Genomic DNA, 57671 nt, shown 5'->3' on the forward strand with positions numbered 1-57671 from the left:
CCCCCTCTCCTCTCCGTGCGCGATCTCAGCGTCGCCTTCGCGCAGGAAGGCCGCCAGTCGATGGCCGTCGACCACATCTCCTTCGACATCGCCAAGGGCGAGACGGTGGCGTTGGTCGGCGAATCCGGCTCCGGCAAGTCGGTCTCGGCGCTGTCGGTGCTGAAGCTGCTGCCTTATCCGGCTGCCAGCCATCCATCGGGAAAGATCCTGTTCCAGGGCGCCGACCTGCTCGCCACCGACGAGAAGGCATTGCGCCGCGTGCGCGGCAACAAGATCACCATGATCTTCCAGGAGCCGATGACCTCGCTCAATCCGCTGCACACGATCGAGCAGCAGATCATCGAGGTGCTGGCGCTGCACCAGGGCCTGGGCGACCGCCAAGCCAAGGCGCGCACCCTGGAGCTGCTCAACGAGGTCGGTATCCGCGAGCCGGAGAAGCGGCTCGACGCCTATCCGCACCAGCTTTCCGGGGGCCAGCGCCAGCGCGTCATGATCGCCATGGCACTGGCCAACGAACCGGAACTGCTGATCGCCGACGAACCGACGACGGCACTCGACGTCACCGTGCAAGCGCAGATCCTCGAACTGCTTGCGGAGCTGAAGAGCCGCAAGGGCATGTCGATGCTGTTCATCACCCACGATCTCGGCATCGTCAGAAAGGTCGCCGACCGGGTCTGTGTGATGACCAAGGGCAAGATCGTCGAGACCGGACCGACGAAAGATATCTTCGCCAACCCGCAACACACCTATACGCGGCATCTGCTGGCCGCCGAACCGAAGGGCAAACCGCCCGCCGCCAACGCTGCCGCCAAGCCTGTCATGACGGGCCAGGACATAAAAGTCTGGTTTCCGATCAAGAAGGGCTTTTTCCGCCGCACCGTCGACAATGTGAAGGCGGTCGACGGCATCGACGTCACCGTGCGCGCCGGCCAGACGCTCGGCGTCGTTGGTGAATCCGGCTCTGGCAAGACGACGCTCGGCCTGGCGCTGGCCAGGATGATCTCGTCGACCGGGACCATTAAGTTCAACGGGCGCGATATCGACGAACTGTCATTCAACGCCATGCGGCCGCTGCGGCGCGAGCTGCAGATCGTCTTCCAGGATCCGTTCGGGTCGTTGAGCCCGCGCATGTCGGTCTCCGAGATCATCGAGGAAGGGCTGAAGATCCACGAGCCGAAGCTGTCGCACGATGAGCGCGACAAGCGCATCGTCGATGTGCTCGCGGAAGTCGGGCTCGATCCCGACACGCGCAATCGCTATCCGCACGAGTTTTCCGGCGGCCAGCGCCAGCGCATCGCCATCGCCCGCGCCATGGTGCTCAACCCACGATTCGTCATGCTGGACGAGCCGACCTCGGCGCTCGACATGAGCGTGCAGGCGCAGGTGGTCGATCTTCTGCGCAGCCTGCAGGCGAAGCACGACCTCGCCTATCTGTTCATCAGCCACGACCTGAAGGTCATCCGCGCGCTTGCCAACGACGTCATCGTCATGCGCAATGGCAGGATCGTCGAAGCCGGCCCATCCGAACAGATTTTCGAACGACCGCAGACCGACTATACCAAGGCGCTGATCTCGGCCGCATTCAGGATCGAAACGGCGCCGGTCGGCATCGTCAGCGAGTAGCCTGTACCGCATAAGGAAATAGAATCCGCAATGGAAAAAGGCCGTATCCTGCTTGCCCTCACCGGTATCCATCCAGGCCGTTGGCGCGAACTCCTGTCGGCGGAACGCGAAGTGGTGCTCGAGCCGGACGGCGCCAGCGATCCCTCGATCACCTATGCGGTGGTGTGGAAGCAGCGGCCCAACCTTCTGTCGTCCCTGCCCAATCTGCGCGCTGTCTTTTCGATCGGCGCCGGCGTCGACCACATCTTCGCCGATCCCACTTTGCCCGACGTGCCGATCGTCAAGGTCGTGGCCGACAACCTGACCCAGTACATGACCGAATACGTCGTGTGGCGGGTGCTCGATCACCATCGCCAGGGCATGCTCTACCGGTCGCAGCAGCAAAAGAAGATCTGGCACGAGCCACCGCAGCGACCGGCCGGCGACATCTCCGTCGGCATCATGGGGCTCGGCACGCTTGGCCGCGCGGCGGCGTCGGTGCTTTTGTCGCTCGGCTTTGCGGTCAATGGCTGGTCGCGCATTGAGCGGTCGATGAACGGCGTTTCGACCTATGCGGGCGAGGCCGGATTGATCCCCTTCCTCAACGCCACCGACATTCTGGTGGTGCTGTTGCCGCTTACGCCACAGACGCAAGGCATCATCAACTACGGCGTGCTGAAGGAGCTGAGGAAACGCAACGGCCTCGGCGGTTCGGTGCTGATCAATGCCGGGCGCGGCAAGTTGCAGAAGGACGCCGACATTCTGCGTGCGCTGGAGGACGGCACACTCAAGGAAGCGAGCCTCGACGTGTTCGAGGTCGAGCCGCTGCCGAAGACCAGCCGGCTGTGGAACCACCCGAAAGTGTTCGTGACGCCGCATGCGGCGGCGACCTCCGACCCAGTGCATCTGGTGCCGATCATGCTGCGCCAGATGGCCGCCTTCGAGAGCGGCGGGCAGCTCGAGAACGTGGTGGATCGCGACGCGGGGTATTAGCTCTGGTTCCACTGCACAGAGGATTTGACCTTTGACTGAGCCTAAAAGAGACTGCGGATAATCGCTGCCGACTTGCCTGCAGCCGCCGATCCAACGCTGGCGATTAGCAAGAGGCTACCACGCCTTCGTCATCCTAGGGCGGAGCAAGGAGCGAAGCGACGCGGCGCAGACCCTGGGATCCATTCCGTTACCTAAGCCGAAGAATGCAGCGGACCAGAACCGAACGCTACCACCTCGTTCCGCGAAAAAGCTCAACCATTCTGGGATTGGTCGTCTCGATCAGCTCGATCTTCCATTGGCGCGGCCAGCGCTTCAGCGACTTCTCGCGCTGGATGGCGTCACGAATGTCGAAATGTTCTTCGTACCAGACCAGACGCTGCACGCCGCGAGCCTTGGCCGGATTTGTGCTCCGGCAGGCGGCGGCCGAGGTCGTTGGTGACACCGATGTAGATCGTGCCGCGCTTCTGGCTCGCGGTCATATAGGTGGTGGAAGGGTAGCTGGCACCGTTGCGGATGCACGTGTTGTTCTGAGCGGTTGCATTCTTCGGCTGAGGTAACGGCATGGATCCCAGGGTCTGCGCCGCGTCGCTTCGCTCCTTGCTCCGCCCTAGGATGACGAAGTGGAGGGATGGTTCGGCCAATCTCGAAGGTTTGCGATTTGCCACTGAGATTTGCCGCTGAAAGGGACTGTGGACGTTTGCTGCCGATCGGCCTCCAACCTGGCAAAATCCACTGCACAGAGGTATTAACCCGGCAGGCCAAGCTTGGTCTGCTTGGCCGGCTTGCCACATTCGCGGCGGGCGATCGACCGGTTCATGGCATCGATCCGGCCGCTTGCCTGTTCGACCTCTCGCTGTGCCTTGGAACGGGTGTCCGGCGTGAACGGGCCGAGGCCCACCCCGGGATCGGAGAAGGACGGCTTGGCATCCTGTGGAAGGCGGTATTGCTGTGCCAGCCGGTTGCGTTGCGCCAGCAATTGATTGCAGGGCACGCTGTCATATTGCAGCGAGGACTGGACATTCGCGTCCTGTCGCTCGGCAATCGAGGTGCCGACGCAACCGGCTATTGCCAGGCAAGATGCCAAGACCACCAAGTTCCAGCGCATGCAACGTCCTCCGTGTCGGTGTCCAGCCCTTTCGGGCATGCGAATCGGACTTTTTTCGCAGCCGCCACCACGTGTGGCGCAGGTAAACGAAAATGGTCGCCGACGAGGCCCGATGCGGTTTCATGATGGAGGTCCCGCCGGCAGTTGCCTGTAAGCCGAGTCAGCAGTCACTTGCAACAGGCTTCCCGCGCCGGAATTAGCAACTATCTTGGAGCCATGCGCGCCAGTGACCTGCTTCATCCCCGGCCCGAGGGTCTCTATTGCCCACCCGGCGATTTCTTCATCGACCCGGTGCGGCCGGTCAACCGGGCGCTGATCACGCACGGCCATTCCGACCATGCCCGTTCCGGCCACCGCTCGGTGCTGGCCACACAACAGACGCTTGACATCATGGGCCTGCGCTACGGCGAGGGCTTTGCCGGGACGATGCAAGCGGCAGCACTTGGCGAGGCGATTGCGCTGAACGGCGTCACGGTAACCTTCCATCCGGCCGGCCATGTGCTGGGCTCGGCGCAGATCGAGGTCGTGCATCAGGGCTCATGCATCGTCGCTTCGGGCGACTACAAGCGCCATAGGGACGCGACTTGCGAGCCGTTCGAGCCGGTCAAGTGCGACGTGTTCATCACCGAGGCGACTTTCGGCCTGCCGGTGTTCCGTCACCCGCCCGATACCGAAGAAATCGCCCGCCTGCTGAAATCGACGGCGCAGTTTCCCGAACGCGCGCATCTGGTCGGCGCCTATGCGCTTGGCAAGGCGCAGCGCGTCATGCGGTTGCTGCGGGACGCCGGCTACGACAAGCCAATCTACATCCACGGCGCGCTGGCCAAGCTCAGCGACTACTATCAGAGCCAGGGCATCGACCTCGGGACGCTGGAGCCGGCGACCGTCGAAAGCGGTGGTAAGGACGACTTCACCGGGGCCATCGTCGTTGGCCCGCCCTCGGCCTTCGCCGACCGCTGGGCGCGACGCTTTCCCGATCCGATCTCGTGCTTTGCGTCCGGCTGGATGCGCATCCGCCAGCGCGCCAAGCAGGGCGGCGTCGAACTGCCGCTGATCATTTCCGACCACGCCGACTGGGACGAGCTGACCGCCACGATCAGGGAGACCGGCGCCGGAGAAATCTGGGTGACGCATGGCCGCGAGGAGGCCCTGGTGCGCTGGTGCGAGCTCGAAGGCATCGCCGCCAGACCGCTGCATCTCGTCGGCTACGAGGACGAGGGCGATTGAGCTGATGGAAGATAGTTCGGAAATCGCTCATGCGGCGCTCCACGCCAGGCCAGAGGGGGGTCGCGTGGAGCGCAAACCCATCTTATCGGCGCGGTTCTCCTCATGAACCGCTTCGCCGAACTCCTCGATCGCCTCGTCCTGACTCCGTCGCGCAACGGCAAGCTGACGCTGCTGAGCGATTATTTCCGCAGCGTCGAGGATCCGGATCGCGGCCTGGCGCTGGCTGCCATCACCGGCGACCTGACCATCGCGGCGGTCAAGCCGGCTATGCTTCGCATGCTGGTCATGGAGCGCATGGATCCGGTGCTGTTCGGCTATTCCTACGATTATGTCGGCGACCTGGCCGAGACCGTGTCGCTGGTCTGGCCGCAATGGCCCGCAGATATCGCCAACCATGAGCCGACGCTCGCCGAGGTCGTCGCAAAGCTGCAGGCGGCGAGCCGTTCCGACGGGCCGAAGGTGCTGGCCAGACTGCTCGACAGCGCCAGCATCTCGGCGCGTTTCGCCATCATCAAGCTGGTCACCGGCGGCCTGCGCATCGGTGTCTCGGCGCGATTGGCCAAGCAGGCGCTGGCCGATCTCGGCAAGGTCGACATCGCCGAAATTGAAGAACTCTGGCATGGGCTGACGCCGCCCTATGCCGAGCTGTTCGCCTGGCTGGAAGGCAAGGCAGAAAAACCCAGAAAGACGGCAATGGCGCTGTTCCGGCCGGTGATGCTGTCGAACCCGATCGGTGACGGCGATCTCGAAAAGCTCGACCCGGCCGACTACGCCGCCGAATGGAAATGGGACGGTATCCGCGTCCAGGCCGTATCGGAAGGCGGCATTCGCCGGCTCTATTCGCGCACAGGCGACGACGTTTCCGGGGCCTTTCCGGACCTCGCAGAGGCGATGGATTTTTCCGCCACCCTCGACGGCGAACTTCTGGTCGGCGATCCCCTGCAGGCGACCGGTACGTTCTCGGACCTGCAGCAGCGACTGAACCGCAAGGGCGTGACACCGAAGATCCAGCAGCAATACCCAGCCTTCATGCGCTGCTACGACGTGCTTCAGATCGGCGACGAGGACTTGCGCGCGCGCTCTTTCCGCGAGCGGCGCGGCCGCCTCGAAGCCTTCGTGCAGACGCTCGATCCGAGCCGCTTCGATCTTTCGCCGCTGGTCGAATTCACCGACTGGCAGGCGTTGGAGGAATTGCGCCGCAAGCCGCTGCATCCGGTCATCGAAGGCGTAATGCTGAAGCGCTGGGATTCGCCCTATCTCACCGGCCGGCCCAAAGGTCCATGGTTCAAATGGAAGCGCGATCCGCACACGGTCGACGCCGTGCTGATGTATGCCCAGCGCGGCCACGGCAAGCGTTCGAGTTTCTATTCCGATTACACGTTCGGCGTCTGGTCCGGCCCGGAAGGATCGGAGGAACTGGTGCCGGTGGGGAAAGCCTATTTCGGCTTCACCGACGAGGAACTGAGGCAGATCGACAAATATGTCCGCGACAACACGATCGAGCGTTTCGGCCCGGTCCGCTCGGTGCGGGCCGACCGCAGACAAGGCCTCGTGCTGGAGGTGGCGTTCGAAGGGCTCAACCGCTCGACACGGCACAAATCCGGCGTCGCCATGCGCTTTCCCCGCATTTCACGGCTGCGCTGGGACAAGCCGGCGGCCGAAGCCGACCGCATCGAGACGCTGCAGGCGCTGCTTGACAGTTAGATTTTTGTTTTAAGCATCGGATTTTCCCAAAACCGGTTTCCACCCCGGGTCAAGCCCGTGGGCATGCTTTTGGGTCCGATGCTCTACGGAACAATCGAGACGCGGATCTCGTAGATGTCGACCGACTTGCCCTGCTTGTCGAAGTCGGAATTGATGGCGATGGTGCCGGCAGCGCCCGGACGCTTGTCGGGAAACCGCACGTCGAAGAGATATTCGTTGCGCTCGTGGCCGACCGCGTAGCGCTTGCGGCCGCAGTCGCCGAGTTCGCCGAAATTGCAGTCGACGGAGATCTGCGTCTCCTTGCCCTCCTCGGAGCGGGCGATGATGTCGAACGTTGCGTGCTTGCCGGCGAGTTTTTCCAGCACGCCTTGCCCGACGTCGAAGCTGATCGCCGAACCGGAGGCGCCCGACCGGATGCGCAGGAAGGAACCGCTGTCGTCCTGCATGACTTCGGCCTTGGCATCCGAAGGCGCACTGACAAGCGCCGGGTCGCTCGGCGAAAACACATTGATCCAGTCGCGCTCCACATCGCCGGAGCCCAGCGGCGAGGCCGTGTCGCCTGGTGGCGTGAAATCATCGTCTTCCACCGTCGGTGCCGTTTGCGGCGGAGCCGTGTCGAGTTCGGCCGCTGACTTGAAGACGCCGGTCTGCGCAGCGAAATAGAGGCCGATACCGACAGCTGCGAGTAGCGTCACGCCGAGGAAGATCGCGGTGAGAGGCAGGTGGGGGCCTCTCACCCGCCTGTCGTCGCGGTCTGGCATCACCTCTGCGTCGCCGTCTCCGGGTGATGGCGGGGACGACATGTCGATCTCCGGCACACCGGGAAAAACCGCGTCCGGCATGATATCGGGAACGACCGGTAAGACCCGCGAGCGCGGCGCGTCCGATGCAGGAGGCTTCGCCGGAGCGTCGACAACGACGTCAGGCGGCGGCGCGGGTTCAGCATCGGCGCCGGCATTCGTTTCGGCTTCGGCCTCGGCTTCGGCTTCGGCTTCGCTGTCAGCCGGCTGCTTCACCGCCGGTGCTGCAGCGTCACCATCGGTCGGCTGGCCGATGCCGGGAACCGCCGGCAGGAACTCGGATTCGATTTCGGTGATCTTGGCCTGCACCGCCTTGCGGCGCTTGATGGCGACTTCCACCGTCACGCCCGGGTTGGCCTGCAGGGCACGGTCAAGTGCGGCGAAGGCTGATCGGTAGACCCGCTCGCGAAACGCGCGGTCTTCGGCATTGCCTTTCTCGAAGGCATTCCGGATCGCTTTTTCGATCGCGTCCAAACCGGACCCCTCTGCACGTACAGTCACATTGTCATGATCGTTAGCCGTAGGCGATCAATCAATCAACGGGCCAGCGGCCGCATTCTGTCTTGGCGAGGCATCCAAAGCCCATTTCGGCGGTTTTCGGTAAAGGAATCAACATTTTTCGCCGATTTCCCGATGCAGCGGCGACGCGACGTCCCGCAACCAGCCGGTACGGCATCGCGCCACTGTATGGCGGACCGGCGCGGCGGTGGCTTGTAGGCGCGGCATGAGCCCACACGAAATGCCAAGTCCCATCTTGAATTTATGGTGGGTTGCGTCTATCACCCAGCGCATCTTGGAGGCCTCGGCTTCCCGGGCCGCTTTAGCTCAGTTGGTAGAGCACATCATTCGTAATGATGGGGTCAGGTGTTCGAGTCACCTAAGCGGCACCACTTCCTCATCCAACGTTATCCAAGAAGGTCCGAAAAACCCAGCATCCCTGGGGTTTTGGCAACTTATCGGGTACAAAGAAGTCCGATAGTATCCGGTTGCATTCAACAAAATTGGGGGTATCGAACCACCCCGCTTAGGCGATACCCCCAAAAATGCCCCTCACAGATGCAGCTGTTCGATCGGTCAAGGCCAGCGGCAGGGATCGAAAAGTCGCTGATAGCTGCGGTCTGTACCTGCTGGTTACGGCGAAAGGCGGTCGGCTCTGGCGGCTTAAGTACCGGTTCGATAACAAAGAGAAAACCCTCGCCCTTGGCGCCTATCCCGACGTTGGCTTGGCCGAGGCGCGCAAAAAGCGGGATGAGGCCAAAAGGCTTCTACGAGACGGCATAGACCCGAGTGCTCAGAAAAGGCTCGACAAAATCACCGCAAGCGTGGCACGCGCCCGAACATTTAGCGCCGTGGCGGATGAATATGTAGCTTTACAAAAACGCAAGGGGCGCGCTCCTGCAACGATAACAAAAACGGAGTGGGTGATTGATCTGGCGCGCCCGGTCCTCGGTGTGCGGCCGATCAACGAGATCACCGCACCAGAGATTTTGGTGGCGTTGCGCCAAGTTGAGAAACGAGGCGACTGGAGACTGCCCGTCGCATGCGAGGTGTGATCGGTAGCGTTTTTCGATTTGGGATAGCATCTGCCCTTTGCGAGGCAGACCCGACCCAGGCGTTGAAAGGGCGATTGCCGGACCTCAGCCGAAACACCATGCGGCGCTGCTCCAGCCCAAGTCTTTCGGTGGTCTACTTAGATCGATCCGAGAGTACGAAGGCACACCAGAGGGAGATGTCGCTGGACAATCAGGGACACTTGGGATGGGGGTTCTTTCACCTGGACATCTCCTTCGCCAAAGCCAGCAATGCCCTCGAACAGTCAGTGCATTGCCAAATCTTGTTCTCTTTTTGTTCTGTCCGTTAGTTCAGGCATCGTCACCGACCAGCCAGAGCCCCGGTTTTTCATCTTTGCCGGGCTTGATGCCCTAGTAGGGGTTGCGAAATCCGCCATTGGCGGCAGCATCGGCTATGCCGCTCTCGATGACCTTGCGAACCGCAAGTATAGGAAATGTGAACATGACAGCCTCCGTCAGGGTGCGATTGCGGCGGGCAGGTAGCGAAGATGGACCGGTAAATTGGCGCTGATCTCGACCTCGGTGAGGTCGTCGAGCAGCTTCAGCAAACCGGCCTCGCATCCCCCACGCACGGGCGAAAGCATTTCGAAACAATTTGCGCTCCCGCATAGCGCCCGACAACGAACTACTTGGCGGTGTTGTGTGCCTTGAACGCTGCGCGAAGGTTTAGTGCCCCTGGGCTGGTACTGCCCAGCTTGGTATCCCCGTTTTGCGACCCCCACGCGTAGGCAAAGTCAAACACGGGATTGGGAGAGTAGGTGGCCCAGCGCGCGAACATCTGGTTCGCCTGGTCCAGTGTCGGCAGTTGATACACGTCTCTGGCCCCGTCGGTATAAGTCGTCCAATTGCCGCCGCCGAAGGCCTGAAACACGGGCACGATCTTATCGAGCGGAACACCAGCAGCAACAGCCGCCTCGACCGTCCTGTCGATGAAGTCCAAATCGAAAACCTTGCCCCGCACCGGATAGGGATTGAGGCCAAAGAAGTCGATTCCGGTGGTGGCGGGATTGAAGGTGTTCATGAAGTGTGGGGCTTCAAAAGATCCCATGTCCATCAGCGTGATGAATGTCACGGCGCCGGGCACATTGGCCTTGATCCAGTCGGCCTCTGCTTTGAGGGCTGCCGGGCTAACTGGTGGGGAGTGGTACTTGCCGGTGATGTCCGGCTCATCACACAGGCGAAAGCCGAACAGCTTCGGGTTGCCGATGAACGGCTTGACCTTGGCGATGAAACGCGCCGTGACCCCCGTTTTTTCATCGAGCCAGACCAGCCCTTTCATCCCGGGAGGGAGCGCATTGAGTTGCTCGACATATTGTACGTCGGCGAGGTTGAAGCCCCCAGCCGCGATTGCGGCAGCCGATCCGCCAGAGGTGTAATGCAGGGTTATGCCATTCTCCTCTGCTGACAGTTTGGGTTGGCCACAAATCAAGAGAATGAGCAGGGCTGAGACGCACAGCATGCTCATGCCGGCAATCGTTGACCCGCCGAAAGAAATCAAAGAGCCAAGACGTTTAAGCTGTGGTCGTGACCTTGTTGGCACGACGCCATGTTTCGGCTCGTTGATCTGCACCGCAACGGCAGGCTCAGCACCGATCAGCGCGGCGAGATAGACTGTTTCAAGCCGATGGGTGTTCGCGATTGTAGGTTTCATTATTCAGCCACCCATCTATCGATACACTGAAGGAAAGACCGTGCCTTCGGTCTTTGCGACACCGCTTCCATTTTCGCAGCCAGTACCATCGGAGCCGCCCGACCACATCGACCTCGCGATGAGAGTCTTCAGTCGGGCGAGGTCGCGACGGATGCGAGCTCCAGAATCAATGCTATAATCGCCCTCGAGTGTGAAGGATGTAGGCCTCGGCAGGCGCGCGAAGGCAACAAACGTAAGCTCTAGCTCGGCTATACCGTCGCCGAGCGGCACATACCCCTCGAAAGCATCTTTGAGGTGGACGTCCAACGAGGCGACGTGAGCAAGTCGCGCCCAAACGGAGGCTGCAGCATGCCCGTAGATAGCGGGATTTCCCGTGTCGAACTGTACGCAGATGCCCGACTGGCCAACTGCTTGAAGAAGCTGGAGCGTTCTTTCGGAATCAAGCCCGCTTTCGTATGCCAAAGTAATCCCTGCGGCTTGGGCGGGACCAAGTGCGAAACGCAGCACTTCAACTGTTCTAGCCACGTCCTCGGACGTCCGAACGAGGCTCTGGCGAAAGCCTGGAATGATGATGCTCGGCACCCGCAGACAGTCTGCCACTCCAATCGCCTGCAAAATACTTCGCCGGACTTCCAACGCTTCCTCGCTGCCCTTTGGCGCCGTCAGGCCAAGATCGTTGAGCCGATTGACTGCAAGGGCGGTGATTGGAATTGCCAAACGGCGTGAAATTGTGTCGAAGGCTGTCAAGACTTCGACATCTGTGAGATCGGGACCGCGGTTCGGGCCACCCAAGTCGACGTGAACGTGATCGAGACCCGCGGCGGCAGCGGTTTCAAAGCCGGCCAGACCCAGATTCCCCACCTTCCATAGCGCGATCCCGATTTGTGGTCGATAAATACTCTGCGCGACAGTCAGATGCGCGTTGCTCGTCAATGGATGTTGCTTCAAGTTCGCCACCTCCGTAGGTCGATCCCAAGCTTGGTCCAAGATCTAACTGGCGGATAGCCGACAGCGTCGCGTAATGTACGGACAGCTTTCTCCGGGTCTGTCACGATCGTAAGAAGCGGCCGATAGGTATCTGGGCGAGCGCTGAGTTCGAGCATCGCCCGGATCAGCATCGCGTTGGAAGAACCGCGGTGCCCGGTGATCGAGACCCGCTTGTGGCCGATAGTTGCTTGGCACTGCTCGGCAAGCGGCCAGCCGACACGTCCACCGGTATTTCGCGCGCGAACTTCGCTGAGGTTGACCCCGGGCAGACGCGGGTCTCGACACTCAGATGGAAGACCTCCGAAGAGATAGAGGATGCCACCGTCGCACAAGGCGTCGAGCCCGATACCGAGGGCGGCGGCTACATCCTGCCGCGAGGCACATAGGATGACAGCGTCGAATGCTTCGTACTCAATATCGGCCGTCTCTTTCGTCCCTATGACGACTACGTCTCGAACCGACGCGCAGGCAGTTCGGAGTGCAAGATGAAGCAGTTGGCCGATCGTACCTCGTCCCACAGCCAATACACGGATCGGCTCCGCGACCCGATTGAGAATGCCTCCGCAAGTCAGAACGGATGCGAGCGGCTCTGCGAGAATGGCGAGATCGGCAGCCAGTTCTGCGGGCGACGAAACGACCAGCGACCGCAACCGAGCGGGCACGAGGAAGCGTTGCTGCATCATCCCATCGAGAGTATGGCCGAGTTCAGCGGTGCCCCAGTCTGGCGTTGGATTCACAGCAATCGTCGCCCCTAGCCAGCGCTGGTCCGCTTTCGCACCTACTTCTTCGACAGCCGCGACGCCTTCATGGGCCAAGGATCCGGGCTGGATCGCCACGCACGCCGCGCAGAATTTGGAGGTCGGTCCCGCAGACGCCGGCAATGAGGGTCCGGCATACGAAATCGCCCGGTAGCGCCACGGGTGTCCGGACCTGCTTCAGTGTTGGGGCACCCATGCCCGGCGACCGCACCAGAGCGAGGTGCGACTTCGATCCGGTCAAGCTGATTCGATCACCGGAAAACATGAATGCTTCGCCCCTCATCCTGCATTTCGGCGAGATGGCCAGCCCCAATGAGTCCAGACAGGTCCCCCGGCGCGACGATACGGAGCCGGCGGGCGAAATAGGACGAATCGCATTCAGTGATCTGGAACAATCCGTGGTCGCGGAATTGCCGATCAAGACTGGCCGAATAGGCCGGTTCGAGTGCATCCACAACACCCCCTGTAAGAACAATTGAATCAAGTAGCGGATCGTGCGTCAGGAGCGCCGAGAAAATGAGTGCTAGCGGTCGCGTGATCGTAGCGAGGACGTCCAAGGCGAGGGCATCAGCGGCCGCCACCCCACGCGAGAACTCAGCGAGTATGGTGTCATCGTCCCCGTTGCGTGCTGCGGCCATCGTCGAGACTGCCAGCGCGTCCGGGGAACAAGTTGACAACTCGCGCAGCAGTTTCAACACGCCTCGTCCGGATGAATAGGCGTTCAGATGGTCGGATCCACCGCAATCGCAGGTAGACTTTAGACGCGTGCCGCGGAAGAAAGCTTCCACTTTGATATGGCCTATTTCGCCCTGTATCCCGTGTACCGGATCGACCGGCACGCCGCCTCGCGCGAAATCGTAGAGCCTCGCCCCGATTCCGGTGCTCACCGTAACGAACAGGATACGCGAATGCTTCTGCGGATCGCAGGTCTGGATGTAGGATGCCAGTCCAGCGGTCACGTCATTCGCGATCGTCCAGCTGATGTCCAGTCGGCGGCGTATCAGCGCGACCTGGAGTTCGAATGGTCCCGACCTCGGGCCCCAAAGTGGGCCAGATTGCAGCACACGACCGCTACGAGCGTTCACAGGTGCTCCAAGTGAGATGCCGGCATGATTTATCGCGGTTCTGCTCTCCAACTGCAGGCGCTTGGTCTCGGCCACCAGATAGTCCGCCAACGCTTCCTGGAGTTCGACGGGACTGTCGTGGGCCGTGTTAAGGTAGTTGATCGCAGGTCGTCGCGTTACTGGACCCAGCCTTCCATTTGTCCACAGCGCCGAACGAAAATGCGTGCCGCCGATATCAAAGACAGCAATGTTCTTATTGGTCATTGCCGGCCTCGCGCGGTTCGCGGATGCCGGCAGCATCGCGCCAGATCCGAAAAATTCGCGCAGCTGAAGTCCAAATTTTGTCGGAAGGCGTAATTTTATCGGCTTCGAGCGCTGCACCGATCGTGTCCGGTGTGGGATCGGCGAACGCTGCCAGGCACAATCGTTCGTGATGCTCGAACGCCGCGAGCCAGTCGCGGAATGGACCGTTCGCCGGTGCGGGTTCAAGAATATCGATGCGATCACTGAGGACGCGGGCTCGCCGCTCGTGAACGAGAAGTCCATCCACCGCGACGTTTATGGTAGCATCGTAGCCCTGCGCTCCGACGCGGGCGGCGACGAGCGGTACGACCGCTTGCGCATACCAAGGCATATCACGCTTTGCTATTGGCGCCGGCCATTGTGTCGGATCCGCGATAAGATCCTTAGCAATCGCATCTCGGAGAGATATTAGCGCGACCGCTCGACCCTTATCGTGCGAAGACCGGCCGTCGAAAAAAGCGAAGTATTTCGTGGATATTGCGCCAAGGCGAAGAATATCGTCGCGGTACTTCTGCGTTGCGGTGTCTGGGGCCAACCGCAGGACGCGCTGCAGGAGATCCTCCCCGTCACGGGTCCTGGCGACGGTGATAAAGCCTCTGTGATTGAGACCCTCGTAGCTCCAGTAAAGGTCGGTCGGATCGATGCGCAGCGCCCTCGCGAAAGCCTGGAGTGTGGCAAGGGGAAGCTCGCAGATGCCGACCGCAGCCACGCCGCGGCGGAGCATCATGGCCGTCGTAAGGCTCAGCGGGTTAATCATGTTCACGACGAAGGCATCGGGACAGATTGCCTTCATGCGGATCGCGAGATCGTCTACCGGCCGCATCTGACGGAAGGCGGAGAGCAGGCCGCAGGGGCCCAACGTTTCGTCAGCGAAGCATCCGAGCTCGCTTGCGAAGACTTCGTCATCGGCTCTCGCCTCAAGCCCGCCGAAGCGCGTCTGGACAATCACGATCTCGGCATCGACCAGGGCCACATCCAGATCCGTGGTGGCTATGATCGACGTTCCAAATGCTCCCAGCCGGTGCCGGGCGTAATGTGCAACCGCACCGAGGTTTTGCAGGTTGCGCCCTTGGAGGATCAACACCCACTCGCCCAGCCGGTGGCTTAACGCCTTGCTTGCCTCAATCGCATCGACGAGCGCCACCGTGAAGGGCGAACTGCCGCCCAGGACGCAGACCCGCGTCATCAGGACGTCCAGAACAGGCCGATGGTCGCCTGCAAGGCATCAGGCTTGCTGTTGGTGCCTACCACGAGATGCTCGTCCTGGCCGGGTTGTCCGTCCGTATGATGCCAGGACAGACAGGCGAAGCCGATTTATATTCCCTACCGCGATGTGGAGGTCGAGTTGTTGTGCAGAGCCGACCGACAAGTGGACCGCCGCCGCCATGAACTGAAATCGGGTCCGGACTTGGCCTTGACAGGAAAGGCCCCCTGCTCATTGCAGACCAATCCTGGCGAGATTTCCCTCGGCAGAAAGTTCCCTCCCATATTGAGCCGAACCGCTATGAGACATGCCTTCTTGCCAGCTCCGAGCGCGCAAATAGGTCAGAACTTCGAGTATCATTCCTGGCGGACACTGATCTTCCCGCTTGAGGAACCGATAGCGGCCAATGTCGATCGGCACGACCATGTTAATATCGCCGCTTCGATGCTTGGCGGCGGCCCGAAACGATCTCGTGACCAAGTCTTCGTTCAGATGCTCGTGCCAGATCGGCAAGCCAACCGATACCAGGAGATCCACTACGCGCAGGGCCGTTTCCTCCCTGAGCCAACCGAGGTACCAACCAAGAACGCTGGAAAACGCGAGGTCGATCGCGACGGCAAAGCCGTGGTGGAGCTCGTAATGGGTTGAAGCTTCGAGCGGGTGGGCGATCGTGTGACCCAGATCCACCGCCCTCTCGTGGGATGTAACCTCGAAGGGATTCTTCGAAAGCTCTTCCAGCATGGCGGCGATGGCCCGCTGGATGGGCTCGTGAGCCAAGGAATCGCCGTCGAGGATCCAGGACTGCAGCACACCTCCACGAGCCTCTTCGATGATCCGGAAGAGCTCTGTGTCGGATGTGCAGGCGACCTTGATCATCTCGGCCAATCCCTGCCTGACCGTGTCAACACCCAGGGTCTTGAGCAATGGCGGGATCACCGCGACGGCATCCGGTGGGTGAAAACAACCCAGGTAGTTCTTGGCGTCTCCGAAATTGACACCACCCTTTAGTCCGATTCCGGCATCGACCTGTCCAATCAAGGTGGTGGGGATGCGAAGGTGAGACAAACTCCGGCGTAGCATCGAGGCCGCCAGCGTAACGATATCGGAGCAAACGCCACCCCCGATCGCCACCAGCGCACCCCGGCGATCGATCTCGGCGTCCGACGCTGCACGGCAAACGGTCAGCACGGATTTCATAGTCTTCGTCCGCTCGGTGCAGTTCAACACCAGCCAGGACGGCTTCAAACCGACGCATGCGAAGGCTGCGCGGATCTCGTCGCCATAGAGCCTCTCGACAGTAGGTGTGGTGACCACCAGCACAGTCCGATTGCGGGCGTGGGCCTCGATCCACTCGCAGAAATCCGACGAGTGGAAACCCTCAAACAGAGCGACATTGAAGATGTGGTCCCGGGAAGACCGGAGGGAAAGCTGCTCTTGGGTGGGTATCCACATGATCGGTCCCGATGTTCGGGCAAAACAGCTCACCGGCATGCTTGAGAGCAAGCCAGCAAAAGTCGTTCCGCATTCTCTACCGTATACTGTGTATGAATTTATTAGGCTTCATCTGTTCGACCGATGCGCCAGGTCGTTTAGGAAGTGAAAACCTACAATTTGCACGCACAGCCGTGAGCCTGAGCTTTTGGATGAAAGACTGACAAAACCATTGCCGCACGTAGGACCATACATCATCTCAGCAAGAACTGTCTTTTTAGCCACTCTGGCAGGCGTTCTCCTGCTAACCCTTTCGCCTGGGTGGCTTTTGCAGATGTTTGGCATCGCCATCACCCTTGGGCATGACAAACTCAATCACGCCGCTGCGTTTGCCGTGCTGGCGACCGTCGGATATGTTGCCTGGCCAGACCACCGGGCAAAGCTGGCTGCGCTCCTCGTTCTGACCGCCGCCGCGATCGAAGTTCTTCAGAGCTTGCAAGCGATTGGGCGCTACCTGGATGCTTGGGACTGGGCCGCCGGCAGTGTCGGCATGGCGTGTGGGTTGCAAATCGCGAACTGGACAAGGAATTTCGCCGGCGCCCTGAGATACAACAAACGAAGATTCCTGTAGCTTCAGGCGCGCCTCCTCGTCGATCATCCGGACTGGCGGATAGGTATCGGTCTCCAGCCACTCGCGCAGCAAAAACCTGAATGAGCTCCGTTTGGCTGTCGCCGATGTCCACGCCGAGGACGGCCGCCCTCACGCATCGGTCTCCAGGTCAAGATAGTAGCGCATGATGTCGCCGAGGCTCTGCGGAAGACCGACACGGGGCTGCCAACCGAGCGCACGCAGCCGGCTGCTATCGACAACTTGCCGCGCGATATCCACAGCCCGCCCCGGCAATTGCGTGAGCGGCGGGTCGGCAATCCCAGTCGCTGCGACGAGCAGATCGTAGACGGTGGCGATCTGCGTCTCACACCCCGACGCGACGTTGTAGAGGCCATCGCCGGCCCTGGCGAGGCCGATCGCGACCAGTGCATCGGCCACGTCGCGCACGTCGATGAAGTCGCGCCACGCGGTCAGTGGACCGAGGGCGATGCCATTGCGACGCCCCTGTCTCAGCTCGGCGAGCTGGCTGGCGATACGGCCAGCGACATGGCGCTCCTCCTGGCCAGGACCGACGACGTTGAAGATGCGAGCCACGCGGCCGTCGATCCTTCCCTCGCGCGTTGCGAGCCGCACGATGTCCTCACTGGCGCGCTTGGTTGCGGCGTATAAGTCGATCGGTTCGGTCGCGCCAGTTTCGACCAGCGGCAGGCCCTCGCCGCCGAGTTCGCCATAGATCGAGCCCGAGGATCCCAACACCAGCACCGTGCCGCGCGCCGCCAGCGCATCGCAGAGATGGTGCGTGACGACGATATTGTTGGTCACCAGCCGATCGAACGGTTCGTCGCGCAGCGATCCGGCAAGATGGAAGATGATGTCCGGCGCGGTTTTCGCAATTAGCCGCGCCGCCGCCGCCGCGTCCGATAGATCGATGGCGACATAGGCATAGTTCGGCTCATCAGGCACCAGGGCATTTGGCAAGGGCGCGACGCGCTCGGCACCACCGTAATAGATCTTGTGCGTGAAACGTTTTGCGTTGCCCGGCGAACGCCCGACGCCAACCACCCGGCAATCGCCGCGATCGCACAAGGCGCGCACCAGATAGCGGCCAATGAACCCTTGCGCACCGGTGACCAGGATCGTCCGGGTCACGCCATCCCACCCAGGCAATCGCGCACGCCGTCGGAAAGGGCGACTTCTACCTGCCAGCCAAGCGCCTCGCGCGCCAGCGACACATCGGCGACGAGATACGCGATGTCGAGCGCACGGGATCGGTCGCCCTGCCCCTCGACGATCAGCGTGTCCGGTCCGCCGCCGATCCTTGCAAAGGCGGCGGCGAGGGTGGCGACGTCCGTCCCGGTGCCGGAGGCCATATTGAGCGTTAGGAGGCCCGGTTCGTCGTGCCGGGCGGCCATCAGCAATCCCCGCGCCAAATCGTCAACATGCAGGTAATCGCGCGTCGTATCGGCGGAGAAGATGCGCATCGGCTGTCGCAGGCGCGCCTGTGCCGCCAGCCGGCCGACCAGCCCGTTCGCGCGCATTCCCGGGCCGTAGATAGAGAAGGGCCGAACAATGATTGCCGACTCCAGCGCCCCTCGCCGCACCGCAGCCGAGACGAGTTGCTCTGCCGCCGCCTTTGCTGCGCCATAGGGTGAGAGCGGCTGAAGTGGCGCGCACTCCGATACGCGCGCGGTGTCCGGGCGACCATAGACCTCGGCCGACGACACATGGACGAAGTGCCGCACGCCGATCCGCTCGGCGGCGGCGAGCAACGTCGCAGTGCCCAGCACATGCGCGCGGGCGAATGCCACCGGTGCCTCGAACGAGGCCGCGACGGCACTGGGCCCGGCAAGGTGGACGATCGTGTCGATCCCGGCGAACAACGCCTCCAGCGCTGGCTGATCGCAAATATCGATTCCGTCCGCTTCCCCATCGACAGGGCCGGCATGTGCCACGCATGCATCCTCGCCGATCCGGCGCAGCACCGCCTGGCCGATAAAGCCGTTCGCACCGGTGATGCCGATCACGCGCCATGCCCCCGTGCGGCCAGGCGGCGGCGCAACGGCTCCGGCAGCTCGTCGCCACCGAGCGCACCCGCCCCGCCGACATGGACCCGCAGCACGCCGGCTTCCGTCATCGCGTCGCAGACATAGCGGACATTGCCGCCCGCGATGCGGATCTCGCGCGCGACCTCCCCCGGCCACCATGCGTCGAAGGTGGCATCGCCCAAGAGCAAGGCTTCGGCGGCGGCTAGCTTGGCGGCGTCATTGACGTCGATCCACGGAGCCTGGTGGCGATAAAGCCGCACCGCCGCGCCACCAGCCGTCAACCGGTTGGCGGCATCGACCAGGCCGAGCGGCGTGCCCTGCGGCAGGCTGTTCAACGCGGCAGCGGTCACGGCGGCCAGCCCGCTGCCGACCAGGATCGGATAGATCGGCTTCTCGCGATAGGCGGTGAGCAGATCGGTATCGTTCGCGTCCACATCGAGCGCGCCATAGGGCAGGCGGAACGGCTCGTCATGCGCCGCCAGTGTCATCGCCGCGCCGGACGCACGGTGCGCGGCGGCCAGCACCGCCAGATCGAGCGTGGTGAGATTGTCGGCATACACCACCAGCACGTCGCCAGCCTCGCCCGACAGCATCGTCGCGGCGCCGAAATTGCCCAGCGGCACCTCCTCGATCAAGGGCGCGACCGCCACGCCGATGCCGGCGGCGCGCGCGGCGAAATCGGCGATCCTGCCCGCCTCACGCACCGCATCGGTACGGGTCAGCGAGACGAAGATGCGTCGGCATCCGCCCCGCGCCATCATCCAGATGTTGCGCTCGAGCAGACTGACGCCGCCGACCTCGACCAGCGGCTTGCGTCCAACTACGCCGGAGCGCGCCATGCGCTCGCCCTGCCCGCCGGCCATGATCAGACCGGTCCATGCATCACCGCTCATCGCGGTGTCTCGATGCCCGTGCCACGCATCGCGGCCAGCATCGTCTCCACCATGTGCTGCCGGGTGAAGCCGGACAGGAACCGGGTGTAGGCGGCGGTCCGCAGCCGCTCGGCGAGGGCCGGGTCGCGGATCACCCGCTCCAGCGCATCGGCCAGCGGCGCCGGTGCCTGCGGCGGCACGACCAGTCCGTCAATTTCGGGCCGCAGGAAATCGCGCACCCCGACATTGTCGCACGCGACGATCGGGCACCCCGAGGACGCGGATTCGAGCAAGGCGGTCTGCAATCCCTCACGATACCAGGATGGGATACAGGCGATGTCCGCCCCGGCATACAGCGCGGTGATGCTCGGCTGATATCCGATAAACGCCACATCGGGATAGGAGCGCGCTTGCGCCAGTTCCGCTTCCGTTAGCGCGTCGACGCGGCCGCTCATCGGATTCGAGGTGAACACCATACGATGCGCCACGCCCCTTTCAGACAGGATGCCCGATGCGGCGGCCGCGTCCAGCACACCCTTGTCGCGAAGCAATCGCCCGGGAACAAGGATCGTCGGACGCGCGCCGACCGCGCGCGCCTCCTTGTAGGGGAAGTCCTCCGGCATGACGCCGCAGCCTCCGGTGACGATCACGCGGTCCGCCGCGACCCCAGTGCGCTTGATAAGCTCGGCCTTGTCCTCGTGATTGTGGACGATGACGATCGCGCGCCGGCTAGCAAAGACGAAGCGATAGCCAATACAGATCAGCCGCGTCGTCAGGCTGCCGCGCTGCGACACTGAGAAGGATGCACCGAGTCCGGTGACCAGATGGATTGCATGCCGGTTGGTGAGCCTGATCCACGGCCCAGCCAGCACGATGGACAGCGCCGACCACAGGATGAACACACTGCCCGGACTGAACAGCGCCGCGCGCGCCGCCATCAAGCTGGCGCGCGCCAGCCGCAAAAGGCTCGGGCGCCCGCGATTGCGCGAGAATGGCATGGTCCGCGTCGCAATGCCTGGCGCCAGCGCATCGCGCGCGGCATCAATCGCCGGCTTGGAATCCCACCCGGCGCTGGCGAGCCCGTTGTCGGTCGGCGACCACACTTCCACGGCGTAGCCCGCCTCGACCAGCGCGGTACTGACCTGGTTGAAATCAGAAATCCAGCGCGGTAGCGCGGTGACGATAATGATGATCCGGCGTGCCTTGCACATCACGCGCTGCCGCTCTTGTGCCGTGCGGCCACGAACGCGGTCTGCGGGCCGCCCATCGGGAGCCACCGGCCTATCCCGTAGCGTAGGAACATGTGCAGCCGGTAATAGGGCGTGGCTGCCCAGCCCTGCGCGAGAGGGGCGTGGTTGTCCGGTGCGGCTGCGACGCGCCCACTGCCCAGTACCGTACTGAGTGCTGTCGATAGGCCGACGGGGTAGCGCCGCATTGCGACCAGCTTCAGCCCGGCTTCGTCCAGTAAGCGTTCGATCGCAGGCGCATCGAAGAACCACAGATGCGTCGGCATGTTCGGCCGCCCGACCAGCCGCTGCCAGAAGGGCGACAGATTGGAAAACAACCCGACCTCGAAGCAGACCGTGCCGCCCAGCGTCACCTTGGCCGCAATCGCCGTCAGCGCCGCCACCGGATCGGGGAAGTGACTCAACAGATCGACATGAAAACTGGTGTCGTAGCGCCCCTCGGGTAGACGGCTGTCCTCGATCAGCGCACGCTCGACCTTGATGCCCAGCGCGCGTTCGACGCGCATGGCGCGATCCTCTGCCGGCTCGACCGCCTCGACCGTGAAACCGGCCCGGATCGCCGCCGCGGTAAACTCACCATCACCGCAGCCGATCTCGAGTAACCGTCCACGCCGCGTGAATCTCTTCACCCAGCCGACCCGCGCACGCGCCGGAGCGGAATAATAGACGCGGTGGTGACGATCGATCGTGGCGTCCACCGGATGAGCGGGCAGAGGATCGATATAAATGACCCCGCACGCGCATTGCCGTCCGCTATAGTCCGCTTCACGCATTACCACCGGACCGGCATTGGTCCGGCAGATTGGACAGGCCGCCGACCGTTGCACTTTACTTCCCTCCATCGCCATCTTCGTGCAAGTCTCCGGCCGCAGTCTCGTTAGCAACTACAGGTTATATTCTCCAGCGATGTTGTGCATCAGCCGAACAGATGAAGCGCTTGACGCGCTGTCTTATAGATCTCTGTGACGCCGCAGCTTTCAACAATGTTGTCAAGACCAGAAACAAGCAAGAAGCGCAAAGACTAGCCTGTTCTCGAAAATCCTGCAGCGAGGCATGGCGAAGGTCGTCCTCGCCCCCGCAGGTGCCGAAATGGCAGAAGCTTCGCGAACGGGAGGAAGCCCTCGACTGCCGCGTCGTTGCACGGTCCGCCGCCTGGATCGTCGGTGCCGACCGCTGGCCGGAATCGACCTGGCGCGACCTAGAAGCACAGTTCGGCAAGAATGTCGCTGCCCTGGCGCCGACACCGACTGCAGCGATCACGGCGCCACCGTTGGCCTTTGCTTCGAACAATCAAAACACGCGTCCTCAAAACCGGCAGTCCAGGCCGAGCACTGAGCGTCCTTGCCTGAGCCGCTGGATGGAGTAACGAAGCGCCTGCCGAGACAGGCGCCACCGAAAGTCAGTCCAGCAGACGCAACAACGTCTTTGTCTCTGGACCGCTTCATCATCCCCTGAGGTTTGCTCGAAGAGCCCTGGATCGCTTCGCCAGCGATAAATCGATGCTCGAGACGCTCCCGCTTCGAGCGCTGCTTCCGACGTCGTCTTTCCTTCGGCAAGCAACCTCTCGAAGAGCTCGGCCTTTTCGACTCGATCTGCATCGGCATACCGCAAACGGAGGATTTTCCTAGGCACGAAGTTCGATCGGCTACGTTGAAACTTTGCAAAACTCAATCAAACTGACCGTGCCAGCATCACCAATGCAACAACTTTCCTATTCCAAGTTCGCGCCTCACTGCGGTCAATGGGCACCGTCAAGCGACGGGGGCATTTCTGGGGGTATAGGTCGCATTAGTATTCTTTCATACAAATAATGCATTAATTTGCCAGGTTGATGCCCTAGCGCACCACTATTTCATTTCTCAAGGCTTTGCGCGGTTTTCGAGGGGTAGGCCGAACGCCCTGCAACAAATTCAGCGGCAGTTTTTTACCGCTTCTTTCCATCGGAAGTCTGTCGCGCCGCATGGGGTCACTGCGACGCTGCCGGCGCCAGTCGCAATATCCTTCCCGCTGGCTCGTCGGTCAACGCCATTACCGCGCCGTCGGGAGCCTGCACTACGTCTCGGATACGCCTGCCGAGAGCGAGGACTTCCTCGCCGGCGACCTGCTTTCCGTAGATCCTGACACGAACGATGCCTTCCGCCGACAGTCCGCCAATCAGGAGGTCGCCTCGCCAATCGGCAAACATGTCGCCGGTGTAGAAGGTCATACCGGAAGGCGAAATGACGGGCGTCCAGCTATGGATGGAGCCGGCAAACTCCGGCCGGGTCGAAGGATCGGGGATGCGTTCGCCCGAATAATGCCGGCCCCAGCTAACCACGGGCCAGCCGTAATTCCTGCCTTCTTGCGGAATGTTCAACTCATCGCCGCCGCGCGGTCCCATTTCCGCCGTCCAGAGCACGCGGGTTTCGGGATGGATCGCTGCGCTTTGCACATTGCGATGCCCGTAGGACCATATCTCATCGGCGCCGTCCTTGCCGACGAAAGGATTGTCGTCAGGCACAGAACCATCGGGATTGATGCGGACGACCGTGCCGAGATGATTGTTCGCGTCCTGCGCCTGTTGCGCCTTGCCGCGATCGCCGAGCGTGACGAAGAGTTTGCCGTCCGGCGCGAATACCAGGCGGGAGCCGTAGTGGTGCCGGCTGGACACGGCTGGTTCCTGCCGGAAGATCACTTCGAAGTTCGTAAGCGCGCTGCCGTTCTCCTCCAGACGTCCACGGCCGACGGATGTGGCGGCGCCGCCGCCGCGTTCCTCCGAGTAGGAGAGATAAACCGTCCGGTTGTTGGCAAAGTCCGGATCGAGCGCCACATCCAGCAGACCGCCTTGTCCGGTGGCGAGGACGTCCGGCACACCGTCGATCGGATCGGAAACCGCCCCCTCGGTCGAGACGAGTCGCAGGCGCCCCGGACGCTCGGTGACCAGCAACGCGCCGTCGGGCAGGTAGGTCGCGCCCCAGGGATGTTCGAGCCCTTCGGCAAAGGTCTCGACCGCGATGCGGCCGGTCTCGCTCTCGATACTGCCGTCCTGCGCGAGCGTGGTCGAGGGCGCACCGAAGGCAAGAAGAAAAGACGAAGCAATGAATATCCGCAGCATGATTTCTCCATCCGAACGGGATGTGGGGAGGAGCCGTCGGCTCCCCGATATAATGGCCGACTGCCGATGCGGTTCCAAGCCGGCGCGCGCCTAGATTTTCAAGCCATGACCATGTCCGTGCCGACGAGATGAGCCCGGCGCATGAGGCACCCTCAGCACGCCTCTACAGAAAAAGAAGACAAATGAGCGCGAACTGAAAACCATCGAGACACAACTGAAACACATCTGCGCGCAGGCGACATGCACGAGAAACGCTTTGGGGCGATGGTCACCCCAAGCCAGGAACGCAGGAGCGTCGCCGATGACACCCGACCAGATCAGACTTGTCCAGGACAGCTTTCGCGAGGTCGTCCCGATCCGCGTGGCCGCCGCGGCGCTGTTCTATGACCGCCTGTTCGCGATCGACGCGGACCTTCGCGCGCTGTTTCCGGTGAGAGACATGACCAAGCAAGGCGCCAAGCTGATGGCGAGCCTGGGTTTCGTCGTGCACGGATTGGACCGTGCCGACACCATCCTCCCGGCAGTGCGCGTGCTCGCCAAGCGTCACGTGACCTACGGCGTCGAGGAGCGTCATTACCCGATTGTCGGGCAAGCGCTCATCGAGACGCTGGCGGCCGGCCTCGGTCCAGCTTTTACGCCGCCGGTCCGCGAGGCTTGGGAGGCGGCCTATGGGTTGCTCGCCAGTGTGATGATCGCGGCTGCCCGCGAGGATCAGTTCGCAGCGTGATTTTATTGGATGCAGCCAAAGGCGAGCATCCAGCCGAACAACAATTCTAAATGGAGAGAAATACGATGTTCAGATACACAGTTCTTGCAGCGCTTTGCGTTGTGGCAGGTTCCGCTTCTGCCGGCGAACTCACGGCCCGTCAGGGTGGGAGCGTCGATCTCGGCAACTTCCACGGCGTCGTCTACTTCACGGAGGCGGCTGACGGCTACCGGGTGGTCACCACGATGGCGGCGGGCGAAGAAGGTTTGCCAGTACGCTTCGTCGCGACCCTCACCGAGGGCCAGGCGTTCGTGATCTCGGTCCCGGGCGAGTTGGCAGGGGCCGGCCAGGCACTCGAAATCTCGCGCACCCAAGGCAAGCTCGTTGTCGCCAAGGTAGAGTCCACCCAGTAAACGGCTCGGCTCCACGACTGAATTGCGGCTAGCGCCTTTGCGGGTTGGTCCCATGAGGTCGGTTTCGAGCTGCTCTTTCTCCAAGGAAACGACCGCGGCGGCGAAGCAAGGGCGTGGATTTTCGCACTGGCGATACCCCGAGTCGCTGCCGCTTGAAGTCTCCGTGTTCGACCACGTCAACGGTGCCTGATTCGTCGGGCGTCATGGTTTGACTTGCGTCAACGCCAAAGCAGCTGAGTGGTCGGATAATTGCCCACTCTGCATTTGGATTGCCCGCGATCATGGAGACGACCGATGGACGAAGAGCTCAGAAAGAAGATCCTGACGCTGTTGGACCAACACCGGATCATGACGATTGCCACGCTACGGCCGGATGGCTGGCCGCAGGCGACGACCGTCGGCTACGTGAACGAAGGCCTCGCCCTCTACTTCCTTTGCGGCCTGGACAGCCAAAAGGCGGCGAATCTGGCGCGCGATGATCGGGTGTCGGTGACGATCGATCACGACACTCCGGATCTGATGGCGATTAGCGGCCTGTCCATGGCGGCGCACGCGAAAGCGGTGGCTGATCCGGCCGAAGCCGCCAAGATCTTGCGTATGCTTCCGCTGAAGTATCCTGAGCAGGTCGCGCCGCTGCCAGTTCCGATGCCGACCCCGGAGGATGTCCGCATATTCCGCGTCACTCCGACGGTCATCTCCGTGCTCGATTACTCCAAGGGCTTCGGCCACACAGACCTTGTCACTTGCTAAGCGCTTTTTGCCCAGAGTAGATGCCGCCGCTGCCGCAGCGCTCCTCTTATGCGGGACGCTGCGCGACGCTGGTCTGGAGTTGTTCCGATCTCACTGATCAGTTGGAGGACGTGGAGCCATCTCCGAGCGTCGCCACGGTCTTCAACGCGCCGTCGAGCATGTCGCCCTTCTCGTCCTTCAGCGCGGCTTCGCGCAGGCGCCGGATCCAGTCGGCGGCGTCGTCCCGGCTCTTGAGCAGGTCGAGTGCCGACAGCACGCGATCGAACTTGGATTGCGCGCGGGCGTGGGTGTCGCTGTAGCCCTTGATCAGCCGGCGGCAGTTGAGGATCTCGACGGCGAGCGCGTAGTCTTTCGGCACATACCCGAGCGCCAGCGCGTACCAGCGCTCGAGATGCGCGGTCTCGACCTTGTGGCGCAGCAGGCGGCGGCGCCACCGGCGCAGGCCGCCGATGAACCACAGAGCGGCGAAGCCGGCGAAACTGTCGGTGCGGATGCGGCGGCCATGGTTGATGCGGCGGTCGAGGAAGGCGGCAAGCTTCGGCCGCGCCTCGATGTAGCTGCCGAGGCCAGACGGCAGCGTGCCGCAGAATTCCTCGATGCGCGGGTGGAAATATTCGGTCACCTGCAGGATCGAACCGTCCTTGACGCCGACCTCGCGACGCACCCGCTGGTCGCGCGTCGAGCGCGTCTTCAGGTCGGCGACGCGGATCATATCATCGTAGCACATGGCGTTGGCCAGATGCTTTGCCGCTGATATCGACAGCGCGTAGGCCTGTTCGGCATTGTCTAGGACGACCGCCCGGTCTAGCCGGTCGAGATACTCGCCGCCATACCCGATATCCTGATAGTCGGCGACCTTTTTCAGACCGCGAAACGCCATGTCGCGCACCGGGGCCGGTAGCGCATCGACGCGCGCCGCAAGGTCCTGCCAGCCCTTCAGCAGGCCTTCCGGGCCGCTCACCTTTGCCGTCGCGCCCGAGCCGGTCTCGGCAGCTTTCGGCTCCGCAGGTTCTTCGCCTGGGGATGGCGCGCTCGCGATGCCGCGGGCGCGATCATATGAAGCGCCGAAGGCGGCGAGACTGGCCTCCACGCCGCGGCCGCCGGCGCCGATCGCCTGCTCGTAGCTCTCACGGGTGAACGGCAAGGCATCGGAACCCGCCAGTGCGCCGAGCAGGCTGGCCGAGATCATCGAGCCGTTGTCGGCGGCGATCTTCTCCATGTCGAAGGCGATGAAGCGCTTGGCCGCCGTTTCAGCCGTGGCATGCACCTTTGAGGACGAGGCGCGGCCATCGCCGGGCTCGATCTTTTCCGAGACCGCGGCGATGCGATGCGACGAGGCAATCAGCGTCGTGCGCTCCGGTGTGACGAAGCCGCGGATGAGGGCGCGGCCGGCTTCCATCAGTTCGGCGGCGATCAAAATGTCGACGTCGCCCTGCGAGGGCGACAGCGCAAAGACCGGCAGGCGGCCGGTGTCGCGGCACATTTCGACATAGTAGATCGTGGCACCGGTGCGCTGGGCGACGCCGGCGACCGAGGTCGATTGCGCGACATAGCCATTGCGTTCGGCGACGTCGGTGATCCAGTCGGCGAGCACGCCGCCGCCCTGGCCGCCGACCGCCAGCACGGCAAGCTTGATGACGCGCTCGTCTTCGGGAGCACCGGCGTTCGAGCGAGATGAGGGGACGGCGTCAAGCATCGGCGAATGTCAGGCGCCGGCTTTCTCGGCGCCGCTGCAAAAGGCTGATCGTGGCGCGGCGCGCGGCTTCGAGGAAACGGTCCCAGCGGCTGGGATTGTGCACCACGTCGGCGCGGTAGAAGGACGGGCACAGCACCGCCGCATCGGCAACCTCGCCGCAATTGCCGCAGCCGACGCAGCTCTGGTCGATATGCGCCACCGGATCGTCGCGCAGCGGATCGTCCAGCGACTTCACCGACAGCGACGGGCAGCCGGACAGCCGCATGCAGGCATGGTCGCCGGTGCAGATGTCCTCGTCTACGCCGAATTTCGGCTTGACGATCCTTTTCCCGCCCTTGATCGCTTTGTCGACCAGCGGCTTTTCGCGGCGCTGCCGGTTCAGCATGCATTCGGACGAGGCGACGATGACTTTTGGGCCCTTCTCGTCCGTCGTCAGCGCCTCGCGCAGCGTGTCCTGCATCTTGGTGACGTCATAGGTGCGGTCGATGTGGCGCAGCCATTTGACGCCCATGCCCTTCACCGCCTCGGTGATCGGGTGCTTGGTCGACTTCGTCTTGTTGCCGGCGCGGGATGAGAGAATGTCCTGCCCTCCCGTCGCCGCCGAATAGAAATTGTCGACGATGACGATGACGCCGTCATTCTTGTTGAACACCGCGTTGCCGACCGACGAGGTCAGGCCGTTGTGCCAGAAGCCGCCGTCGCCGACGAAGGAGATCGACCGGCGCTTGGCATCGGGCGAATTGAACGCTGAGGCCGAGGCCGGCCCCAGCCCGTAGCCCATGGTAGTAGCGCCAAGCTCGAAAGGCGGCATGATCGAAAACAGATGGCAGCCGATGTCGGAGGCGATGTGGTGCTTGCCGAGCTCCTGCTCGACCAGCTTGGTCGCGGCGAAGATCGGCCGTTCCGGACAGCCGACGCAGAAGCCGGGCGGACGTCCCGGAACGACGTTGATCAGGTCGGCGGTGTCGAGCCCGTCGCCGATCTTGTTCGGCGCGCGGACTTCGCCCGGCAGCAGGTGGGGAATGGTGGCGCGCAGGAACGATCCGATGCCGTCGAGCATGACCTGGCCGGTGTATTCGCCGGCCATCGGCAGGTGCTCCTTGCCGACGAGTTTGGTGCCGCGCCCGGCCTTGTGCAGCATCGATGCGAAAGCCTGCTCGATATAATTGGGCTGGCCTTCCTCGACGACGAGCACAGCGTCCTTACCCTCGCAGAAGGACAGGAACTCGTCGTCGACCAAGGGATAGACGGTATTCAGCACGTAGAGCGGCACGTCTGTGACACCATAGGTGTCGGCAAGGCTTAGCCGCTGCAGCGCTCGGACGACCGAATTGTACATGCCGCCCTGCATGACGATGCCGACCGAGCCGTGCTCGGGACCGAAGAACTCGTTGATCTTATTCTTGCGGATAAAATCGACCGCCGCTGGCCAGCGTTTCTGCACCTTTTCCTTCTCGTGCAGGAAGGAGGCGGGCGGCAGCACGATGCGGCCGGTGTCGCGGCGCGGCGCGTCGAGCGCATCGGCCACCGTCATCGTCGGCCGCTTGTTGTCCTTGGCGATGAAACGGCCATGGACGTGGCAGCAGCGGATGCGGACCTGCAGCATGACAGGCGTGTTGGAAATCTCCGATAGCTCGAAGCCGTCCTCGACCGCCTTGACGATCGACGGCAGGTTCGGCCGCGGATCGAGCAGCCAGACCTGGCTTTTCATGGCGAAAGCGTGGCTGCGCTCCTGCATGATCGAGGAGCCTTCGCCATAGTCCTCGCCGACGATGATCAGCGCGCCGCCGGTGACGCCGCCGGAGGCGAGATTGGCGAGCGCGTCGGAGGCGACATTGGTGCCGACCGTCGACTTGAAAGTCGCCGCACCCCGGATCGGATAATGCACCGATGCGGCCAGCATGGCGGTGGCGGTGGCTTCCGAGGCGCTTGCCTCGAAATGCACGCCGAGCTCGCCCAGAATATCCTGCGCGTCGGCCAGCACGTCCATCAGATGGCTGATCGGCGCGCCCTGATAGCCGCCGACATAGCCGACCCCGCATTGCAGCAGCGCCTTGGTGATGGCGAGAATGCCCTCGCCGGAAAACTCCTCGCCGGCGCCGAGCCTGAGCTTTTCAACTTCTTTGGCAAAAGACCGTTCGGCCATTTTTTTGCTCCTTCCGTTACCGCCCGGATGGCGGCGCGTAAGATAGTCAGATGTCGTGCTTGCGGATGTTCTTCAGCATCTTCTGCAATGTCGCGATCAGCGCCGAATATTCGGCATCATCGATGTCGTCGAACATGGCCTCGAACGCATCGTGCATGGCTGGCCAGGCGCGCGCGAATTCGGCGCGGCCATCGTCGGTCAGGAACACGTGGCGGATACGGCTGTCGGTGACTCCCTGCTCGCGCCGCACAAACCCTTGCCCCTCGAGCGCATCGAGCGTGCGGCTCAAGGTCGACTGCTCGATGACGGTATACACCGAAAGGTCGTTGACGGTGACGCCGTCGGCGACCGACAGAACGGCCAGCGCCCGCACCTGCGGGATGGTCAGGCCCTGCTTGCGAAAATCGTCGCGCAAAGTGGCGTTGTAGCGGCCCATGATGCGGTTCATCAGATAGGGCGCGAATTGCTGCAGTCCGATCTGGCCCAGTGTCGAGATGCGCTGGCGCTTTTCAACCTTCTGTTCCATCACAGCCTCCCCGCCAGCAGAAAGCCGGAACCGCCGCCAAGCCCGGCGCCGGGATGGGTCGAGGCGCCGATATGGTAGAGGCCCTTGATCCCGGTGTCGTGATTGCGGGTCATCTTGAACGGCCGCCATAGGAACGACTGATCGATGGTCGAGGAGCCGCCATAGGGATCGCCGCCGACCAGATTGACGTTCATCGCTTCCAGATCGGCCGGCGAATAGTCGCGGCGCGCAATGATGCTGTCCTTGAACCCGTCGATATGGCTGGCGAGGATCGCTTCCGCGCGATCGGCATAGGCCTCGCGCAGCGCGTCGGTCCAGCGGCCGTCCGCCGGTGTCTGCAGTTTGCCGGCGGCATCGCCCTTGATATGACGTGGCGCCTCGGGCAGTTGCAGCCACAGGATCGCCTTGCCGTCCGGACAGCGCGAAGGGTCGAGCGCATGCGGCTGGCCGACGCAGATGGTCGGCACCTCCGGCAGCATGCCGCGCGTGGCCTCGTTGCAGGCTTTCGACACGCCGTCGAGCCCCGGCGTCAGGTGCAGCAGCGCGACCTTGTTCAGGCCCTCGCCGCGCCATGCGGGCGGCTTGTCCAAGGCATAGTGGATCTGGAAATTGCCCTTGCCGTAGCGGTATTTTTGCGCTGCCTCGAGGTCGGCTTTCGGAGCCGCGTCGCCGAGCAGCCGCCCGTAGAGCTGGGTCGGTGTGACCGAGCAGATGACGCTCGTCTTCGCGGTGACCGTTTCGCCCGAAGCCAGCCGTACGCCGGTGGCTCGGCCTCCGCTCTGGATGATGGAGGCAACGTCCCCTTCAGTCCGGATCACGCCGCCGCGCTCCTTGATCAGCGCTTCGAACGCCGACAGCAGATTCCCAGCGCCACCCTTGACGATCGGCGCGCCGGCAGCTTCCAGCGCAAAGGCGATAACCCTGGCGATCTGGCCGGAGAACGCGTCTTCAGGCCCAAGGCCGGCATGCAGCACCCAGGGCGCCCACAGCGCCCGGGTGATCTCCGACTGGTAAGTGTTCTCCAGCCAGCCTCGTGCCGGCACCAGCGCATCGCCGAGAAAGGCGGCAAGGCCGCGCGGGCCGCGCCGCCAGGCTTCGCCCGCCAGCAGCCTGGTCGTGGGGTAAGACCACAGGCTGCCGCCGAGCAGCCCGAACAGCAGGCCGGCATTGCGCTCGATCTCGCCGACGTCGCTGCCGTGCCGGTCGCCATCGCCTGCGGCAAGCGCATTGGCAGCCGCGACATTGGCGGGCCGATCGGTGCGCAGGATGGCATAGCTGCCGTCCGGCCGCAGCACGCCGGTCGGCGTGCCGGTGTTGCAGAATTCCAGGCCGTGCCGCGCCAGATCCTTGCTCAGCGCCGCATAGGCCGGCGAGGTGATGAACAGGACGAAGGTCGTCGCCATCACGTCGTGGATGAAGCCAGGCGCGGTGATCTCCTCGGTGCGCATGCAACCGCCGATGCGGTCGTTGCGCTCGAGCACCAGCACCTTCGCCCCCTTGCCGCCAAGCATCGCCGCGCAGACCAGCGCGTTGATGCCGCTGCCGACGATGATGTGATCGATATCGCTCATCGTCGTGGCCTATCGCTTAAGCTATGTTTTCTTGCTTGAGCATGATCTTGTCCGAAACCCGATCACCACTTTTCGGGATCATGCTCTTGGCACCAGCGCCAGTGCGCGGATCGGACTGCCGGTGCCGTGCTCGATTTTGAGCGGTGCGGCGATCAGGATCGCGCCTTTCGGCGGCAGCCGGTCGAGATTGCACAAGCTGGCGAGGCCGTAGCGGTTGGCCTTGTGCATCAGGCTGTGCGCCGGGAATGGCGGCTCCATTCCCCCTGCTTTGCCAGCATCCGTGCCGATCGTCTCGCTGCCCCAGCCCTTGATGTCTTTGCTGATCAGGTACTGGATGGCCTCGGCCGTCGGTCCGGGGGTGTGCGGTCCGGTCTCGTCGGCGTTGAGGAATTCGGCTTCCGAGCCGTTGCGCTTATACCAGTCGGTTCGCATCACCACCCATTCGCCGGCGTTGATCGCGCCGTGCTCGGCTTCCCACGCCTTGATGTGGTCGACTGTGAGGAGGAAATCGTTGTCGGCGGCGGCTTGCATCGAGCAGTCGATGACATTGACCGGGCCGACGAAATTCTGAACCGGAATGGTGTCAGTGGCACCGTCCGGATAATCCTTGCCGGTAATCCAGTGCTGCGGCGCGTCGAAATGCGTGCCCGAGTGTTCGCCGAGCTTCAGCCAGTTCCATGCCCACCACGGACCGTTCTTGTCATAGTGGGAGATGGCGTGGATCTCGACCTTCGGCGTGTCCACCGCCAGCTCCGGCGGCAGCTTGATCAGCGGCGTGTTGGGCCCGAGCGGCGCCGTCAGGTCGACCACCTGGATGGTGCCTGAAAGAAGCTGGCCGGCGACCTCGCCGAGGAGTTGTTGCGTGTCCATGGTCTCTGTTCCCTCTTTCTCGATGATGAAAGGCTCTTCGCGGCCCTTAATATCCTACTAGACTAAAACATATGCATCTGCAATTATCTTTAAGCATAAAGGAAATGGGTTGGGTGGGGTGTGAGCGAGTTTGACGCCATATTCGTCGGGGCAGGCCACAACAGTTTGGCATGCGCCGCGCATCTGGCGCTCAAAGGTTGGAATACCGGGATTTTTGAGCGCAGCGTAACTATCGGCGGCGCCGTCCAGAGCCGCGAATTCACGCTTCCCGGCTTTCGGCACGATTTCGGCGCGATGAATCTGAGCCTGTTCGCCGGCTCGGCCTTTCACAAGAAATATGCAAATGAATTGAAAAGCCATGGGCTGGAGTTTGCGCCGGTCGCCGATTGCTTTGCCAGCGCCTTTCCCGACGGACGGTGGTTCGGCGTCAGCAACGATCTGGAAAAGACCGCGTCGCGCATGGCAACTTTTTCCGCAACCGACGCCGCCACTTGGCGCCGGCTGGTCGGCGCCTTCCCGGTGGAAGCCGAGCATCTGTTTCGGCTGCTGGGCTCACAAATGAGCGGGCGGGCGCTGGCCGGCACCGCATGGAACCTGTGGCGCAAGAAAGGCCTTGCCGGCGCGCTCGACACCGGCCGGCTGTTGCTCTCATCACCACGCTCGTGGCTCGAGGAGAATTTCGAGTCGCCGCATGTCAGGGCGACGCTCGCCACCTGGGGCATGCATCTCGACTTCGCCCCTGACATCGCCGGCGGCGCGGTGTTCCCCTATCTGGAATCGATGGCCAACCAGTGCTTCGGCATGGTGCTCGGCAAGGGCGGCGCCGACACCATCATCCGCGCGCTGACCGGCATGGTCACCGTTGCCGGCGGCCAGATTAGCACCGCTGCTGAGGTGGCCGAGATCACGGTGTCCGGCGGCCGAGCGACAGGCGTGCGGCTTGCTTCCGGCGAGACCCATACTGCCACCAAGGCGGTGATCGCCAGCGTTGCACCCAGGGCGCTAACCGGAAAGCTTTTGCCTGATGGTTCCGGCGACGCCGGCTTCGACACCGCCATGAAAAAATTCCGACATGCGCCGGGCACGATGATGATCCATCTGGCGCTTGACGATCTGCCGGACTGGCGCGCCGGCGCCGAGCTTCGGCAATTCGCCTACGTCCATCTTTCGCCGTCGCTCGACGCCATGTCGCGGACCTATCAGCAGGCAATATCCGGCATGCTGCCGGATGAGCCAGTCCTTGTCGTCGGCCAACCGACTGCGGTCGATGCATCGCGGGCGCCGGAAGGCAAGCACGTTCTGTGGGTGCAGGTGCGGATGCTGCCCGCCGAAATCCTTAGCGATGCGGCCGGCAAGATCGCGCCGGATCATTGGGACAAGGTCAAGGAGGGTTACGCCGAGCGCGTTCTCGACATCATCGAGACCTATGCGCCCAACCTTCGCCGGAAGATCCTTGGCCGCGCCGTGTTCTCGCCCCTCGACCTCGAACGCGAGAACCCCAACCTCGTCGGCGGCGACCAGATTTGCGGCAGCCATCATCTGGCGCAGAATTTCCTGTTTCGTCCGGCGCGCGGCTTTGCCGGCTGGAATACGCCGGTCATGAATTTGCATCTCACCGGTGCTGCAACATGGCCGGGCGCCGGCACAGGTGCGGCCTCGGGCTATATGCTCGCCCAACAGCTTGGCGGGAGGTAGAATTCAAAACACTTGCGGGTGAAGGAGAGGCAATGCGCGGTTGCCCCAAGGAGCCTGAACCCACTGCATGATAACGACGCGCATAGAAAACCAACAGGGGAACGACCATGACAATCAACAGACGAGAATTGCTCGGGTATGGCGCAGCAGCACTTGGCGCCACCGTCATCGGCCTGCCGCAAATAGCCAAGGCAGCCGGCGAACTGACCATCGCCTACAACGTCAACCTGCCGTCCTGGGACCCGACAACCGGGCCTTCGGCGGTCAACCCGACGATCCAGGGCCTCTACCAGTCGGTGTTCGATCAGTTCATCCCGCAGAAGCCGGACCTTTCCTTTGCGCCGGGCCTGCTCACCGAATGGGGCTGGAACGACGACCGCAGCAAGATCATGATGACGGTGCGCGAGGGCGTCACCTGGCATGACGGCTCGCCGTTCACCGCCGAGGACGTGGTGTGGTCGCTGCAGCGGGCGGGCGACGAAAAGACCGGGAATCCGATCCAGTTCGTCTGGAAGAACGTCAACAACTTCAAGATCGCCGGCAACAAGATCACTGGCGATGTCGTGCAGTTCGACCCGGTGTATTTTAAGTGGATGTCGTTCCTGACCGGCTACATCATGCCGAAGGCCTACTACGAGAAGGTCGGCGCCGAAGGCTTCGAGAAAGCCCCGATCGGCACCGGCCCTTACATGGTCGACAAGTTCGAGCGCAACGCCTTCCTGCGGCTCAACGCCAACCCGAACTATTGGGGCGGCAAGCCGGCTTTCGAGAATGTGACGATCAAGTTCGTCACCGACGCGGCGAGCCGCGTTGCCGAAATCGAGTCCGGTTCCTCGCAGGTGACGCTCGAAATTCCTTATGAGGAATATGACCGCCTGATCGCCAAGGACGGGCTTGCCGGCTCGTGCAAGAATGTTTCCGACATCGGCATGATCTTCTTCAACGACATCGATGTGATGCTAGACAAGAACGTCCGCCAGGCCGCGGTGATGGCGGTCGACAAGAAGCTGCTCGTCGATCGGCTGCTGCGCGGCTACGGCCAGCCGATCGATACGCTGGAGACGCCGGAATACGAGGCCTATGACGGGTCGATCAAGGTCGAGCACAATCCGGAAAGAGCTAGGGAATTGCTGGCCGCGTCGGGCTACTCGCCGGAGAAGCCGGTCAAGTTCATGATCCAGACGACCAAGGGCTTCAAGCCCAAGGATTACGAGATGATCCAGGCGATCGTCGGCATGTGGCGCAAGGTCGGCATCGAGGCGTCGATCGAGGTCTACGAGATCGCCAAGCACTACGAGCTGCGCGCCGCCGACAAGCTGGCCCCGGCCGCCTTCTACAATTGGGGCAACGCCATCGGCGATCCGACCACCTCGACCGGCTTTGCCACCTATGGCCCGAGCCCGCATTCGGTGTGGGACAGCCAGGATCTGATCGACATGATCAACCCGCTATGGGGCGAGAAGGACGAGACCAAGCGCATCGCCGGCTGGAAGGCTGTCGACAAATACATCGCCGAACAGGCCTATGTGCTGCCGCTGATCCAGTATGCGCAGCCGATCGTGCACGCCAAGGGCGTCAATGTCGTGCAGCATGTTTCCGGCGCGCTGTTGCCGGCTCTGATGACCCCGGCCTGACATCGGCTAGAGATCGCCGCGCGCCGTCCGCAATGACGGCGCGCATTTTCCGCCAGGCATACGGGCGACCATGCTGCTGCAAAGATTCCTGTTCCGTCTTTTGACGATGGCGATCACGCTGCTCGGCGTCGCCGTCGTGGTCTTTGTCGTCATTCGCGTCGCGCCCGGCGATCCGATCGCGATGATGCTGCCTCCCGGTGCAACCGATGCCGACATCGCCCGGTTGCGTGCGCTGTACGGGCTTGACAAGACCATCGTCGAACAGTTCTTCATCTGGCTGTCCGGCGTCGTCAGGGGCGATTTCGGCACCTCTATCTCGCTGCGGCAAGACGTATTGGGGCTGGTCTTCAACCGGCTGCCGGCGACGCTGGAACTCGCCATCGTCGCGTTGCTGATGGCGCTGGCGATCGGCGGCACGACGGCGATCCTTGGCGCGCGCGAACGCGGCACGGCAGTCGAAGCCGGTATCGACATCGCCAGCGGTGCAGCGCTTTCCATTCCCGACTTTTTGTGGGGGCTGGTTCTGATCCTTTTGTTCGGCGTGCTGGTGCCGGTGTTCGACATTTCCGGTAGGGTGTCGCCACAGCTCGACCTGCCCTTCGTCACCCAGTTCTACCTGTTCGAGAGCATGGTGCGGCTGCGCTTCGACCTGACCAAGGACCTGCTCGGGCACCTGCTGATGCCGGCCGTGGCACTGGCGCTGCCGCTCGCCGCGATCATTTCGCAGCTCCTGAAGCAGTCGCTGAAGGAAGTGCTCGACTTCGATTATGTCGTGCTGGCGCGGGTGAAGGGCTTTTCGGAAACGCAGGTCATTTTGCGCGAGGCGCTGAAGAACGCCGCGCTGCCGACGCTCACCCTGGTCGGCGTGCAGTTCACCTTCCTGATCGGCGGCACGGTCATCGTCGAACGGCTGTTTTCCTATGAAGGCCTCGGCAACATGGCGATCGACGCCGTCATCAACCGCGACCTGCCGCTGATCCAGGGCATCGTGCTGGTCTTCGCGCTGCTGTTCGTGCTGATCAACCTCACCGTCGACATGATGTATGCGCTGCTCAATCCGAGGCTGCGGCATGGATGAGGGCCGCATTTCAAGACATGGCTCGGGCGCAAGGCTGTGGCTGGCCGGCGGCTGGCTGCTGCTGGCTTTGCTTGCCGCGATCTTCGCGCCGCTGATCGCACCGCAGGACCCGCTGGCGCAAGATCTGATGTTCGAACGCCTGCCGCCCTTTTGGATGAGCGGCGCGGAGCCCGGCTTCTGGCTCGGCACCGACAGCCTCGGCCGCGATCTCCTGTCACGGCTGATCTTCGGCGCCCGCATCGCCTTCATCGTCGCCTTCGCGGCGGCCTTGGCCGCCTGCCTGGTCGGCTCGACGCTCGGGCTGATCGCAGGTTATTTCGGCGGCTGGGCCGATCGCATCGTCTCGCGCATCGTCGACGTCTGGATGGCGTTTCCGCCGGTGCTGTTCGCCATCCTGCTGGTTGCCGTGCTCGGCACCGGTCTGAGCTCGGTCATTATCGCCATCGCGGTCATCGACTGGACGCGCTTCTGCCGGGTGATCCGTGCCGAGACCATGGGCCAGGCGCGCATGGACTATGTTGAGAACGCCCGCATCGCCGGCTACGGCCGCATCGGCATCATGCTGCGCGAAGTGCTGCCCAACGTGGTGCCATCGATCGTCGCGCTGCTGTCGCTCGAAATGGGCATCGCGGTGATCGTCGAGGCGATCCTGTCCTTCGTCAACCTGTCGATCTCGACCGACGATCCGACCTGGGGCGGCATCATCGCCGAGGGCCGCCTGTCGATCCATCAGGCGTGGTGGGTGCTGGTGTTCCCGCTGGTCACCCTGATCCTGACCGTGCTGTCGTTCAGCCAGTTCGGCGAGGGTCTCAAGGCGCGTTTCGATCCGGTGCTGCGATGAACGCAGCCGCTTGCCTCGATATCACCAACCTCAGCGCCGTGCTGCCGAATGGCGCGCGCGTGCTGCGGTCGGTGTCGCTCTCCGTTCAACCGGGCGAAGTCCGCGCGCTGGTCGGCGAGAGCGGCGCCGGCAAGACGATGATCGGCAAGGCGGTACTCGGCGTGCTGCCGCCCAGCGTGCGCGTCGTCGAAGGCGATATGCTGCTCGAAGGCGAGGACCTCGGCCGGCTGCAGCCGAACGCGAGGCGCACGCTGATCGGAGCGCGCACCGCACTGATCCCTCAAGACCCGTTGACCGCGCTCAATCCGTCGCGCCGCATCGGTCCGCAGATGACGGACCGGCTGGTGCGCATCCTCGGATGGAGTAGGCCGCGAGCCGATCAACGCATCCGCGAATTGCTCGACGAGGTGCAGATCCGCGACCCGGACCGCGTCCTCAAATGCTATCCGCACGAGCTTTCCGGCGGCATGCGCCAGCGCGTGCTGATCGCCGCAGCATTCGCCGCCGAGCCCCGGCTGATCGTCGCCGACGAGCCGACCACGGCGCTAGACGTAACCGTGCAGAAGCAGATTTTGCGGCTGATCGCGCAATTGCAGCGCGAGCACGGCACGGCGATCCTGTTCGTCACCCATGATCTCGGCGTCGTCGCCAAGATCAGCCAGAAAGTGTCAGTGCTCTATGCCGGCAAAGTGGTGGAGGAGGCCGAGACGGCAGCATTGTTCGCGGCTCCGCAGCACCCCTACACACGAGCGCTAATGGCGGCGACACCGCGCTACACCGATCCGTTCGCCTCGCTGAAACCGGTGGACGAGGCGGTATTGGCCAGACTGGCTTCGGAGATCGCCGCTGCCGACCAGGCCTGGAGACGGCCACATGGCTGAGCCGCTGTTTTCCGTGCGCGGGCTGAAGGTCGCGTTGCCCGATATGACGCGCAAACCACTGATCGGCTGGGCGCCGATGGTGCAGATCCTGAAAGGGCTGGACTTCGACCTGCCCAGGGGAGCGGTGACCGGCATCGTCGGCGAATCCGGATCGGGCAAATCGACGCTCGGCCGCGCTTTGGTGCGCCTCTTGGAGCCGAGCGCCGGCAACATCATTTTCGACGGCCGCGATATCACGCATCTGCCGGAGGCGGAGCTCAGGCCGCTGCGCCGCAACCTGCAGATGATCTTCCAGGATCCGATGTCGTCGCTCAATCCGCGCCGCACCATCTTCAGCATCATCGCCGCCCCACTCAGGCAAAACGGGTTTGGCGACAATCTGAAGGGGCGTGTCGCGGAGGCGCTGCAGCGCGTCGGCCTGCCGCAAAGTTTCGCCAGCCGCTACCGTCACCAACTGTCGGGCGGCCAGCGCCAGCGGGTCGGCATTGCCCGCGCTTTGGCGCTGTCGCCGAAATTCGTGCTGGCCGACGAGATCGTCTCCGGCCTCGACGTCTCGACGCAGGCGCAAATCCTGACGCTGCTGGAAAATCTGGCCGCCGAAATGGGCCTGACAGTCGCCTTCATCAGCCACGACCTGTCAGTCATCCGGCGGCTTTGCCGGCAAGTGATCGTCATGCGCGAAGGCGTGATCGTCGAGGCAAGCGCGACGGACGCTTTGTTCGAGAAGCCACAGCAGGCCTACACGCGCGATCTTCTCGCAGCCATCCCGCTGCCCGAGATCGATGACGGCTGGCTGCTGCCCGCGGCGAAGGCGCCGGCATGACATCGGTCGCAACGATCATTCACAGCACATCTCATTCGCACGCCGAAAAGCGGGCCTCGGGCGTGCGCCCGGCAAGTCACCCATGTCCCGCGAGAGGATGACTGAGATGAAGAATGCACTCCTAACTGCAACGCTTGCGGCCGCCGTCCTGGGCACTATCGGTGGAACCATCAGCACAGCCTCAGCCGATTCCATTCCTGGCATGCTCGGACACGATCACACCGGGGTTACGGTGCCCGACATGAAGCAGGCCGTCGACTTCTTCACCGAGATTGTCGGCTGCAAGAAAGCAATGTCCTTCGGCCCGTTCGCCGACGACAAGGGCACGTTCATGCAGGATCTTCTGGGCGTCGACCCCAAGGCGGTGATCGAGGAGATCACCCTGGTCCGTTGCGGCCACGGTTCGAATATCGAGCTGTTCAAATACACAGCGCCGGACCAGAGAGACCTGCAGGCCCGCAACAGCGACATTGGCGGCTTCCACATCGCCTTCTATGTCGACGATATCGCTGCCGCGAAAGCCTATCTCGATGAGAAGGGCGTCAAGACGCGTATGGGGCCGCTGCCGGTTACCGAAGGCCCGGCGGCTGGACAGAGCATCCTCTATTTCCAGGCGCCCTGGGGCCTGCAGCTGGAAGCGATCAGCTATCCCAACGGCATGGCCTATGAAAAGGACGCAGAGACGGTGCTGTGGAGCCCGAAGACCCCGGAAAAATGATCCGGCAAGCGCGTGCTTGCGGGTCTGACCGCAGGCACGCCATAGGCATCTGAGACGAATGCTTCAATTATGAAACTTCAAGGTTGAAATAATTTCCCTCAGGCGCGATACTGGGCGAAAGCGAAGAGGAGATCGCACGAATGAAGGTTGCGGTTCTCGGCGGCGGACCAGCCGGCCTCTACTTTGCCATTTCGATGAAGCTCAGGGACGCCGCACACGAGGTGACGGTGTTCGAGCGCAACCGCGCCGACGACACATTCGGCTGGGGTGTCGTGCTGTCGGCCGAAACGCTCGACAATCTGACCAGGAACGATCCGGTCAGTGCCGTCTGGATCAGGAAGCATTTCGCCTATTGGGACGACATCGCCGTTATCCATGACGGCGTGCGGACGGTCTCGACCGGCCACGGCTTCTGCGGCATCGGCCGCAAGCGCCTGCTCACCCTGCTGCAGCGGCGGGCGCGCGAGCTCGGCGTCAAGCTGGTCTTCGAGACCGATATCGCCGACCCCAAGCCCTATATGGAGACGCACGATCTGGTGGTCGCCGCCGACGGTCTGAATTCGAAGGCACGGAGCGCCTTCGTCGACGTGTTCAAGCCCGATATCGACACCCGCAAATGCAAGTTCGTCTGGCTCGGCACGCAACAGAAGTTCGACGATGCCTTCACCTTCATCTTCGAGAAGACGGAGCATGGCTGGGTGTGGGCGCATGCCTACCAGTTCGACAAAGACACCGCGACCTTCATCGTCGAATGCAGCGAGCAGACCTGGGGGCGCTTCGGCTTCGGCGCGATGTCGCAGCAGGAATCGATCGCCGTCTGCGAACGGATCTTCGCCAGGCATCTCGGCGGCCACGCGCTCATGACCAATGCCAATCACATCAGAGGTTCGGCCTGGATCAATTTTCCACGCGTGCTGTGCGAGCGCTGGTCCTACAGGAATCTGGCGCTGATGGGCGACGCGGCGGCATCAGCGCATTTCTCGATCGGCTCCGGCACCAAGCTGGCGCTGGAAAGTGCGGTGGCGCTGGCCGACTATGTCGAGGCCGAGCCCGACCTCGAGGCCGCATTCCGCAAATATGAAGACGCCCGCCGCACCGAAGTGCTGAAGCTGCAGTCGGCGGCGCGCAACTCGCTCGAATGGTTCGAGGAGGTCGAACGCTATCTCGGCCTCGACCCGGTGCAGTTCAACTATTCGCTTTTGACGCGCTCGCAGCGCATAAGCCACGAGAATTTGCGGCTGCGCGACGCCGAATGGCTGGCCGGCGCCGAAGAGTGGTTTCAGCGTCAGGCGGGCGCCGGCGGCAATAGCCTGCGACGGGCGCCGATGTTCGCGCCTTTCCGGCTGCGTGACATGGCACTGCAGAACCGCATCGTCGTCTCGCCGATGGCGCAGTACAAGGCCGTCGACGGCTGCCCGACCGACTGGCACTTCGCCCACTATGCCGAACGCGCCAAAGGCGGCGCCGGCCTCGTCTATATCGAGATGACCTGCGTCAGCCCGGAAGGTCGCATTACACCAGGTTGTACCGGTTTTTACGCGCCCGAACATGAGGTCGCCTGGAAGCGGCTTGTTGATTTCGTCCATACCGAGACCGAGGCAAAAATCTGCGCGCAGATCGGCCATTCGGGCGCCAAGGGCTCGACCCGGCTCGGCTGGCAGGGAACCGACGTGCCGCTGACATCAGGCAACTGGCCCGTGATGGCGGCGTCGGCGGTGGCATGGTCGCCTGAGAATCAGCTGCCGAAGGCGATGGACCGCGCCGACATGGAAATGGTGCGCGACCAGTTCGTCGCTTCGGCCGAGATGGCGGCGCGCTGCGGCTTCGACATGCTGGAGATCCACGCCGCGCACGGCTATCTCCTGTCCTCCTTCATCACGCCGCTGACCAACCAGCGGACGGATGCCTATGGCGGCTCGCTCGAAAACCGCATGCGTTATCCCTTGGAAGTCTTCCATGCCGTGCGCGTCGCCTGGCCGGCGGAAAAGCCTGTTTCAATGCGCATCTCGGCCAATGACTGGGTCGGCATTGAAGGCGTGACGCCAGCCGATGCGGTCGAAATCGCGCGGCTGCTGCATGAGGCCGGCGTCGACATCTGCGACGTGTCGGCCGGCCAGACCTCGGCCGAGGCAAGGCCGGTGTATGGCCGCATGTTCCAGACGCCGTTTTCCGACCGCATCCGCAATGAGGTCGGCATGGCGACCATGGCGGTCGGCAACATCTACGAACCGGACCATGTCAATTCGATCCTGATGGCCGGCCGCGCCGATCTCGTCGCGATGGCAAGGCCGCATCTCGCCGATCCCTACTGGACGCTGCATGCGGCCGTCACGCTCGGCGACCGCGGCGTCAAATGGCCGGATCCCTATCTGCCTGGCCGCGACCAGATCTATCGACTGGCCGAGCGCGACGCGGCAATGGGGCTGAAAGTATGAGCGCCGTCGCAAAGATAGGGGGACGGCATGCGCTGGTCACCGGCGGCGGCTCCGGCGTTGGTCGGACCATCGCGCTGGCGCTCGCCGACGCCGGCATCGATGTCACCATCTGCGGCCGGCGCGAAGCAGCGCTTGCCGAGGTCGCCAGGGAAAACGACCGCATTTTCGGCATCGCTGCCGACGTCACCGATGAGGCGGCAATGACGTCTCTCTACAGCCAGGCGGAGGCGGCGCGCGGGCCGATCGATATCGTCGTCGCCAATGCCGGCATGTCCGGCAGCGCGCCAGCACAGCGGACCTCGCTCGCGGACTGGCAGCGGACGCACGACGTCAACCTGACCGGCGCATTCCTGACGGTGAAGCCGGCGCTGGCCGGCATGGTCGCACGGAAGACAGGCAGGATCATCTTCGTTGCATCGACGGCCGGGCTAAAGGGCTATCCTTATGTCGCCGCTTACGTTGCCGCCAAGCATGGCGTCGTCGGCCTAATGCGAGCGCTGGCGGTCGAGACGGCCAAATCCGGGGTGACGGTCAACGCCGTCTGCCCGGGCTTCGTCGAAACCGAGATGCTGGAAGGCGCCATCCAGCGTATCGTCGAAAAGACCGGTCGCACGGTTGAAGAAGCAAGGACGAGCCTTGTCTCGACCAACCCGCAAGGCCGCTTCATCCAGCCCGAAGAGATTGCAGCCGCGGTGCTGTGGCTGTGCGGCGATGCGGCCCAATCGATCACCGGACAGACGATTTCGATCTCGGGAGGCGAGACATGGTAGCCGGTCCCCTGCCCGCGCCGTCCGGACCCGGCAAGGATCGGCTGCGGCTGTGGGTAAGGCTGCTGCGCGCCTCGCGCAGCATCGAGGCCGAGCTGCGCGAGCGCCTGCGGCAGGAATTCAACACGACGCTGCCGCGCTTCGACGTGATGGCGGCACTCTACCGCGCGCCGGAAGGCATGTTGATGAGCGACCTGTCGCGCTTCCTGCTGGTGTCCAACGGCAATGTGACCGGGATCGTCGACCGGCTGGTTTCGGAAGGGCTGGTAACCCGCGCCCGGCGCAATGGCGACCGCCGCACCTCGATGGTGCGATTGACGGAGGAAGGTTCGATGGCTTTCGCTTTGATCGCCGCCGCGCATGAAAGCTGGATCGGCGAGCTGCTGGGCAATGTAAGCGAGGACGAGGCGCGCCGGCTGACCGGCATGCTGGATTCCTTCCGCAGCAATTGGGAGGGACGGGAATGACAAAAATGGCCGGCCGCAAGCCGAAGCATTTCCTCTGGCAGGTCGAAGGCAAGATCGCAAATATCCGGCTCGACCGGCCGGAGCGCAAGAACCCGCTGACCTTCGAAAGCTATGCCGAGCTGCGCGATACTTTTCGCGACCTCGTCTACGCCGAGGATGTCGATGCGGTGGTGTTCCTGCCTAATGGCGGCAATTTCTGCTCCGGCGGCGATGTTCACGACATCATAGGCCCGCTGGTGAAGATGGACATGAAGGAGTTGCTCGGCTTCACCCGAATGACCGGCGATTTCGTCAAGGCGATGCTGAACTGCGGCAAGCCGATCATTGCGGCGGTCGACGGCGTGGCGGTGGGCGCCGGCGCCATCATCGCCATGGCGTCCGACATCCGCATCGCGACCCCTGAGGCCAAGACCGCGTTCCTGTTCACGCGTGTCGGTCTTGCCGGCTGCGACATGGGCGCCTGTGCGATCCTGCCGCGCATTATTGGGCAGGGCCGCGCCGCCGAGCTGCTCTACACCGGCCGGACGATGAGTGCCGAGGAAGGCGAGCGCTGGGGTTTCTACAACCGGCTGGTCGATGCGGCGGCACTTGAGGCCGACGCACTCGACCTGGCCGCGCGCATCGTTTCCGGCCCGACCTTCGCCCACGGCATCACCAAGACGCAGCTGAACCAGGAATGGTCGATGGGTCTCGAGCAGGCGATCGAGGCGGAAGCGCAGGCGCAGGCGATCTGCATGCAGACCGGCGATTTCAGGCGGGCGTATGAGGCTTTTGTGGCCAAGGAAAAACCGGTGTTCGAGGGTAATTGAGGATGTTTTCTTCAATCAGAATGGACACGTTGGCGGGACAGCGCCCCCCTCTGGCCTGCCGGAATGTCCGGCAGGACAGAGGAGGGCGCCGTAGAGTCCCGAAGCATAGCGGAGGCAGAAGTGCCTGACCGGTCCTTCCTCAACTGGCCGTTCTTCGAGGACCGCCATCGCGAGCTTGCCGAGCGGCTGGACGCCTGGTGCGGAAGAAACCTGCCGGTCGCGCATGACGATGTCGATGCCGCCTGCCGCGAGCTGGTGGCGAAGCTCGGCCAAGACGGCTGGTTGAAACCGACGGCGCTCGACATCGCAGACCCCGGGCCGCTTGACGTGCGCACGCTGTGCATTACGCGCGAGACGCTGGCCCGGCATGACGGACTGGCCGACTTCTCCTTCGCGATGCAAGGGCTCGGCACCGGGGCGCTCAGCCTGTTCGGAACGCCCGACCAGCAGCGCTGGCTGGCGAAGACACGCGCCGGCGAAGCGATTTCCGCATTCGCGCTGTCGGAGCCACGCTCCGGATCGGACGTCGCCAATATAGAGATGACGGCCGCGCGCGACGGCGAGGACTATGTTCTGTCAGGCGAAAAGACCTGGATTTCCAATGGCGGCATTGCCGATCTCTACGTCGTTTTCGCCCGCACTGGCGAGGCGCCCGGCGCCAAGGGGCTTTCCGCCTTCATCGTGCCTGCAGACACCGAGGGCCTCACTATCGCCGAGCGGCTGGAGGTGATCGCGCCGCATCCGCTTGCACGCCTGTTCTTCGACAATGTCCGCGTTCCGGCCTCGGCATTGATCGGCGAGCCAGGCGACGGTTTCCGTCTCGCCATGTCGGTGCTCGACGTGTTCCGCTCGACGGTCGGCGCGGCGGCACTCGGCTTTGCCCGGCGCGCCCTGGACGAAAGCATCACAAGAGTGGCCGAGCGCAAACTGTTCGGCGCTACGATGGCCGAGCTGCAAATGGTGCAGGGCCACATCGCCGACATGGCGCTTGATGTCGATGCCGCCGCCCTGCTGGTCTACCGCGCCGCCTGGACAAAGGACATGGGCGCCGCCCGTGTCACCCGCGAGGCGGCGATGGCCAAGCTGTTCGCCACCGACAGAGCGCAAGAGGTGATCGACAAGGCCGTGCAGCTGCATGGCGGCGACGGCGTCCGCAAGGGCCACATCATCGAGAGCCTCTATCGCGAGATCCGTGCGCTGCGCATCTATGAGGGCGCGTCCGACGTGCAGAAGGTGGTCATCGCCAGGCAAGTGATGGGAGCGGCCTGAGACCGAGCTTGCGACAGAAAATTGCTGGTTTCGAATTTTGAACACTGCGACCGGATTTGAGTATCAGGAGGCTTGACATGCACACCATCCTGCAACCGGAAGGCTGGGCGAAACCAATCGGTTACGCCAATGGCGTCGCCGCGCGGGGGCAGCTGATCTTCATCGGCGGGCAGGTCGGCTGGACCGGGCAAGGCCAATTCGAAACCGATGATTTTGTCGGCCAGGTGCGGCAGACGCTTAACAATATCGTCGCGGTGCTCGCCGAGGCCGGCGCCAAGCCTGAGCATATCACCTCGATGACCTGGTACTTTACCGACAAGGCCGAGTATCTGGCCAACCTCAAGGGGATCGGCGAGGCCTATCGCGAGGTCATCGGACGACATTTCCCGGCCATGGCCGCCATGCAGGTGATGGCGCTGGTCGAAGATCGCGCCAAGGTGGAGATCCAGGCGACAGCGGTGATCCCGGAGTAATGATAGCCCTCTTGAGGTAAGCAATTGTCGAAGTAGGCGCCGCCCCTCACCTGCCTGCCGGCATCCTCTCCCCGTAAACGGGGCGAGGGACGCTTTCACCAACGATTTCGCCAATCACCAGCGCTGCAGAATCAAGTGCCGAGGTTCCGGCCGTCTTCTTTCTCCCCGTTCACGGGGAGAAATGCCCGGCAGGGCAATGAGGGGCAGCACCAACATTCGGAACTTCGATCAGGCGTCATTGCCTCTGCCTTGACGGCCGAGTGACTTGGCTCCCCGCATATTTTGTGATCAGATGATCACGTTCCTGCTTCGGCTGGGCGACCACAGCGTGCCGCTTGCACATAGCTTCTGTCGAAACCCAAGGAAACCAAAATCGTGGCTCTGGGATTTGAACCTGTATCGGGACGTGTGACCGTCCAGGATGGCGTCTACCAGCAGCTTCGGCATGCCTTGATGGTCGGCAGCTTCGATCCGGCACAGGTGCTGACAATTGCCTCGCTGGCCGAAGCCTTTGGCACCTCGAACATGCCGGTGCGCGAGGCCTTGCGGCGGCTCGCCGCCGAGAATGCGCTGGAGATATCGCAGAACGGCTCGGCCTGCGTACCGGTCGTGACCCGCGCGCGGCTCGACGATCTCTGCCGGGCGCGCGTCGCCGTCGAAGGGCTGGCGGCCGAGCTCGGCGCGCCGCGCCTGACCACTTCCGACATAGCCACATTGCAGCAGATCACTGCCGACCAGCAGGCGATCGGGCGCAACGGCAGCATTTACGAGCTGATCGCCAAGAACCAGCAGTTTCACTTCACCATCTACCGCGCCTCCGGCTCCGATGTGCTGTTTCAGTTGATCGAGACACTGTGGCTGCGCTTCGGCCCCTATATGCGGCTGTTGTCCAACCATGTCGCGCCTTTGATGCGCGCCGGCACGATGGAGCCGTCCGGGCGGCACACTGCGATCATCGCAGCACTGAAGGATCGCGACTTTCCTCGTGCCCGCGAAGAGGTGGTTGCCGACATCAGGTCGACGCAGGAGACGCTGCGCGCGATCTGCCCCGACGTGCCGGAACCCAGGCTGGTCGAGTTCGCTGGATTCGGCAAGGCCTCCTGAAGCTCCGCTGCGGGTTGAACGCAAGATCGATGCCGGAAAGAGCCGACCCGCGACCGCTCGTGGCCGGAAAAAATCGTCCGATTTTCGCTATTGATTGCATTTCTTCGCGGCCAGCGATTGAACCAGATTTCGTTCTGTGATCACATGATCACAAGGGAGCAAAAGCGTAGTGTCTGGTTATTTTCTCTACCACTCGATCGGAACGTTTCCCGGCAAAGCGGAGCGCATGGCTGCTGCCCTGTCGGAATTCTCGGGCGTCTGGTCGGCAGAAGACGACGGCCAGTGGCCGGCGGCCCTTGCCGCGCGGCAGCGCTTCGTCGATGCCTGGGGTCGGCTGATCGAAGCCCCGCAAGGTACCCTGACCACCGCCGAGAACGTCACGTCAGCCCTATACAGCCTGATCGGCGCCCTGCCGTCAGAGCGTCTGGTGGGAAAGCGCCTGCTGGTCGCGGCCGACTGTTTTCCGAGCCTGCACTTCCTGCTTACCGGACTTGCCGACCGCTTCAACTTCGTGCTCGACACCGTGCCGCTGCGGCCGGGCGAGAGCTGGGTGCGCGACGAGGATTTCATCGCCCGCTGGCAGGACGATGTCGGTCTGGCCTTGCTGACCTTCGTCACCTCGACGGCCTCGCACCGCTGCGACGTGGCGCGGCTCGCCGAGCATGGCCGGGAGATGGGCAGCATCGTCGGTGTCGACATCACCCAAGGGGTCGGCGTGACGCCCTTCTCGATTGCGAAGACGCCAGTCGATTTCGTCGTCTCGACCTCATTGAAATGGCTGTGCGGCACTTCCGGCGCGGGCATCCTGCAAGTGGCGCCCGATCTTTTGGCAACATGCCGGCCTGAGCTCCGCGGCTGGTTCAGCCAGCCGAACCCGTTCTCCTGGGATCTCGACAGTTTTTCCTATGCCAGCGATGCGCGCCGTTTCGACCATGGCACGCCGGCCATCCTGGCCAGTGTTGCATCGCTGCCCGGCCTCGAATGGGTCGCCGAGACAGGCATCGACGCTATCCGCGCACAGAACGGCAACATGACCGAGCGCATCATAGGTTACGCGCTGGACAATGGCTGGGCGGTCCGCTCGCCGCTCGATCCAGACCAGCGCGGCGGCAGCGTCATGCTGGCCTTGCCGCAAGGCGTCGACCCGGTGAAAACGGTGTCGACGCTGCGCCGCGAGCGACTTTACTGCGACGCGCGCGGCGCGACGCTCAGGCTGTCGCCCGGTATGGTCACCACGGACGACGCGGTGGACGCACTGCTGCAGCGTCTGCAGCAGTTGATCGGCTCGCGGCAACGCCGCGCATCCTGACTTCAGGCGCCGCCTCGCCTGCAGTGCCCGGAAATACGGCGCTGAAAGCGGCGGAAGTGAAAAGCGCCACAGGGAGTGGCCGAACCAGAGGGAACGAAAATGAGCTTCACTCGCCGTAATCTGCTTCTTCTCGCTGCCGCCATCGGCATCGCCGCCGGCCCAGTCGCCGCCTATGCCGCGGAAGTGCTGAATGTCGGCGCCTATCCGACCAATCCGCCTTTCGAATACAAGAACGAAAGCGGCACTTTCGAGGGTTTTGAAGTCGACATCGTCAACGAGGCAGCCAAGCGCATCGGCATGACCACCGAAATTGCCGACCTCGGATTTCAGGCCCTGTTCGCCGCCACGACGTCGAAGCGCATCGACGTTGCCATCTCGTCGATCACGATCACCCCTGAGCGCTTGAAGTCGCAGGCGTTCACGCAGCCCTACTATGATTCCCACATGGGCATCGCCGCCAAGGCCGACAGCCCGATCAAATCCGAGGCCGACCTCAAGGGCAAGATCATTGGCGTGCTGTCCGGCTCGACCGGCGAAGCCTGGACCAAGCAGCACCAGGAGGCCGGCGGGTTCAGCGAGGTGAAGGGCTACGACACGCAGCAGAACCTGCTGCTCGATCTCAGCGCCGGTCGCGTCGACGCCGCAGTCAGCGACATTCCGGGCCTGGAATACTCCTTCACCCGGATGAAGGACCTCGCCGTAAAAGAGCGTATCAAGACCGGCGAGCAGTACGGCCTGATGATGGCCAAGGACCACCCGCTGCTCGGCAAGCTGAACGACGCGCTGACGGCGATGAAGAAGGACGGCACGCTGGCCGCGATCCACAAGAAGTGGTTCGGCAGTGACGCACCCGCCGATTCTTCGACCGTCAAGGAAATGCCAATCCCGAAGGCCTGAGCGGCAGCGGCTGAAATCGAGCCGGCTTTCCACACCGGCACGATTTTATGGACAGCGTTGCTCGCCCTCCTGGACGTGCAACGGACGCCGTAGCCCTTCGACTTTCACTCATGATCCGTTCCGAAACCCGATTTCGGGTTTCGGCAGCATGCTTTAGCGTCGCGGGACGCCAAATCTTTCGGGAATGCTCCCCATGTCGCTGCTCGAGACCTTCTTCAACGCCGATGTCATGATCTCCAGCCTGCCGGCGCTGCTGCGCGGCTTCCTGAACACGCTGCTGCTCGGGCTGTTGAGCATCGGCATCGGTATTCCCGTCGGCCTGGTGATCAGCCTGATACGGCTCTACGCGCCGAAGCCGCTGCGGCTGCTGGCGGTCGGCTATATCGATATTTTCCGGGCGATGCCGGTGCTGGTCGTGCTGATCCTGATCTACTACGCGCTGCCGTTCCTCGGCATACGCCTGTCGTCCTGGACCTTCGCTGTAACGGCATTCGCCATCATCATGGCGGCTTATTCGGCCGAGGTGTTCCGGTCCGGCATAGAAAGCATTCCGCGCGGCCAGTTCGAGGCGGCGCAGGCACTCGGCCTGCCGTTTTTACTGACCTTGCGCAAGGTGGTGCTGCCGCAGGCGATCCGCGTGGTCATTCCGCCGATGACCAGCAACTGCGTTTCGATGTTCAAGGACACCTCGCTCGCCTCAACCGTGGCGCTGCCCGAATTGCTGAAGGAAGCAACCAACGCGCAGTCGCTCTACGCCAACCCCTCGCCGCTGATCGGCGCGGCGCTGGTCTATCTCCTCTTTCTCTGGCCGATGGTCCGCCTCGTCAGCCTGCTGGAACGCCGCTTCAAAACGGAAAAGACCCGCTGACGTCGCCAGTTTCTCATCTGTCAATTTTCGCTTCCCAATCTGTCAGGCACTTCGCAGGAGACCATCTTGAACAAGCATCAGACCCCCAGTGCGAGCGACGTCTCCGCAGCCTTCCCGGTCGACAAGATCCGCTCCATGTTTCCGGCCCTACAGCAGGCCGGCGACTTCATCTTCATGGACAATGCCGCCGGCGCGCAGATCCCGCAAAGCGTGCTCAACGCGGTCACCAACCATCTGGTCGCACATAATGTGCAGCGTGGCGGCCGCTATGGCCGCAGCGTCACTGTGGACCAAGCGATCGCCGATGCGCGCGAAAGCGTGGCGCTGCTGATCAATGCGTACAGCCCTGCGGAAATCTGTTTCGGTATGAACGCAACCTCGTTCATCCGCCTTGTCAGTCTCGGTATCGGCCAGATGCTTCAGGAGCGCGACGAGATCGTCATCACCGACATGGACCACGACGCCAACATCGCGACCTGGCTGGCGCTGGAGCCAGCCGGCGCGAAGTTCAAATGGTGGCGGATGCGCGAGGACGGCAATCTGCATGTCGACGATTTGCGCCCGCTGATCTCCGACCGCACCCGCCTCGTAGCCTGCACGGTGACGGCGCATTCGATCGGCTCGATCGTCGATGTCGCTGCAGTCGCTGACATCGCGCATGCGGCCGGCGCCGAAGTGTTCCTCGACTGCGTGCATTACGGGCCGCACGGGCTGATCGACGTGCAGGCCTGGGATTGCGACTACCTGGTCTGCTCCGGCTACAAGAATTTCTCGCCGCATATGGGCTTCCTGTGGGGCCGTTTCGAGACGCTGAAGCGGCTGCCGACGTTCCGCGAGGACTTCATTCCCGACGAGCCGCCCTACAAGGTCGAGGCCGGCACCTTCATCTACGAGAATGTCTCCGGCATGGATGCCGCGGTGCGCTATCTCGAATCGATCGGCCGCAACTTCCTGGCCGAGAGCAACCGGTCGCGGCGCGACAATATCGTCGCCGGCATGAACGCCATCCGCGACTATGAGCTGGTGCTGGCGCGCAAAATGCTCGGCGTGCTCAAGGAGTGCGGCGCGACGATCTATGGCGTCACCGACGAGGCCCACCTCAACGAGCGGGTGCCGACCTTCTGCTTCAACATCGGCGCGCTGTCGCCGCAGATGATCGTCGAGGCGATGGCCGAGATGCAGATCGGCATCCGCGACGGCCATATGTACGCGCCGCGGCTGATGAAGCGACTGAACCTCAGCATGGACAGCGGCGCCATCCGCGCCTCGCTGGTGCATTACAACACGGTCGGGGAAGTCCGGCGCTTCGGCGAGGCGCTGCGCGCCATCATCGCAAAGCTGTCCTGATTGGCGTCTGGAGCGAGATACATTTAGGTTGAACCAGGCATCTCGCTCTATCTGTTTTTAGCTGCATTTGTGCGACGCCAAGTGGTTCCACTTGGCTGCAAAACTCTCGAGGTCGAAACTCGATCACCTTGCAGCCGCCAATGGCGGAGAGAAATGGACGTCAAGAACGCGCCAACTGCGGACCTCTACGAACGCCAGCGTGAAGGTCTGGTCTCAAACCCTTGCCGGACTTTACCATCCAGAAGGCGCGGCGCGCCGCATGCTTGCCGCGGGGGCTCCTTGTCCAGAGTTTCAATGAGCGGGCACTCAGGCAACGTGCCTTGGGCAATGCAGGTCCTGGAACAGAGGGGTCACCACATCGTGAAATCCTGTTGTGAGAAATCGGCGTAGGCTATGGGCGATGTTGAATGAAACGCTATCCCAGAGACGGGAGGAGCATATGCTGTCGCGTCGTGAAGTGTGCATGACAGGCGCTATGTTGGTCTTTGGCCTGACCATCTCCGATCCGGTGTGGGCGCAAGAGCCGGGCGAGAAGGGTGCGCTGCGGCTGGCGATCAAGGGCTACGATCCGGTCGCGTATTTCAGCGAGCGGCGACCTGTGGTTGGCAAAGAGGAGTTCGAGTACCCCTGGGACGAGGTGCGCTACCGCTTCGCCTCGGACCGACACATGTCGACATTCCGCGGCGATCCGGACCGCTATACCCCCCAGTTCGCCGGTTCGTGCGCCATGGGCATCTCCAAGGGCGTGAAGGTCGAGGCTGACCCTGCAAACTGGCTCATCTCCGATGGTCGTCTCTTTGTATTCGCAAGCCCGAAGGCTCGGGAGCGCTTCCGGGCCGACGCGCGGGGCGAGGCCGCGGCTGCAGACAGCAATTGGCAACTGCTCCAGGACGCCCCGTTCGGCACAAGCCTCGCGCATTGAGGCGGTGCCTCAGCTCAAACCGGCCTTGCGCAGTCCCTCGATGAGATAATCGTGGTGCGCCCGGTTCTGAAATCGTGAACCGAAGGTCTGCGGGTCGAAGACGGGCAGCCGGTGCCTGACCGTCTCGGCCATGCGTTCCGCATCGGCTGTGCGCCCGAGTTGTCCATACGTCGCCGCCAGCAGCACAGGGAAGAAGATGAAGTCCGGATTGCGCAGCGCTTCCCGCTCGAGAAACCTTGCAGCGTCGTCGTGGCGGCGCAAGGAGTAATACGCGAGCCCGAGAGCAAAGGCCTCTTGGGGGCCTAGGTTCGGATTGAGGGTGAACGCCGTCTCTAGAGCGGCAACCGCCTCCTCGAGGCGACCCGCCCAGAGCAGGATCGCGCCACGCTGAGAGTGGCTGGCCGCATCGCTTGGGTTGAGCAGCAGCGCACGGTCAATTTCGACCAACGCCCGGTCGTATTGAAGTTGCATGGTGTGCACCTGACTCAAGAGCTGGTGCGCGTCGAGATTGTCCGGGTCGAGCGACAGCGCCCTGCCGGCGAGTTCCTCACTCCGCGCCAGCATGTCCTCGGGGAACTCAGTCCATCCGAGGGTCGCCATGTCCTGATAGGCAAGGCCCAGCCCGGCATATGCAGCCGCGTACTTGGGATCGAGCTGCATCGCCTTCTCGAAGTAAAGCCGCGCCTCGCGATTGCCGGACCGGGTGTTGCGCCGCAGTTCGGCGCGTCCGCGCAGCACGAGATCGTAAGCGTCGAGATTGTCGGGCGGCTCGGCGAGCGCGCGTTGCTCCTCGACGCGAGTTAGGTTGGCGGCAAGAGTTCCGGCGACGCGCCGCGTGATTGCGTCCTGCAAGGCAAAGACATCCTTAAGCTGCTCTTCGAATCGCTCTGACCAGAGCAGGATGCCCTGATCGGAATCGGTCAGGCGGATCGAGATACGCACACGGTCGGCAGCGCGCCGCACGCTCCCTTCGATCAGATATCGCACGCCGAGTTCGCGACCCACATCCACCGGTCGCGCCGCCTTGCCCTTGTAAGGAAGCGTGGCGTTGTAGGCCATCACCGTCAGCGACGAGAAGCGGCCAAGCGCATTGATGATGTCCTCCGTGACGCCGTCGCTGAAATAGTCGTTCGCAGGGTCCCCACTTTGGTTGACCAACGGCAGAACCGCCACGCTCGGCCTCGCCTGCAGTGCAGGCCTGCTCGTCGGGGGTACGGACGGCGACGCGATCGGCGGCGCGATTGAATCTAGCAGCCCATACGCTACGACCGCGACCAGTGCTGCTGTCGCCATCACGCCAGTGATAAGGGCGCCAATGATAAGCCGCGGCATACGTCGACGAGGCTCCGCTGTGCCCGTCGGCGGCGCCGTTTTCTCGCCAACTGCCGCCAGACGATATACCCTCACCGGTCGGGCGATGTTCTTAAGCGTTTTCTCGCCGAGATCTTCCCAGGCAAATGTAATATGGCCGCGTAACTGGTCAACGACCGCCGCGGACGTGTACACGCCGCCGGGTTCGGCCAGCGACTGAAGGCGCGCCGCGACATTGACCGCGTCGCCGAAGATGTCGCCATCGCGGACCTTGACGTCACCAAGAGTTATGCCGATCCGGAGCCATTGCTTCCTTGTCTCGGGAACGTCCACGTTGCGCGAGCGCAGGCCTTCCTGGATCGCAAGCGCAGCGTGCGTCGCGGCGATCGGGCTTGCGAACTCGGCCAGGAAGCCATCGCCGGTCGTCTTGACGATGCGCCCACGGTGGCCGGCGATGGCCGGTTCAACCAGCTCCGTCATATGAGCGGCGAGCGCCGCCAGCGTGCCTTCCTCGTCCTCTCCGATCATGCGGCTGTAGCCGGCCACATCGGCGCACAGCACGGCAACGAGCTTGCGATCGGCGTCGAGATTGGTCATCCGGAACTGCCTTCTGACGCGTCCACCGCGCCGACCCCGATCTTCCGGCGACGGCGCACTGGGTGGCAAAGTCTACACCCGATTGATGCAGTCGCCATCAAGGCATTCCGCCGTTTGTCGGTCTGCAACGGTGCTTTCCGGGGTTGGAAGACGCTCGGCCGACCTGTCAGCAAGGTCTGGATAGGGTCAAACCCGGTCATTCAGAGTAGTTGGGCTTTGACTCTAGGCGGCCTTCTTCTTCGCCAGCCTTGCCTTGATCGAGGCCACGTCGGCGCGCGGCGTGGCGGCGAACAGCGTCTTGGTGTAGCTGTGCTTGGGGTCGGCAAAGACCTCGTCGCGTGGGCCATATTCGACGGCCTCGCCGTAATACATGACCATCACGTCATCGGCGATGTAGCGCACCACCGAAAGGTCGTGGCTGATGAAGACATAGGTCAGCTTGAACTCGTCCTGCAGGTCGGCGAGCAGATTGAGCACCTGCGCCTGCACCGACAGATCGAGCGCCGAGACCGGCTCGTCGAGGACCAAAAGGCTCGGATTGAGCATCAGCGCGCGAGCAATGGCGATGCGCTGGCGCTGGCCGCCCGAGAACATGTGCGGGTAGCGGTTGTAGTGTTCCGGTCCGAGGCCGACCTTCTTCAGCATCTTCATGGCGAGATCGCGCCGTTCGTCGGCCGGCTTGTCGGTGTTGATGAGCAGCGGCTCGCCAAGCACGTCGCCGATCTTCTGGCGCGGATTGAGCGAACCATAAGGGTTCTGGAAGACGATCTGCACCTTGCGGCGCATCTCCTTCGACAAGCCATCCCTGGCGATGTCGACCTTGTTGCCGTCGATGAAGAGCTCGCCCGCTGTCGGGGGGTCGATCAGGGTGATGATGCGGGCCAGCGTTGACTTGCCGCAGCCGCTTTCGCCGACGATGGCCAGCGTCTTGCCCTTGTCGACGCTGAACGAGACGCCCTTGACCGCATGCACCGTGCGCGAGGGACGAAACAAGCCGCCGCCGACATAATAGTCGCGCACGATGTTCTTGCCTTCGAGAACCGTCACACTCATAGCGCGGCCCCCGTTGCAGAACCGGCTCCCGCAGCAGAGGGGGCCGGTTCGAACAGCATGTCGGAAATGGTCGGCAGCCGGTCGCCGACGGCGTTTTCCGGCAGCGCCGACAGCAGCGCGCGCGTGTAGTTGCTCTTCGGCTGCTCGAACAGCGACAGCACGTCTGCCTCCTCCATCTTGCGGCCCTTGTACTGGACGATGACGCGGTCCGCGGTCTCTGCCACGACGCCCATATTATGGGTGATCATGATCAAGCCCATGCCGTATTTGGCCTGCAGCCCGACCAAAAGGTCGAGGATCTGCTTCTGGATAGTGACGTCGAGGGCGGTGGTCGGCTCGTCGGCGATCAGCAGCTTCGGATTGCAGGCGATGGCGATGGCAATCATGACGCGCTGGCACTGGCCGCCCGACATCTGGTGCGGGAACGAATTCAGCCGCTCTTCCGGATCGGCAATGCCGACCAGCTTCATCAGCTCGATCGCACGGGCCCGGCGCTGGGCGCGGTCCATGCCCATGTGGAAGCGCAGCACCTCCTCGATCTGGAAGCCGGCGGTGAAGCACGGATTGAGGCTGGCGATCGGCTCCTGGAAGATCATCGAGATGTCCTTGCCGACGATCTTGCGGCGCTCGGACGGGCTGAGCTGAAGCAGGTCGATCCCGTCGAAGGCCATGCGGTCGGCCTTCACCGTCGCAGTGTTCGGCAACAGCCCCATCACCGCCAGCATCGCCACCGATTTGCCGGAGCCGGATTCGCCGACGATCGCCAGCACCTCGCGCGGCTCGATCGACAGGTCGATGCCTTGCACGGCCATGAACGGACCAGCGGCGGTATCGAAGGACACGGTGAGGTTCTTGATCTCGAGAAGAGGCATGGTCACGACCTCTTCAGCTTGGGGTCGAAGGCATCGCGCAGGCCATCGCCGATCAGGTTGATGGCAAGCACAGTGATCAGGATGGCAAGGCCGGGGAAGGTCACCACCCATGGCGCGCGCAGGATGAACTCGCGTGCCGTGGCCAGCATGGTGCCCCATTCCGGCGTTGGCGGCTGCGCGCCGACGCCAAGGAAGCCGAGAGCCGCGGCCTCAAGAATGGCGTTGGAGAAGGACAGCGTCGCCTGCACGATCAGCGGTGCCATGCAGTTCGGCAAGATCGTCTTCACCATCAGCCTGAGATGACTGGCACCGGCCACCTTGGCGGAGATCACATATTCGGGGTTCTTTTCGGCCATCACCGCCGCTCGCGTGAGCCGCGCGAAATGCGGCTGCAGCACCAGCGCAATCGCCAGCATGGCGTTGAACAGGCCAGGCCCGAGGATCGCCACCAGAACCAGGGCGAGGAGCAGCGACGGGAAGGCCAGAATGACGTCCATGACGCGCATGATCAGCGTATCGACCCAGCCGCGGAAATAGCCGGCGAGCACGCCGAGG

At 63.0% G+C, this 57671-nt stretch carries 51 protein-coding genes, 1 tRNA gene and 2 pseudogenes (1 of these 54 running past the window's edge); 29 read left to right on the forward strand and 25 right to left on the reverse strand.

Annotated features, from left to right (window positions below; translation table 11 throughout):
• Both EOA78_RS13165 and EOA78_RS13170 read left to right on the forward strand, forming a co-directional pair.
• Positions 1–1623 (forward strand): ABC transporter ATP-binding protein (locus tag EOA78_RS13165; protein WP_164783740.1); only part of this gene is annotated, 1623 nt, incomplete at its 5' end.
• Positions 1624–1653: 30 nt separating this feature from the next.
• Positions 1654–2595, forward strand: coding sequence for a glyoxylate/hydroxypyruvate reductase A (locus tag EOA78_RS13170; RefSeq protein ID WP_127315502.1), 942 nt, complete (start codon positions 1654–1656; stop codon positions 2593–2595).
• Positions 2596–2821: 226 nt separating this feature from the next.
• Here the strand turns inward: EOA78_RS13170 and EOA78_RS13175 are convergent.
• Together EOA78_RS13175 and EOA78_RS13180 are read right to left on the reverse strand one after the other, a co-directional pair.
• Positions 2822–3074, reverse strand: a pseudogene (locus tag EOA78_RS13175) (GIY-YIG nuclease family protein).
• A gap of 266 nt (positions 3075–3340) precedes the next feature.
• Positions 3341–3700, reverse strand: a complete 360-nt coding sequence (locus tag EOA78_RS13180) for a hypothetical protein (protein ID WP_127315503.1) — start codon at positions 3698–3700, stop codon at positions 3341–3343.
• Between the two features lie 216 nt (positions 3701–3916).
• Here EOA78_RS13180 and EOA78_RS13185 point away from each other — a divergent pair, with 216 nt between their 5' ends.
• Together EOA78_RS13185 and EOA78_RS13190 are read left to right on the forward strand one after the other, a co-directional pair.
• Complete coding sequence (locus tag EOA78_RS13185) at positions 3917–4927, forward strand: ligase-associated DNA damage response exonuclease (RefSeq protein ID WP_127315504.1); 1011 nt, start codon at positions 3917–3919, stop codon at positions 4925–4927.
• Positions 4928–5029: 102 nt separating this feature from the next.
• Complete coding sequence (locus tag EOA78_RS13190) at positions 5030–6631, forward strand: cisplatin damage response ATP-dependent DNA ligase (protein WP_127315505.1); 1602 nt, start codon at positions 5030–5032, stop codon at positions 6629–6631.
• An 83-nt stretch (positions 6632–6714) separates the two neighbouring features.
• Here the strand turns inward: EOA78_RS13190 and EOA78_RS13195 are convergent, their stop codons facing one another.
• The gene (locus EOA78_RS13195) at positions 6715–7905 is read right to left on the reverse strand and encodes a hypothetical protein (protein WP_127315506.1); all 1191 of its coding nucleotides are present in this window, start codon (positions 7903–7905) and stop codon (positions 6715–6717) included.
• A gap of 340 nt (positions 7906–8245) precedes the next feature.
• Here EOA78_RS13195 and EOA78_RS13200 point away from each other — a divergent pair.
• Together EOA78_RS13200 and EOA78_RS13205 are read left to right on the forward strand one after the other, a co-directional pair.
• A tRNA-Thr gene (locus EOA78_RS13200) sits at positions 8246–8321 on the forward strand.
• 153 nt (positions 8322–8474) lie between these two features.
• On the forward strand, positions 8475–8984 hold the full coding sequence (locus tag EOA78_RS13205; protein ID WP_127315507.1) for a DUF4102 domain-containing protein: 510 nt from the start codon (positions 8475–8477) through the stop codon (positions 8982–8984).
• Between the two features lie 372 nt (positions 8985–9356).
• Here EOA78_RS13205 and EOA78_RS13210 read toward each other — a convergent pair.
• From EOA78_RS13210 to EOA78_RS13240, 7 genes and pseudogenes are all read right to left on the reverse strand, one after another.
• Positions 9357–9446 (reverse strand): annotated as a pseudogene (locus EOA78_RS13210) (DUF3085 domain-containing protein); the annotation flags it as partial.
• 181 nt (positions 9447–9627) lie between these two features.
• Positions 9628–10653, reverse strand: coding sequence for a hypothetical protein (locus tag EOA78_RS13215; RefSeq protein ID WP_245477487.1), 1026 nt, complete (start codon positions 10651–10653; stop codon positions 9628–9630).
• Between the two features lie 15 nt (positions 10654–10668).
• On the reverse strand, positions 10669–11601 hold the full coding sequence (locus EOA78_RS13220) for a TIM barrel protein (RefSeq protein WP_127315508.1): 933 nt from the start codon (positions 11599–11601) through the stop codon (positions 10669–10671).
• Positions 11598–12476, reverse strand: coding sequence for a cyclitol dehydrogenase (locus EOA78_RS13225; RefSeq protein WP_245477488.1), 879 nt, complete (start codon positions 12474–12476; stop codon positions 11598–11600). Before EOA78_RS13225 ends, EOA78_RS13220 begins: the two co-directional genes overlap by 4 nt.
• Positions 12477–12649: 173 nt before the next feature.
• Positions 12650–13726 (reverse strand): ROK family protein, encoded by a 1077-nt coding sequence (locus tag EOA78_RS13230; RefSeq protein WP_127315509.1) that lies wholly within the window; start codon positions 13724–13726, stop codon positions 12650–12652.
• Positions 13716–14951 carry a 6-phospho-beta-glucosidase gene (locus EOA78_RS13235; RefSeq protein WP_127315510.1) on the reverse strand — a complete coding sequence of 412 codons (1236 nt, stop codon included), beginning with the start codon at positions 14949–14951 and terminating at the stop codon, positions 13716–13718. The genes EOA78_RS13230 and EOA78_RS13235 overlap by 11 nt, the downstream gene beginning before the upstream one ends.
• Before the next feature lie 249 nt (positions 14952–15200).
• Positions 15201–16421 carry a sedoheptulose 7-phosphate cyclase gene (locus tag EOA78_RS13240; RefSeq protein WP_127315511.1) on the reverse strand — a complete coding sequence of 407 codons (1221 nt, stop codon included), beginning with the start codon at positions 16419–16421 and terminating at the stop codon, positions 15201–15203.
• A 313-nt stretch (positions 16422–16734) separates the two neighbouring features.
• Here EOA78_RS13240 and EOA78_RS13245 point away from each other — a divergent pair, with 313 nt between their 5' ends.
• The gene (locus tag EOA78_RS13245; protein WP_127315512.1) at positions 16735–17031 is read left to right on the forward strand and encodes a hypothetical protein; all 297 of its coding nucleotides are present in this window, start codon (positions 16735–16737) and stop codon (positions 17029–17031) included.
• Between the two features lie 129 nt (positions 17032–17160).
• On the opposite strand, the gene EOA78_RS13250 is transcribed toward EOA78_RS13245, so the two are convergent.
• The 6 genes from EOA78_RS13250 to EOA78_RS13280 form a co-directional block, all read right to left on the reverse strand.
• Positions 17161–18159 (reverse strand): NAD(P)-dependent oxidoreductase, encoded by a 999-nt coding sequence (locus EOA78_RS13250; RefSeq protein ID WP_127315513.1) that lies wholly within the window; start codon positions 18157–18159, stop codon positions 17161–17163.
• Entirely contained in the window at positions 18156–19034 is an 879-nt protein-coding gene (locus EOA78_RS13255; RefSeq protein ID WP_127315514.1) for an NAD-dependent epimerase/dehydratase family protein, read from the reverse strand. The genes EOA78_RS13250 and EOA78_RS13255 overlap by 4 nt, the downstream gene beginning before the upstream one ends.
• Complete coding sequence (locus EOA78_RS13260) at positions 19031–19948, reverse strand: NTP transferase domain-containing protein (RefSeq protein ID WP_127315515.1); 918 nt, start codon at positions 19946–19948, stop codon at positions 19031–19033. Before EOA78_RS13260 ends, EOA78_RS13255 begins: the two co-directional genes overlap by 4 nt.
• On the reverse strand, positions 19945–21138 hold the full coding sequence (locus EOA78_RS13265) for a glycosyltransferase (RefSeq protein ID WP_127315516.1): 1194 nt from the start codon (positions 21136–21138) through the stop codon (positions 19945–19947). The genes EOA78_RS13260 and EOA78_RS13265 overlap by 4 nt, the downstream gene beginning before the upstream one ends.
• Positions 21138–21947 (reverse strand): class I SAM-dependent methyltransferase, encoded by an 810-nt coding sequence (locus EOA78_RS13270; protein WP_245477489.1) that lies wholly within the window; start codon positions 21945–21947, stop codon positions 21138–21140. Before EOA78_RS13270 ends, EOA78_RS13265 begins: the two co-directional genes overlap by 1 nt.
• A gap of 1193 nt (positions 21948–23140) precedes the next feature.
• Complete coding sequence (locus EOA78_RS13280) at positions 23141–24268, reverse strand: PQQ-dependent sugar dehydrogenase (protein ID WP_127315519.1); 1128 nt, start codon at positions 24266–24268, stop codon at positions 23141–23143.
• 301 nt (positions 24269–24569) lie between these two features.
• Here EOA78_RS13280 and EOA78_RS13285 point away from each other — a divergent pair, with 301 nt between their 5' ends.
• The 3 genes from EOA78_RS13285 to EOA78_RS13295 all read left to right on the forward strand — a co-directional run bounded on the left by EOA78_RS13285 (position 24570) and on the right by EOA78_RS13295 (position 26137).
• Positions 24570–24995: a globin family protein gene (locus EOA78_RS13285; protein ID WP_127315520.1), complete on the forward strand. Its 426-nt coding sequence runs from the start codon at positions 24570–24572 to the stop codon at positions 24993–24995.
• A 65-nt stretch (positions 24996–25060) separates the two neighbouring features.
• Entirely contained in the window at positions 25061–25387 is a 327-nt protein-coding gene (locus tag EOA78_RS13290; protein WP_127315521.1) for a hypothetical protein, read from the forward strand.
• Positions 25388–25681: 294 nt separating this feature from the next.
• Positions 25682–26137, forward strand: coding sequence for a pyridoxamine 5'-phosphate oxidase family protein (locus EOA78_RS13295; RefSeq protein WP_127315522.1), 456 nt, complete (start codon positions 25682–25684; stop codon positions 26135–26137).
• Positions 26138–26234: 97 nt separating this feature from the next.
• Here the strand turns inward: EOA78_RS13295 and EOA78_RS13300 are convergent, their stop codons facing one another.
• From EOA78_RS13300 to EOA78_RS13320, 5 genes are all read right to left on the reverse strand, one after another.
• Positions 26235–27833, reverse strand: coding sequence for an indolepyruvate oxidoreductase subunit beta family protein (locus EOA78_RS13300; protein ID WP_127315523.1), 1599 nt, complete (start codon positions 27831–27833; stop codon positions 26235–26237).
• Complete coding sequence (locus tag EOA78_RS13305) at positions 27826–29979, reverse strand: indolepyruvate ferredoxin oxidoreductase subunit alpha (RefSeq protein WP_127315524.1); 2154 nt, start codon at positions 29977–29979, stop codon at positions 27826–27828. The genes EOA78_RS13300 and EOA78_RS13305 overlap by 8 nt, the downstream gene beginning before the upstream one ends.
• A gap of 46 nt (positions 29980–30025) precedes the next feature.
• The gene (locus EOA78_RS13310; protein ID WP_127315525.1) at positions 30026–30505 is read right to left on the reverse strand and encodes a MarR family transcriptional regulator; all 480 of its coding nucleotides are present in this window, start codon (positions 30503–30505) and stop codon (positions 30026–30028) included.
• On the reverse strand, positions 30505–32076 hold the full coding sequence (locus EOA78_RS13315; protein ID WP_127315526.1) for an NAD(P)/FAD-dependent oxidoreductase: 1572 nt from the start codon (positions 32074–32076) through the stop codon (positions 30505–30507). Before EOA78_RS13315 ends, EOA78_RS13310 begins: the two co-directional genes overlap by 1 nt.
• A gap of 78 nt (positions 32077–32154) precedes the next feature.
• Positions 32155–32946 (reverse strand): cyclase family protein, encoded by a 792-nt coding sequence (locus tag EOA78_RS13320; protein ID WP_127315527.1) that lies wholly within the window; start codon positions 32944–32946, stop codon positions 32155–32157.
• Between the two features lie 120 nt (positions 32947–33066).
• Here EOA78_RS13320 and EOA78_RS13325 point away from each other — a divergent pair, with 120 nt between their 5' ends.
• The 19 genes from EOA78_RS13325 to EOA78_RS13420 all read left to right on the forward strand — a co-directional run bounded on the left by EOA78_RS13325 (position 33067) and on the right by EOA78_RS13420 (position 53283).
• Positions 33067–34641: an NAD(P)/FAD-dependent oxidoreductase gene (locus EOA78_RS13325; protein WP_127315528.1), complete on the forward strand. Its 1575-nt coding sequence runs from the start codon at positions 33067–33069 to the stop codon at positions 34639–34641.
• Between the two features lie 107 nt (positions 34642–34748).
• Entirely contained in the window at positions 34749–36275 is a 1527-nt protein-coding gene (locus tag EOA78_RS13330; protein ID WP_127315529.1) for an ABC transporter substrate-binding protein, read from the forward strand.
• A gap of 70 nt (positions 36276–36345) precedes the next feature.
• Positions 36346–37353 carry an ABC transporter permease gene (locus EOA78_RS13335; protein ID WP_127315530.1) on the forward strand — a complete coding sequence of 336 codons (1008 nt, stop codon included), beginning with the start codon at positions 36346–36348 and terminating at the stop codon, positions 37351–37353.
• A complete protein-coding gene (locus EOA78_RS13340; RefSeq protein ID WP_127315531.1) occupies positions 37346–38194 on the forward strand; it encodes an ABC transporter permease in 849 nt (282 codons plus the stop codon). Before EOA78_RS13335 ends, EOA78_RS13340 begins: the two co-directional genes overlap by 8 nt.
• Positions 38191–39075, forward strand: coding sequence for an ABC transporter ATP-binding protein (locus EOA78_RS13345; RefSeq protein ID WP_127315532.1), 885 nt, complete (start codon positions 38191–38193; stop codon positions 39073–39075). The genes EOA78_RS13340 and EOA78_RS13345 overlap by 4 nt, the downstream gene beginning before the upstream one ends.
• Positions 39068–39898 carry an ATP-binding cassette domain-containing protein gene (locus tag EOA78_RS13350; protein ID WP_127315533.1) on the forward strand — a complete coding sequence of 277 codons (831 nt, stop codon included), beginning with the start codon at positions 39068–39070 and terminating at the stop codon, positions 39896–39898. The genes EOA78_RS13345 and EOA78_RS13350 overlap by 8 nt, the downstream gene beginning before the upstream one ends.
• A gap of 106 nt (positions 39899–40004) precedes the next feature.
• Entirely contained in the window at positions 40005–40616 is a 612-nt protein-coding gene (locus tag EOA78_RS13355; protein WP_127315534.1) for a VOC family protein, read from the forward strand.
• 140 nt (positions 40617–40756) lie between these two features.
• On the forward strand, positions 40757–43051 hold the full coding sequence (locus tag EOA78_RS13360; protein WP_127315535.1) for a bifunctional salicylyl-CoA 5-hydroxylase/oxidoreductase: 2295 nt from the start codon (positions 40757–40759) through the stop codon (positions 43049–43051).
• Complete coding sequence (locus tag EOA78_RS13365) at positions 43048–43821, forward strand: SDR family NAD(P)-dependent oxidoreductase (RefSeq protein ID WP_127315536.1); 774 nt, start codon at positions 43048–43050, stop codon at positions 43819–43821. Before EOA78_RS13360 ends, EOA78_RS13365 begins: the two co-directional genes overlap by 4 nt.
• On the forward strand, positions 43815–44285 hold the full coding sequence (locus EOA78_RS13370) for a MarR family transcriptional regulator (protein WP_127315537.1): 471 nt from the start codon (positions 43815–43817) through the stop codon (positions 44283–44285). The genes EOA78_RS13365 and EOA78_RS13370 overlap by 7 nt, the downstream gene beginning before the upstream one ends.
• Positions 44282–45094 carry an enoyl-CoA hydratase family protein gene (locus EOA78_RS13375; RefSeq protein WP_127315538.1) on the forward strand — a complete coding sequence of 271 codons (813 nt, stop codon included), beginning with the start codon at positions 44282–44284 and terminating at the stop codon, positions 45092–45094. Before EOA78_RS13370 ends, EOA78_RS13375 begins: the two co-directional genes overlap by 4 nt.
• Positions 45095–45214: 120 nt before the next feature.
• The gene (locus EOA78_RS13380; RefSeq protein ID WP_127315539.1) at positions 45215–46363 is read left to right on the forward strand and encodes an acyl-CoA dehydrogenase family protein; all 1149 of its coding nucleotides are present in this window, start codon (positions 45215–45217) and stop codon (positions 46361–46363) included.
• Between the two features lie 77 nt (positions 46364–46440).
• The gene (locus EOA78_RS13385; RefSeq protein ID WP_127315540.1) at positions 46441–46836 is read left to right on the forward strand and encodes a RidA family protein; all 396 of its coding nucleotides are present in this window, start codon (positions 46441–46443) and stop codon (positions 46834–46836) included.
• 375 nt (positions 46837–47211) lie between these two features.
• Positions 47212–47940, forward strand: coding sequence for a GntR family transcriptional regulator (locus tag EOA78_RS13395; RefSeq protein WP_127315541.1), 729 nt, complete (start codon positions 47212–47214; stop codon positions 47938–47940).
• 169 nt (positions 47941–48109) lie between these two features.
• The gene (locus EOA78_RS13400) at positions 48110–49249 is read left to right on the forward strand and encodes an aminotransferase class V-fold PLP-dependent enzyme (RefSeq protein WP_127315542.1); all 1140 of its coding nucleotides are present in this window, start codon (positions 48110–48112) and stop codon (positions 49247–49249) included.
• Positions 49250–49348: 99 nt separating this feature from the next.
• Complete coding sequence (locus tag EOA78_RS13405; protein WP_127315543.1) at positions 49349–50146, forward strand: ABC transporter substrate-binding protein; 798 nt, start codon at positions 49349–49351, stop codon at positions 50144–50146.
• 193 nt (positions 50147–50339) lie between these two features.
• Positions 50340–51014, forward strand: coding sequence for an amino acid ABC transporter permease (locus EOA78_RS13410; RefSeq protein WP_127315544.1), 675 nt, complete (start codon positions 50340–50342; stop codon positions 51012–51014).
• Positions 51015–51080: 66 nt separating this feature from the next.
• Complete coding sequence (locus EOA78_RS13415; RefSeq protein ID WP_127315545.1) at positions 51081–52361, forward strand: cysteine desulfurase-like protein; 1281 nt, start codon at positions 51081–51083, stop codon at positions 52359–52361.
• A gap of 439 nt (positions 52362–52800) precedes the next feature.
• Positions 52801–53283: a YHS domain-containing (seleno)protein gene (locus tag EOA78_RS13420; RefSeq protein WP_127315546.1), complete on the forward strand. Its 483-nt coding sequence runs from the start codon at positions 52801–52803 to the stop codon at positions 53281–53283.
• Between the two features lie 9 nt (positions 53284–53292).
• Here EOA78_RS13420 and EOA78_RS13425 read toward each other — a convergent pair whose 3' ends face one another.
• The 4 genes from EOA78_RS13425 to EOA78_RS13440 form a co-directional block, all read right to left on the reverse strand.
• Complete coding sequence (locus EOA78_RS13425) at positions 53293–55191, reverse strand: adenylate/guanylate cyclase domain-containing protein (RefSeq protein ID WP_127315547.1); 1899 nt, start codon at positions 55189–55191, stop codon at positions 53293–53295.
• A 222-nt stretch (positions 55192–55413) separates the two neighbouring features.
• Positions 55414–56244, reverse strand: coding sequence for a dipeptide ABC transporter ATP-binding protein (locus EOA78_RS13430; RefSeq protein WP_127315548.1), 831 nt, complete (start codon positions 56242–56244; stop codon positions 55414–55416).
• The gene (locus EOA78_RS13435) at positions 56241–57116 is read right to left on the reverse strand and encodes an ABC transporter ATP-binding protein (protein ID WP_127315562.1); all 876 of its coding nucleotides are present in this window, start codon (positions 57114–57116) and stop codon (positions 56241–56243) included. The genes EOA78_RS13430 and EOA78_RS13435 overlap by 4 nt, the downstream gene beginning before the upstream one ends.
• A 2-nt stretch (positions 57117–57118) precedes the next feature.
• Positions 57119–57671 carry the 3' portion of an ABC transporter permease subunit gene (locus EOA78_RS13440; RefSeq protein WP_127315549.1) on the reverse strand. It continues 365 nt past the right edge of the window, so only the last 553 of its 918 coding nucleotides appear in the window; its start codon lies beyond the right edge, outside the window; the stop codon is at positions 57119–57121.

This window comes from Mesorhizobium sp. M5C.F.Cr.IN.023.01.1.1 (assembly GCF_003997585.1).
In the GTDB taxonomy this organism is placed as follows: domain Bacteria; phylum Pseudomonadota; class Alphaproteobacteria; order Rhizobiales; family Rhizobiaceae; genus Mesorhizobium; species Mesorhizobium wenxiniae.

Bases quoted from the DNA above. Each gene is read 5' to 3' on its own strand.
- EOA78_RS13170 (WP_127315502.1), top strand. From the start codon at position 1,654: ATGGAAAAAGGCCGTATCCTGCTTGCCCTCACCGGTATCCATCCAGGC.
- EOA78_RS13180 (WP_127315503.1), bottom strand. From the start codon at position 3,700: ATGCGCTGGAACTTGGTGGTCTTGGCATCTTGCCTGGCAATAGCCGGT.
- EOA78_RS13185 (WP_127315504.1), top strand. From the start codon at position 3,917: ATGCGCGCCAGTGACCTGCTTCATCCCCGGCCCGAGGGTCTCTATTGC.
- EOA78_RS13190 (WP_127315505.1), top strand. From the start codon at position 5,030: ATGAACCGCTTCGCCGAACTCCTCGATCGCCTCGTCCTGACTCCGTCG.
- EOA78_RS13205 (WP_127315507.1), top strand. From the start codon at position 8,475: ATGCCCCTCACAGATGCAGCTGTTCGATCGGTCAAGGCCAGCGGCAGG.
- EOA78_RS13215 (WP_245477487.1), bottom strand. From the start codon at position 10,653: ATGAAACCTACAATCGCGAACACCCATCGGCTTGAAACAGTCTATCTC.
- EOA78_RS13230 (WP_127315509.1), bottom strand. From the start codon at position 13,726: ATGACCAATAAGAACATTGCTGTCTTTGATATCGGCGGCACGCATTTT.
- EOA78_RS13235 (WP_127315510.1), bottom strand. From the start codon at position 14,951: ATGACGCGGGTCTGCGTCCTGGGCGGCAGTTCGCCCTTCACGGTGGCG.
- EOA78_RS13240 (WP_127315511.1), bottom strand. From the start codon at position 16,421: ATGTGGATACCCACCCAAGAGCAGCTTTCCCTCCGGTCTTCCCGGGAC.
- EOA78_RS13245 (WP_127315512.1), top strand. From the start codon at position 16,735: ATGTTTGGCATCGCCATCACCCTTGGGCATGACAAACTCAATCACGCC.
- EOA78_RS13260 (WP_127315515.1), bottom strand. From the start codon at position 19,948: ATGAGCGGTGATGCATGGACCGGTCTGATCATGGCCGGCGGGCAGGGC.
- EOA78_RS13265 (WP_127315516.1), bottom strand. From the start codon at position 21,138: ATGTGCAAGGCACGCCGGATCATCATTATCGTCACCGCGCTACCGCGC.
- EOA78_RS13270 (WP_245477489.1), bottom strand. From the start codon at position 21,947: ATGCGTGAAGCGGACTATAGCGGACGGCAATGCGCGTGCGGGGTCATT.
- EOA78_RS13280 (WP_127315519.1), bottom strand. From the start codon at position 24,268: ATGCTGCGGATATTCATTGCTTCGTCTTTTCTTCTTGCCTTCGGTGCG.
- EOA78_RS13285 (WP_127315520.1), top strand. From the start codon at position 24,570: ATGACACCCGACCAGATCAGACTTGTCCAGGACAGCTTTCGCGAGGTC.
- EOA78_RS13290 (WP_127315521.1), top strand. From the start codon at position 25,061: ATGTTCAGATACACAGTTCTTGCAGCGCTTTGCGTTGTGGCAGGTTCC.
- EOA78_RS13295 (WP_127315522.1), top strand. From the start codon at position 25,682: ATGGACGAAGAGCTCAGAAAGAAGATCCTGACGCTGTTGGACCAACAC.
- EOA78_RS13300 (WP_127315523.1), bottom strand. From the start codon at position 27,833: ATGCTTGACGCCGTCCCCTCATCTCGCTCGAACGCCGGTGCTCCCGAA.
- EOA78_RS13305 (WP_127315524.1), bottom strand. From the start codon at position 29,979: ATGGCCGAACGGTCTTTTGCCAAAGAAGTTGAAAAGCTCAGGCTCGGC.
- EOA78_RS13310 (WP_127315525.1), bottom strand. From the start codon at position 30,505: ATGGAACAGAAGGTTGAAAAGCGCCAGCGCATCTCGACACTGGGCCAG.
- EOA78_RS13315 (WP_127315526.1), bottom strand. From the start codon at position 32,076: ATGAGCGATATCGATCACATCATCGTCGGCAGCGGCATCAACGCGCTG.
- EOA78_RS13320 (WP_127315527.1), bottom strand. From the start codon at position 32,946: ATGGACACGCAACAACTCCTCGGCGAGGTCGCCGGCCAGCTTCTTTCA.
- EOA78_RS13330 (WP_127315529.1), top strand. From the start codon at position 34,749: ATGACAATCAACAGACGAGAATTGCTCGGGTATGGCGCAGCAGCACTT.
- EOA78_RS13335 (WP_127315530.1), top strand. From the start codon at position 36,346: ATGCTGCTGCAAAGATTCCTGTTCCGTCTTTTGACGATGGCGATCACG.
- EOA78_RS13340 (WP_127315531.1), top strand. From the start codon at position 37,346: ATGGATGAGGGCCGCATTTCAAGACATGGCTCGGGCGCAAGGCTGTGG.
- EOA78_RS13345 (WP_127315532.1), top strand. From the start codon at position 38,191: ATGAACGCAGCCGCTTGCCTCGATATCACCAACCTCAGCGCCGTGCTG.
- EOA78_RS13350 (WP_127315533.1), top strand. From the start codon at position 39,068: ATGGCTGAGCCGCTGTTTTCCGTGCGCGGGCTGAAGGTCGCGTTGCCC.
- EOA78_RS13355 (WP_127315534.1), top strand. From the start codon at position 40,005: ATGAAGAATGCACTCCTAACTGCAACGCTTGCGGCCGCCGTCCTGGGC.
- EOA78_RS13360 (WP_127315535.1), top strand. From the start codon at position 40,757: ATGAAGGTTGCGGTTCTCGGCGGCGGACCAGCCGGCCTCTACTTTGCC.
- EOA78_RS13365 (WP_127315536.1), top strand. From the start codon at position 43,048: ATGAGCGCCGTCGCAAAGATAGGGGGACGGCATGCGCTGGTCACCGGC.
- EOA78_RS13370 (WP_127315537.1), top strand. From the start codon at position 43,815: ATGGTAGCCGGTCCCCTGCCCGCGCCGTCCGGACCCGGCAAGGATCGG.
- EOA78_RS13375 (WP_127315538.1), top strand. From the start codon at position 44,282: ATGACAAAAATGGCCGGCCGCAAGCCGAAGCATTTCCTCTGGCAGGTC.
- EOA78_RS13385 (WP_127315540.1), top strand. From the start codon at position 46,441: ATGCACACCATCCTGCAACCGGAAGGCTGGGCGAAACCAATCGGTTAC.
- EOA78_RS13405 (WP_127315543.1), top strand. From the start codon at position 49,349: ATGAGCTTCACTCGCCGTAATCTGCTTCTTCTCGCTGCCGCCATCGGC.
- EOA78_RS13410 (WP_127315544.1), top strand. From the start codon at position 50,340: ATGTCGCTGCTCGAGACCTTCTTCAACGCCGATGTCATGATCTCCAGC.
- EOA78_RS13420 (WP_127315546.1), top strand. From the start codon at position 52,801: ATGCTGTCGCGTCGTGAAGTGTGCATGACAGGCGCTATGTTGGTCTTT.
- EOA78_RS13425 (WP_127315547.1), bottom strand. From the start codon at position 55,191: ATGACCAATCTCGACGCCGATCGCAAGCTCGTTGCCGTGCTGTGCGCC.
- EOA78_RS13430 (WP_127315548.1), bottom strand. From the start codon at position 56,244: ATGAGTGTGACGGTTCTCGAAGGCAAGAACATCGTGCGCGACTATTAT.
- EOA78_RS13435 (WP_127315562.1), bottom strand. From the start codon at position 57,116: ATGCCTCTTCTCGAGATCAAGAACCTCACCGTGTCCTTCGATACCGCC.